Source organism: Brenneria salicis ATCC 15712 = DSM 30166, from assembly GCF_003315515.1.
Classification (GTDB): Bacteria; Pseudomonadota; Gammaproteobacteria; order Enterobacterales; family Enterobacteriaceae; genus Brenneria; species Brenneria salicis.
In genome coordinates this window covers 1-57,671 of sequence record NZ_QNRY01000019.1, presented here as the reverse complement: position 1 = coordinate 57,671, position 57,671 = coordinate 1, and the positions used below count along the sequence as shown (strand labels likewise).

Sequence of the window (57,671 nt, the reverse complement as noted above, 5' to 3'; positions counted from 1 at the left end):
CTCCAGGGCGACAGCCAATTCCGGTCCAAACCTGATGACCTTAATCATTGGTTCGTTAAGGGCGGCAACGATGACATGACCCCCTTCTCCGCCTTCGCCACGACCCGCTGGACCTCGGGCGCCGATACGCTGACCCGCTATGGCGGTTCGTCCTCCTATGAAATCCAGGGGGAAGGCGCGACCGGCACCAGTTCAAGCGCCGCGTTGGATAAAATGGAAGCGCTGGCGAAGGCCCTGCCTGCCGGCGCGACCTATTCCTGGAGCGGATTGTCCCTGCAGGAAAGAATGGCCAGCGGGCAGGCGGGTTTACTTTACGGTTTCTCCATCCTGGTGGTTTTCCTCTGTCTGGCGGCTCTGTATGAAAGCTGGTCCGTACCGCTCTCGGTGCTGATGGTTATCCCGCTGGGGGTGGTGGGTGCCGTGACCGCGGCCACCTTGCGCGGCCTGGATAACGATGTCTATTTCCAGGTGGCGTTGCTGACCACCATCGGTTTGTCGTCCAAAAACGCCATCTTGATCGTCGAGTTCGCCGAGGCGGCCCTCAATCAGGGTAAATCAGTGGGCGCGGCCGCCTTTGCCGCGGCCAGAACGCGGTTGAGGCCGATTTTGATGACCTCATTTGCCTTTATCGCCGGCGTATTACCCCTGGCGATTTCCACCGGCGCAGGCGCCAACAGCCGGATAGCGATTGGCACCGGCATCGTGGGCGGAACTGTGACCGCCACCTTCCTGGCTATTTTCTTCGTGCCGTTATTTTTTGTGTTAGTGAAAAAAGTCGTTACCAAAGTGGCTGTTGTGGGGAGTAAATCGTCATGCTGAGGAAAATGCTTATTGCGTCCACGCTATTACTGGCAGGCTGTATTTCACTGGATCCTCATTATGTGCGCCCCGCCGCGCCCGTGCCGGCCGTATGGCCCAATGGGCAGAGCACCCAACCGCAGTTGGAGTTAACCGAGTGGCAGGCTACCGTCAAGGACGACCGATTGAAGCAGGTGGTGAGCCGGGCGTTAAAATCGAACCGTGATTTACGCCAGGCCATCGCGGATATTGAGGCGGCGCGGGCGTTGTATGGGGAGAAGAAAGCGGCCCTCTACCCCGCGCTGGACGCAGGGTTAAGCTCCAGTCGCAGCCGTTCCATCAGCAACGGGGTATCCGAGATAAGCGGCAGCGCCGAGGCCAGCGGCAGCGTCAGTTCCTTTGAACTCGATCTGTTTGGTAAAAACCGCAGCTTATCCCGGGCAGCCAAAGAGAGCTGGCTGGCCTCCGCCGCGACCGCCAAAAATACCCGCATTACCCTGATTGCGGAGACGACGACGGCCTGGATTACCCTCGCCGCCGATCAAAGCAGCCTGGCGCTGGCAAAAGTCACCATGCAGAGCGCGGCGGATACCGTGAAAGTAACGAAACGGCGCCTTGAACTGGGGGCGGACGACGGTACGGCGGTTAACTCGGCCATTACCATCTATCAGCAAGCCCGGGGCGATGTGGCAGGTTATACCACCTCGGTGGCCCAGGACATCAACGCGTTGAATCTGCTGGTCGGCGAATCAATGCCTGACTCGCTGCTGCCCGACACCCTGGAACCGCTGGAGGGCGCCATTACCATCGTGCCGTCCGGCGTCTCGTCCGAGGTATTGCTTCGCCGTCCGGATGTCCAGGAAGCCGAGCATGAGCTTAAAAGCGCCAATGCGGATATTGGTAGCGCGCGGGCCGCTTTTTTCCCCAGCCTGACGCTGACCGCCAGCGCCGGGGTCGGCAGCAGTTCCCTGTCCAACTTGTTCGGTCACGGGAGTAATGTGTGGTCATTCGCCCCGAGCCTGACCCTGCCCATTTTCGCCGGTGGGGAAAATCTCGCGGCATTGCGCTACGCCGAGGCTGAAAAGAAGGGCTATATCGCCGCTTATGAAAAGGCGATTCAGAGCGCGTTTAAAGATGTGGCCGATGCGCTGGCCAGCCGGGCTACCCTGCAAGAACGGCTGGATGCTCAGGATGCCTATGTCGCCGCCGCGATGAAAAGCTACCATTTATCGGATTTACGCTACCGCAACGGCGTGGACAGCTACCTGAACATGCTGGTGGCGCAACGGACGCTTTATGCCGCCCAGCAGGATTTAATCTCGCTGAAGCAAACCGATTATGAAAACCGCATCACGCTTTGGCAATCGCTGGGCGGAGGCATTTAGGCCAGTCATAAGTCATGCCCTCTTCTTTTAGGGGGCGTTGCTGCGGTTGAATGCTTAGCGATATCATGACCGGGCTAAATGGACAGCATCAGTGAACGCCCGCCCCAAAGAAAGTACAATGTCGGCCTCCGCTTTGGTATTCAGGGTTCCATGACGGTATTTTTTGAGAGAAATCTGCCGCGATGTACTGATATTTGATTCACACTGTCTTAAGCTTTTCGCTATGATGCCTGCGATTTCCCTAACCTGCATAATGAGAATCATGGAACGTTTTATTGAAAATTTGATGTATACATCGCGTTGGTTGCTGGCTCCCATTTATTTGGGGTTGTCGCTTGGCTTGCTGGCGCTGATGCTTAAATTTTTCCAGGAGGTCTATCACGTCCTGCCCCAGGTCTTCGTTATGGCCGAATCCGATTTGGTGCTGACGCTGTTGTCGCTGATCGATATGACGCTGGTGGGCGGGTTGCTGGTGATGGTGATGCTTTCTGGTTATGAGAACTTTGTGTCGGCTCTGGATATCTCCGATAACAGGGAGAAGCTGAACTGGCTTGGCAAGATGGACTCCGGTTCGCTGAAGAATAAAGTGGCCGCGTCGATTGTGGCGATCTCTTCCATCCATTTGCTGCGCGTTTTTATGGATGCGCGCAACATCCCGGACAACAAGCTGATGTGGTACGTGATTATCCATTTGACGTTCGTGCTGTCTGCTTTTGTCATGGGCTATCTGGATAAGGTTTCCCGCTACGAGAAAAGCAAATCTGTCTGAGTTTGCCCGCAGTAATAACATTTTAGTCATAAACGCAAAATCACGTCAGATTTAACTCGGCTTGGTACTTTTCAGCGGGGCGCACGGTGTAATGTGGTGGCGTGAACTATGCTTATCATTTGCTGTTGATTGTGGTTAATGGCATAACTCGTTGATTCTTAACTTAAAGGAGAAAACGCATGTCGCAAAACGATCAATACAATCGCCGCATCGTGCTGGCGCAGCGTCCACACGGTGCTCCCACGCCAGCCAATTTCCGTCTGGAACAGCAAGCCATTCCTGAAGTTAATCAGGGTGAAGTGCTGCTGCATTCGGTTTTTCTTTCTCTTGATCCTTACATGCGTGGCCGTATGAGCGACGCGCCGTCTTACGCCAAACCCGTTGAGTTGGGCGAGGCGATGGTGGGCACCACCGTCAGTCGGGTAGCGAATTCAAAACATCCCGATTATCAGGTGGGAGATTGGGTTGTGGCGCCCGGCGGCTGGCAGGATTACATCGTTTCCAATGGCGAAGGCATAAAAAATCTGGGGCAATCGCCGTCCAATCCCTCCTATGCGCTGGGGATTTTGGGAATGCCGGGGTTTACCGCCTACATGGGGCTGATGGACATCGGACAGCCTAAAGCCGGTGAAACACTGGTAGTGGCGGCGGCCACGGGGCCGGTAGGCGCGACAGTCGGGCAGATCGGTAAACTGAAGGGATGTCACGTTGTTGGCGTCGCCGGCGGTGCGGAGAAATGTCGTCATGCGGTTGAGGTGCTGGGGTTTGATGTGTGCCTCGATCACCACGCGGCGGATTTTGCCGAACAGCTACAACAAGCCTGCCCGCAAGGGATCGATATCTATTTTGAGAATGTCGGCGGCAAAGTATTCGATGCGGTATTGCCGTTGTTGAATACCTGTGCGCGTATTCCGCTCTGTGGGTTGGTTTCCGGTTATAATTCGACAGACTTGCCTGACGGCCCCGATCGTCTGCCATTGCTGACCGCGACCCTGTTGAAGAAACGTATTCGGATGCAGGGATTCATTATTTTTGATGACTACGGCCATCGTTTTGACGAATTCTGGCAAGTCGTTTCCCAGTGGGTGACGGAAGGCAAGATCAAATACCGGGAACATCTGGTCGATGGTTTGGAAAACGCGCCGGAAGCGTTTATCGGCCTATTGCAAGGACGCAATTTCGGCAAACTGGTGGTAAGGGTCGGGCCGGATTTATAACGTGCCTTGACTCGCCGCAGATGCGGCGAGTCAAGGCGTCGGATTATTTACCCTCATTCAACCAGGCTGGCAAATCATGTAACCCCATTGCCTGACGCACCAGCGTCGGTTTAACGCCGGGCAACTTGTCAGCCAGTACCAGCCCCACGTCGCGCAATAGCTTTTTCGCCGGGTTTTCGCCAGCGAACAGATCCCGGAAACCCTGCATACTGGCGAGCATGACGGCGGCGCGGTGCTTACGTTTGCGTTCATAGCGCCTGAGATACAGATGCTGACCAATATTTTTGCCCTGTGTTTGCAGGCGTTTCAATTCCGCAATCAGGTCCGCCACATCCATAAAACCGAGATTTACCCCCTGGCCCGCCAGAGGATGAATAGTGTGCGCCGCATCGCCGACCAGCACCAAGCGATGCGCCGCGAAACTGCGGGCGTAACGCGCCATTAATGGGAACGTTTGTCGTTCACTTTCAAGTTTGCATAATCCCAGTCGCATATCGAAGGCCATCGACAATTGCTGGTTAAACGCCTCTTCGGATAGGGTTTGCATCACCTGGGCTTGTTGCGGCGCGAGTGACCAGACAATCGAACAGAGGTGCGGATCGTTAAGCGGCAGAAACGCCAGAATACCATCGCCATGAAACACCTGACGCGCCACGGCGTGGTGCGGGGCGGCGGTACGGATATTGGCGACCAGCGCGTGGTGACCGTAATCCCAGAAAGTCAGCGGAATATCCGCATGCTGACGCAGCCAAGAGTGCGCGCCGTCGGCGCCGACCACCAGACGCGCGGTCAGCATGCTGTCATCCTGCAAAGTGATAAAGGCTTCGTTTTCTCCCCAGGCGACCTGTTTTAACACCGCGGGCGTCAGCAGTGTGATATCGCCGGACTGGTCAGCCTTGTGCCACAGCGCCTGCTGAATGATAGGATTTTCGATAATATGGCCGAGGCGTGAAAAGCCAAATTCTTCGCCGCTGAAATGGATTTTGCCGAAGCTGTCTTTATCCCAGACTTCCATCGCGTTATAAGAGCTGGCGCGCTGTGCGACGAGGCTGTCCCACACGCCCAGATGACGCAACAGGCTCTCACTGGCGGCGTTGATGGCGGAAACGCGCAAGGCGCGCGCGTTTTCAGGCGCGTGCGCGTTAAGCGGCTGTTTTTCGAGAACGGCAATGCGCAGGCCGCTACCTTGCAAACCGCAGGCGAGCGCCAGACCAACCATGCCGCCCCCGGCAATAACCACGTCGAATGATTGCATAAACTTTTCCTGTTATGTTCCGCCGAAAATTGTGATTAACGCTCAACCCAGCCAAGCGTGCGACGGGCAAGCGCATCGCGCATCAACGGCAGATTATTCATGGCCATCAGCCCCAGATTACGGCCAATTTCCAGTGCGGTATAGCGGTTGGCGAAAAGTCTGACCAGCCCGTCGGTTAACGCCACGGTAGTTTGCTGATCCGATTGGCGTCGTTGCTGGTAGCGGCTAAGCACGCGGTAGCAGCCCGGATCCTGATGATGTCGCATGGCGTCCACCACCGTTTCCGCCAGCGACATGACATCCCGCAAACCCAGATTAAAGCCTTGTCCGGCGATCGGGTGCAGCGTCTGAGCCGCGTTGCCCACCAATGCCAGCCGGTGGCTGATATGCTGACTGGCCGTGAGTAATCGTAACGGATAGCTGTGGCGCTCGCCGATGTGGACGATCGCCCCCAAACGCCAGCCAAACGCCTGCTGCAACTGCTGACGGAATTCATCTTCATGCCAGCTATCAACTTGCGCCTGCTGGCTGTTGGCATGGCACCACACCAGTGAACTACGGCCTTTACTCATGGGCAACATCGCCAGCGGACCTTGTGCCGTAAAACGCTCGAACGCGCGTCCTCGATGGGGTTCGCTGGTCGTCACGTTGGCGATAACGGCGATTTGCTCATAGTCCCGCTGTTGCCACTGAATACCGCATGATGCCGCCAGCATCGAATTGCTGCCGTCGGCCGCCACCATCAGTTGCCCGGTCAGCACCGTCCCGTTATCCAGCGTCAGCATGGCCTTGTCTGACGTGCGGGCCACGTCCACCACTTGCGCCGGACAATGCAGACGCACGCCGGGCGCCTGCTGTAACAGAGAGAACAGCCGCTGACCCGCTTCGTGCAGTTCGACAACATGGCCCAGCGACGGCACGCGATAGTCTGCGGCTTTCAGATTAACAAAGCAGGCGTGGCCGCGATCGCTGACGTGAATGTCGGTTATCGCGGTGGCGCAGCCCGCCAGCCTCTGCCAGATGCTGATGGTTTCCAGTTGCTCGCTGGTGCCTTCCGTCAGAGCAATCGCTCTGCCGTCAAAGCCCTGATGCTGACGTTCGAGCGGTGATATCGCCTCGATCAGATCCACGGGGACTTTCCCTTGCGAGAGCGTGGATATCGCCAGCGCCAACGTCGCGCCCGCCATTCCACCACCAACAATCATTACCGTCATGTTGTCATCCTGAAATCGATTGCTGAGCGGAATGCCGTTGCGCCATCAGCGCTTCGATTTCATCGGCATCTTTCACCACGCCGGACGTCAGGTTTTCGTTGCCGGTTGCGGTGATCAGAATGTCATCTTCAATACGAATCCCAATGCCCCGATATTGCTGAGGCACGTTAGCATCCGGCGCGATATACAGACCGGGTTCAACCGTCAGCACCATGCCGGGTTCGAGCGGACGACCCCAATCGGTGGAACCATAATCGCCGACATCGTGCACATCCAGCCCCAGCCAGTGGCTGAGCCCATGCATGAAGAATTGACGGTGCGCCTGTTCAGAGATCAACGTGTCCACCTCACCTCTCAGGATGCCCAACTGAACCAGCCCGCTCACCATGATACGCACTACTTCGTCAGTGACCTCGCGGATGCTGCGACCGGGCGCGAATAGCGCCAGCGCCTTGAGTTGCGAGCGCAGCACGATGTCGTAGATTGCTCGTTGCGGCGCGGTAAATTTGCCATTGACAGGGAACGTGCGGGTAATATCGCCCGCGTAGCCGCGGTATTCGCATCCGGCGTCGATCAACACTAAATCGCCATCGCGCATTTGAGATTCATTTTCGGTGTAATGCAGAATGCAGGCGTTATCGCCGCTGCCGATGATGGTATTGTAAGAGGGATAACGCGCGCCGTGACGGGTGAATTCGTGATGAATTTCCCCTTCAAGCTGATATTCAAACATACCGGGACGACAAGTCTGCATGGCGCGTGTGTGGGCCAGCGCGGTGATTTCCCCTGCGCGCCGCATCACGTCAATTTCCGCCTGTGATTTGAACAACCGCATTTCATGAACCCACGGACGCCAGTCGGTGACGGTCGGCGGGGCGATAAAACCTTTGCGGGCGCCGTTACGCAACGTTTCCAGCGCGGAAAATAGCAGGTTGTCGGCGTAATCGTATTGCCCCTGCGCGTGATAAATCACGTCCAGACCGTTGAGCAGCAAATGTAGCTGGTCGCCGATTTCATTAAATGGCAGCGCCCGATCGACGCCCAGTTTGGCGGGCGCGGCTTGCTGGCCCAGACGACGACCAAACCAGATTTCCGCCGTCAGATCGCGCACACGGTTGAATAGCACGCTATGGTGGTGTTTTTCATCGCTTTTAACCAGCAACAGCACCGCTTCCGGTTCATTGAATCCGGTGAAATACCAGAAATCGCTGTTCTGACGATAGGGATAATCACTGTCGGCATTACGCGTGGTTTCAGGCGCGGCAAACATAATCGCGGCACTGGCTGGCGCCATTTTCTCCAGCAGCGTCTGACGACGACGAAGGAATTCTTGTGGATTCATCACCTGCTCCTGAAAATATTCCGTGCTGTGGGACGAGCCGTTGCTGCGACTGGCGAAAAATCAATGCAGCGTCGGTTTTTTCTGCTCAGGCGCCACAACCGGTTGGCTGGTAAATTCGTTATGACACAAAATGGCCGAGACTCGAACATATTCAGTCACTTCTTCCAGTGACTGCGCCAGTTCTTCCTGATCTTCATCTTCGTCGTAACCTAACTGGGCGATGTTGCGTAAATCATCAATGGCTTCTTTCAATTCGCCTTCGGCTTTGTTCAGTCGCGGTTGAGCCACGCCCAGGCCCAGCAAAAAATGGTTTACCCAGTCGGCCAGCGCATCCACCCGGTCAAATACCGTGACCGGTTCGTTGTTATCGTCAGGCAGGAAAAGCTGAAACATGAAACCTTCGTCTTCCAGCATTTCACGCGTAACCTGATACAGATGCTGGATTGGCTGGGCCAGCGTTTGCGGGAAGGCCATGCCTTCGTTGGTCAATTCAAACACCAGGGTACGCCAACTGTCGTCGTGGTTGCCGCCGCACAGCAGGCCGCTAATCAAACCATGCATTTCTGCGGCGGTGAGGGCGATTTGCTGCTGGTGAAGCAATTGGTCAAGGGCTTCATAGCCTGGAAACGTATTCTCTATAGACATGCGGATTCGTCATCGTTGGCAGGATTAGTTCGTGTTATGCTACCACCAAGCCCGGTAGGGATACCAGAAAGGGCTTGTATCTTATAGTGGGGATATATATAGTGGCGCCCGCTTTAACTGGCCCGATGCCGGGCAGCGCAGGATTAAATTCCCTGCGGGCGCGAAAACGAAATAAGGCAGGAAGGTGGCATGTCTGCACAACCGGTAGATATTCAGATTTTTGGCCGTTCGTTAAGAGTCAACTGTCCGCCAGAACAACAGGATGCGTTGAATCAGGCTGCGGAAGATCTTAACCAGCGGTTGCAAGATCTTAAAGTTCGCACTAGAGTCACAAATACCGAGCAACTGGTGTTTATCGCCGCGCTGAACGTGTGCCATGAACTGGCGCAGGAACGGGGTAAAACCCGTGATTATGCGGCGAATATGGAGCAGCGTATCCGTATGCTGCAACAGACCATCGAACAGGCTTTGTTGGAGCAGGGACGGATTACCGAACGTCAGGGACCGCAGTTTGAATAACATCGAAATTTGACAAAAGTACGGTGTTTTTACGCGATAAGACGTGATAAGGTTTTTGTGAGTTACGAATAAAATTTCTCTGAGATGTTTGTCAGCGGGCCAGTCCCCTGAGCCGATATTTCAAACCAACAGAATGTAATGCTCCGTGGTTGGTGAGCACGCTCGGTTCGTCCGAGAAGCCTTAAGACTGCGACGTTATGTTCACCTTGAACCAAGGGTTCAAGGGTTACAGCCTGCGGCGGCATCTCGGAGATCCCCTTTGTTTCACGCGTGATCATTACGGCTACGGCCCTCATTTTCGTATGCATCCCACTCCGTCATTCGCCTCATCCCTTTCTTGCGCTCAACGTCGCCAGCAAATCCGTCAGGATGTACGCCAGCGTCGTCGTCAACTCACGCCTGATCAGCAGGCCCTCTTCGCGGAGCAGGCGATGGATCAGGTGTGTCGTCACCCGAAAATAACGCAGGCCGACAGCATCGCGGCGTTTCTCTCATTCGATGGCGAACTGGATACACAACCGCTGATCCAGCAGCTATGGCGGCAGAGTAAACGGGTTTATCTGCCGGTATTGCATCCGTTCAGCGCCGGGCATTTGCTGTTCCTGCGTTATATGCCGGATAGCGAACTGGTTTTGAATCGTCTGAAAATTCTGGAACCGCGGCTGGATGTGCGGCAGGTGCTGCCGCTGCGCCGGTTGGATGTGTTGCTGACGCCGCTGGTGGCGTTTGACAGTCAGGGACAACGCTTGGGCATGGGCGGCGGTTTCTATGATCGCACGTTGCAGGATTGGTCGCGGCAGGGGCCTTACCCGATTGGACTGGCCCATGATTGCCAGTTGGTTGACTGTTTGCCAACCGAGCCTTGGGATATCCCGCTGCCGGAGATTATTACGCCGTCACGTTGTTGGCGGTGGTGATGTGATTTGTTAAACCCGCACTGGAAGCGCAATGACAGAAAACCCTCGTAGCTCCCGTTTTACGACCCTGAACATGATAATCGCCGCGTCCCTGGTGGGGCTGGTTACTGGCTATACATTGCCTTTGATCAGCCTGAAGCTTGCACAGCAAGGACACAGTACCGCGACGCTCGGTATTCTGGCGGCGCTGCCCGCCGCCGGAATGATGTTATCCTCTTTTATCACGCCATTGCTCAGCCGTCGCCTGCACGCCAGATATCTTTTATCGAGTAGCCTTATTATCCTTGCGGCGTCAACCGTTGCATCCTATCTGCTCTCGCATCCACTGTTGCTCATCCTACCCCGTTTGCTGACCGGACTGGCGTCGGGGCTTCTTGTGGTACTGGGGGAAAGCTGGATTACCAGCCGCGCTTCAGACAAGCACAAGGCGACGTTGACTGGGGTCTATACCTCGGTTTTCACCGGGTGTCAGTTGTTGGGGCCATTGCTTATCGCCGCCGGGGAGAATATTCAAATATATGCCTTGTGGCTGATTTGCGGCGTATCTGGCGTTTGTGCGCTAATGCTGAAAAATTGTGCCGATATGATCCGGGCAGAGGAAAGATCGTCCGCCTCTTACCGGAGTCTTATCCCTTTTCTACCTGCGATTGCATCTGGCGTATTCTGTTTTGCTTTCTTTGATGCCAGCATACTCTCCCTCTTTCCACTCTATGGCGTGGCGCAAGGTTTGGACGAAAAATCCGCGATATTATTGGTAACGCTCATCTTTCTGGGGGATGCCTTATTCCAGACGCCGATTGGCTGGCTGGCGGACAAATGCGGCATCATAAAAACCCACATCGGTTGTGGCGTTGTTTTCTGTATCATGCTGTTATTATTAATATTTTCATTTCCCTCCCCAACACTTCTGGCTTCAATCTGTATCATCCTTGGTGCGGCGGCTGGAGGCCTCTACACACTTTCCCTGGTTCGGGCTGGTCAGATATTTGTCGGTCAGCGACTGATTGTGATGAATTCACTGCTGGGGCTGTTCTGGTCTGCCGGCAGTATTACCGGCCCGCTTCTCTCCGGAGCGGTCATTACTTTATTCGGTTATGACGGTCTGATCGCGGTATTGCTTTTTACTGGTGTTTTGTTCGTCAGCATGCAGTGCATGTTGAGAAACGCGTGTTTATCGCGTTCGCTGGGCGAATAGCTAATCCCAACAAGTTGTTCTTGCTGAAGATGGAACGGGGTTTTTTAGGGGCGTTGTTGAATCAGCCCGCGTCCTGCCGGTTGAGTTATGCTGACGGGCAAACCGGCCTGACAACGATTTAACAGTGTGGTCTACCTTTTATGTCCCAGCATTTGCTGCACCAGTTCCACACAGCGCAGAAAACGCGAGTCATAGTCTGATTCTTCAACGTGGATGTAGCGGATATTATTCTCCGCCAGCATGCTTTTCAGCAGATTTTGAAATTCCTGTCGTGCGGACGAACTGCCCAGGCTGCGCAGCCCATCAGCTACCCACGGCGTGTTGTTTTCCAGCAGAATCACCAGATCGAAGCGATATTCGTCAATCAACGCCTGAACGAACGGATGCTCGCGGCCCTCATACTTTTTGCAGAATGCCTGTGTCGTCACGAAGTCGGTATCGATAAAAGCCACTTTGTTGGCGTATTTGACGGCAAAATCGATGTATTGCGCCTGACCGAGCGCGATTTTGTCGTAGTCGGAGTATTGCAGCGCCATTTCATCGCCGCCCAGATGGGAGAACACGTAGTCGCGGCCATATTCCCAGGCGCTGGTGGTGTTGAAGATGTTGGCCAGTTTGTTCACCAGCGTGGATTTCCCGCTGGATTCTCCGCCCAGAATAGCGACCGTGCGCACAAAGAACGGTTTGACTTCGGTGGGGATATATTCCCAGTAGCGGAAAGGATCGTGGCGGATTTGCGATCCGCTGATGCTCATGAAGGAGCGCTGAGGATCGATCAGAACCGTTTCGATCCCCAGTTGTTTACGGTATTGCGGCGCGTCCTGCTCTTCGCTGGTATAGACGAAATTGGGTTCGATATTTTTTTCCCGCATAAAAGCCTGAATGCCCTGGCTCCAAATGTCCCAGCCGTGCGGATACGGTTCCATCCCTTGTTCATTAAAGGCATGAATGCGGATATTTTTCTGATATTTAAAGGTTTGCAGCAGCCAGCGCAGGCGATCGCTGACGGTCGGCTGTTGCGACATGGAACTATTTTCAAACAGCAGGCGGTCACGCGGTTCGTCATAACCCAGAATGACGTGCAGTTCGTCCACCTGGCTGCACGCGCGTTGAATCAGATAGATGTGGCCGGTATGCAGGGGATAAAACTTGCCGAAGACGACGCCAATCTTTTTTTCATGCCGGGGAAATTCCAGACCGAGAAAACGGTGCAGCGCTTCCAGTTTCTGAGCGCTGGGGCTTTTGATCTTGGCGTTGAGCAACTGGCTGAGATAGCCTTTGGTCATATCCGTCGCATCGGCGACTTGCTGTAAAGTACATCCCTTTTGCCGAATGGCGGATTTTAAATACTCAAATGGGGACATAGTCCGACACTCCTGTTTAGCGTACTAAACAAGATACCACAGGGCAGCGGATGAATCGCTGTTTTATGGCGGGGCTCGGAACTCCGCGACGTTACAAATCGTTGAGAATATCCAATGCGTCAGCCAGCTTTTTGACGCCGAAAACCTGCATATTGGCCGGCGGTTTTTTCGGCATGTTGGCGTGGGGGACAATCGCGCGTTTGAAACCGTGCTTGGCCGCTTCCGCAATGCGTTCCTGACCGCTGGGCACCGGGCGGATTTCACCCGCCAGCCCGACCTCGCCAAACACCACCAGATCCTGCGGCAGCGGACGGTCGCGCAGGCTGGAGACCAACGACAGCAACAGGGCGAGATCGGCGCTGGTTTCCGTTACTTTGACGCCGCCGACGACGTTGACGAACACATCCTGATCCGACATTTGCAAACCGCCATGACGATGCAGCACCGCCAGCAGGATCGCCAGACGGTTCTGTTCCAGCCCCACCGCGACCCGACGCGGGTTCGCCATCATGGATTGATCCACCAGCGCCTGAATTTCCACCAGCAACGGGCGCGTGCCTTCCCAGACCACCATCACCGAACTGCCGGAAGTGATCTCGTCGCCGCGGCTGAGGAAAATCGCCGACGGATTGCTGATTTCGCGCAATCCCTGTTCGGTCATGGCGAAAACACCCAGTTCGTTGACGGCGCCAAAGCGGTTCTTGTGACTGCGTAGGGTACGGAAACGGGAATCGGCATCGCCATCCAGCAATACCGAGCAGTCGATACAATGTTCCAGCACTTTCGGGCCGGCCAGCGAACCATCTTTGGTGACATGACCGACCATAATAATGGCGACGCCACGGGTTTTGGCGAAACGGGTCAGGTAGGCCGCGGTTTCGCGGACCTGGGCGACGCTGCCGGGCGAGGATTGAATATCCGCCAGATGCATCACCTGAATAGAGTCGATCACCATCAGCTTTGGCTGTTCCTGCTTGGCAATCAGGCAAATCTGTTCGATGCTGGTTTCAGACAACATATTTAGATTGTGAGCGGGCAAGCCGAGACGATGGGCGCGCATCGCCACCTGCTGCAACGATTCTTCCCCGGTTACGTACAGGGTTTTCATCTGTTCGGACAGTTTGCACAACGTTTGCAACAACAGGGTGCTTTTTCCCGCCCCCGGATTACCGCCGATCAAAATCGCGCTGCCCGGCACCATGCCGCCGCCCAGCACGCGATCAAATTCCTGAAAACCGGTGGAAAAGCGAGGCAGCGCCTCAAGACTGATTTCCGAGAGTTTTTGTACCCGACAGACGCCGGCGCTTTCCCCCGCATAGCCGGTCAGACGATCGGATTGCGAGGACGAGGTTGCCGCCAGACGAACTTCGGTAATGGTATTCCAGGCATGACAGGCGCTGCACTGTCCCTGCCAGCGTGGATAATCCGCCCCGCATTCATTACATACAAAGGCGCGTTTGACGGCTTTTGCCACAAGTTACCTCGTTTCGATTAGCGTTCTTCGTGCCGCATGCTGCCGCTGAGGATACACAACACCCCGGTCAGGTCGGCATGACGGATGGTCACGGCGGACTGTTCGTTGACTTTGGGTTTGGCATGATAGGCAATGCCCAGACCTGATGCTTTGATCATCAGCAGATCGTTGGCGCCATCGCCGATAGCGACCGTCTGCTGCAAGGGAATATCCAGTTTTTCCGCCAGTTCACGCAGCGTGGCGGCCTTATATTTCGCATCGACAATCGGGCCGATGACTTCGCCGGTCAGTTTACCATCCCACATCCCCATTTCATTGGCGACGGCCGCCACCAGACCCAGTTTTTCACGCAGATAATCGGCGAAATAGGTAAACCCGCCTGAGGCGATGGCTACATGCCAGCCAGCCGCCTGAAGTTGACTGACCATATTGGTCAGACCCGGCATCAGCGGCAAGTCTTTACGCACCTCTTGCAGAATATTGGCGTCGGCGCCTTTTAATGTGCCGACGCGCTGGCGCAGACTGGCGGAAAAATCCAGTTCTCCGCGCATCGCGCGCTCGGTGACGTCGGCAACCAATTCGCCCGTTCCCGCCAGCCGCGCGATTTCATCAATGCATTCAATCTCAATCGCGGTGGAATCCATATCCATCACCAGCAGGCCGGGCGCGCGCAGGGTGGGCGCGTTGCGCATCGGCGCGACATCCATGCTCAGTTCATGCGCCAGCTTGGTGGCGCGCGGCGTCAGTGAACCCGCCAATCGCACGACCTGATAATCTCCCACGTTCCAGGCGCTGACAATCACCATCGCCGCGCCCAGTTTACGCTGATAGCGGGAAAGCAGATTCTTGTCGAGTACATCGCCATACAACAACCAGCCAGTGTCTCCGGCGCGGTAATCGAGCGGCATCACTTCATCGCCGCTCAGTGATAGCGGCAGTCCCGGCCAACAGTTAATCTCATTTGGGAGATCACGATAGGTCAGACTATTCGACATGGGATAAATCCTCTACTGGCGGTCATTGGGTGGCATAGAATGGGGTATCTGTCGGTTTTCTGATACCGGATCGCAACCACAAACATATCCATCGGAAAACAGGGCAACAAGCTATCCTATCGTCGGCTCTTCTGGCAACATAAAGTATCCAAATCGCCTAAGGATTATCATGGTCAGGACTCGGGTAAAATTTCGCCTGCATCGCACAGCCATTGTGCTGATTTGTCTGGCTCTGCTGGTGATACTGATGCAGGGGGCCTCCTATTTCAGCCTGAGCCGCCAGATGGCGCGCTCCGAACAGGTTGATGAGTTGGCGCGCACCCTGACCAAACAGGTGGCATACAGCCTCGCGCCGTTGCTGGATAGCGTGGGGGATAATAACCAGAAAATTAACGACATACTCAAGCAACTCACGGAACATAGCCGGATTTTGGATGCCGGTATTTATCAGCAGGATGGATCGCTGGTCGCCAACGCGGGCGAACAGGTTCAATTGCGCGATCGGCTGGCGCTGGACGGCAATCGGGTCGGCAGTTATTCCAATCATCAACTGGTGCAGCCGATTGAGGGCAAGGACGGGCCGATAGGCTTTCTGCGCATTACTCTTGATACCCACGTTCTGGCGACAGAAGCCAAACAAGTGGATAACACCACCAATATATTGCGCCTGATGATATTGTTATCGCTGGCGATCGGCATCATTCTGACGAGAACGCTGTTGCAGAACCGCCGTACCCGTTGGCAGCAATCGCCTTATTTTCTCACGGCCAGTACGCCGGTTAATGAGGATGATGGCGTGGAGAACGATGCCGGCGCTGATAACGAAGATCAAAAGAAAGGCTAATTCACGCGGTTGTTTTAAGCGTTTACCGTTAAGCCCGCGGGCGCGGCTAACTTATCTGATGTCCATTTTGGGAGGAATCGTCCGGTTATGTCTGGTGCGTTGAACCTGATTTTTCGCAGAATAGCGGTCATTGTTTGTGGCGCATTTCTTGTGGTTATGGCAAGCGGTTGCGATAACGGTGATATTTCCTCGTCTGAGTCTGTTACGACCCAACATGAAGGTTGGCCGCGCACCGTTCAGACCGCTAAAGGGCCGCTGACCTTATCCCACCCACCTCAGCGAATTGCATCAACCAGCGTGACGATCACCGGTTCTCTGTTAGCCATTAACGCCCCGGTGATCGCTTCTGGCGCGACCAGCCCGAGTTCGAACGTTGCCGATAACCAGGGATTTTTCTCTCAATGGAGTAAAGAAGCCGCGGAACGGGGCGTGAAACCGCTCTATATTACCGAACCTAATGCTGAGGCGGTTGCCGCGGTTTCCCCGGATTTGATCGTCATTGCGGCTACTGGCGGTGATTCGGCCCTCAAGCTGTACGATCAACTGACGACGATTGCTCCGACATTGGTGATTGACTATGGCGATAAGAGTTGGCAGCAATTGGCCCGGCAGTTAGGGATCGCCACCGGACATGAAGCGGATGCCGACAGTGTTATCGCGCAATTTGAACAACGGGTGCGGGCGGTAAAACAGGCGATTACGTTACCCCCGCAACCCGTCTCTGCCGTGGTCTATTATGAAGACGGGCGCGGGGTAAACATCTGGACGAAAGCATCGGCTCAGGGACAATTGCTAACTGAGTTGGGCTTTCAGCTTGCCACGTTGCCAGAGGGGATAAAGACGGAAACCAAACAAGGCAAGCGCCAGGATATTGTGCAGATTTCCGGTGAAAGCACCGCGGAGAGTCTGAATGGTAAGAGCCTGCTACTGTTTTCAGCGGATGACAGTATCATCAGCGCCGTGTTGGGTAATCCGTTCCTCAGTCATCTGGAACCGGTCAGGGAACGCACTATCTGGGCGATGGGAACCGATACCTTTCGGCTGGACTACTACAGCGCCAGCAATATGCTCAGTAATATTGAACGGCATTTCGCTACGCGATAAATGCGTATTAGTTCTGACGCGCAGGGGCGTTGTTCTCGTCAGCGGGTTGTGCCTCTGTTTCGCGTAATAATGCCGGATCGCCCATCGTGCAGTGGCGTAGTGGACGTATGCAAACGGCCAGCAGTAAGCATAACAGCGCAGCGGCACCGCCGAATGACAGAATGCTCACGACCGGTGTTAATACTTTCCCCATCATCCCCAACCCTAATGCGCCTATTGAATCGCCGGTGACATCCTGTGCGGTACCCAGACTGTTTACCCGGCCCAGCAAATGGTCCGGCGTATGGCTTTGGATTAACGTAAACTGTAATAAAGAAGTTATTGCGTTCAGGTAACCGTAGCATACCAGAGCGAGCAGGGCGGGAATGAGATTACCCACCAGCCCCAACGAAGCAACGCAGAGAAACGCGCCGATGGCGCAACACAGCAATATCCTGCCCGGTCGCTGGGCCTGTGATACCCAGCCGCTGGTGAAGGCGCCTAACATGGCGCCCAGTGGAACCGCAGAATACATTAGCCCGATAGCGGAAGGGCCTGCGTGATAGACATCGGCAGCCAATGCGGGAAAAAGGACGCGCATCGCTCCCACGATGCTCACCAGCATACCAATCAGTACTACGCTGCCGACGATTTTATGGGCGCAAACAAATTTCACCCCGCTCGCTAATGCGCGTAACGGATGTTCCGGTTCCTGATATTCCGGCTTCATGGTTGGCAAGCGCACCAGAGGAAGCAGTGTGGCCAGCGTTCCAATGGCGGCGATGGCAAAATTCCACCCCACGCCGCCCGCAACAATAATAATTCCACCCAACGCGGGTGACAGAATGGCGCCTAGCCTGACGGTTAACATACTTAGCGCGCCAGCGGCGGGGAGATGTTTTCTTCCTACCAACAGCGGGATCACCGCCATCAGCGCCGTCATTCCCAGGGCGCCGAAAAATCCATCCCAGGCTGCCAGCACATACAGCGCTATTAGCGACGGCGTGGCGGAAAAAGCATTGATACTGAGTGCGACAAAACCCAGCCCACAGGTTCCCCTGGCGAACAGAATCAGCTTACGGCGATCGAAACGATCCGCCAGCACGCCTCCCAGTATCAACCCTACGAACATGCCGATGCCGTCAAGCGCCACCGCGATCCCCACCTGAAGCGTGGAGCCGGTCATCGCCTGTATCTGTACGGGAACGCCGACCGTCAACATGCCGAGAGCAAAGACGGACAACATGCGTGCGATGAATATCGCCCTAAAATGCGCATTGTTTTTCAGCAAACTGAAATCAAGCAGAATGGATGATTTAGCCATGATTATCCAAACAGAAATTGACAACGGTTCCTATGAACCCGCTACACGTTAATCCGACAAACAGGCGATTGCGTCAATGTTTTTGATGAAAGCGTCATGGTACCATAGCTAAAATCTAACGTTAATGATAACTATAATCATAAACATTCGCTTTTTAGGGGTTGTTATCGGGAATGTCACATCACCAGATCCACTACGATACAGCACGACTGGTCGCTTTTTTTTCTCGTCGCGACCGTTTGCGCCGCCTGTCCGGTGTGGTGATAGCGGTGTGTGCTATTGCGTTGGTCGCTGTCGCCAGCTTGATGCTGGGCGCCAAATCAATTCCTCCGCACACCGTCTGGCACAGCCTGACGGGGCAGGTGAGCAATGCTGATAGCACCATTATTCTCTATGCCCGCCTTCCCCGCACGCTGGCCGGAATTATTGTCGGCATGGCGCTGGGCGGCGCCGGTGCGGTAATACAGGCGTTGACGCGTAATCCGCTGGCGGACCCTGGTATTCTGGGCGTCAACGCCGGAGCCAGCTTTGCCATTGTTATTGGCATCACCTTGTTCGGGATCACCGGCATGGCATCCTGGCTTGGCTTCGCCTGGGCGGGCGTGCTGATTACCAGCATTGCGGTCTGGGTTATCGGCACGCTGAGCGGCGGACGCATCAACCCAGTCCAGCTAACACTCGCTGGCGTTGCTTTAAGCGCGGTATTAACCGGTATGACTTCCGCCATTTCCTTGCTTAATCCAGACGCGTTTGATCAATTACGGATCTGGGAAGCCGGTACGCTGGATATCCGCTCCATGCACAATATCGCGCTGGTGACGCCAATGATTATTCTTGGTTGCCTGCTGGCCTTGATGAGCGCCCGGTCACTGAATACGCTCAGTATGGGGGAAGATATTGCGACTGCGCTCGGCACTAATATCATCCTGGTTCGCTGTCTGGCGATGCTGGCGGTGATGCTGTTGTGCGGTTCCGCCACCGCGCTGGTCGGTCCTATTGGCTTCGTCGGTTTGATGATCCCGCATATTGCTCGTTGGTGGGCCGGACCGGATCAGCGCTGGATCCTGCTTTACTCCCTGCTGTTCGCCCCGATTCTGCTGCTGTGCGCGGATATCACTGGTCGTCTGTTGGTGCCGGGCGAACTGCGGGTGTCGATTGTTACCGCATTTATTGGCGCGCCGGTATTGATTTGGCTGGTTCGTCAACGTAAAGCCTGAGGAAAATATGACGACCAAAACGATCTATCTCAGCGCGCCTTATGGCGTAATAAGCGGTCGGCTGTCACGCCGCGTGATATGTATAAATGGTCTGCTGTTTATTGCAGGTATGCTGCTGGTTGTTCTGGCAATCTGCCTCGGTACTCTGCAATTATCGCCGTTCGATGTCTGGCGGGCGTTGACCGGCGAAGCGAGTCAGGGCATCGTCACCGTTGTTACGCAGTGGCGAGCCCCTAGAGTGGTGATGGCTTTATTGCTGGGGGCTGGCCTGGGCGTCAGTGGTGCGATTTTTCAATCCATTATTCGTAATCCATTGGGTAGTCCTGACATTATCGGCTTTAGCAGCGGCGCCTATGCCGGTGCGTTAGTCACCATTATTTTACTTAATGGCGGCTATTACGAAATTGCCAGTGGCGCACTGATCGGCGGCATCCTCACCGCCGTGGCGGTCTATCTGCTGGCATGGCGTGAAGGCATTGTAGGATTTCGGCTGATCATTGTCGGTATTGCGATCAGTGCGATCCTGGCCGCTTTCAATACCTGGCTAATCATTACCGGATCGCTGGAGAGTGTGATGACAGCCGCACTGTGGGGAACAGGATCGTTAAATGGCGTTACCTGGGCCAAAGGGCAGCCTGCCGTTATGATTATTCCCGTCACCATTGCGATGGCGTTACTGATGGGGAAACGTCTGCAACTGCTGGAGATGGGGGATGACAGCGCCCGTGCGCTGGGGGTTAGCGCGGAGGCCAGTCGGTTGTGGCTGATGTTGCTCGGTGTCATTCTGACCGCCGTGGTGACGGCGGCAACTGGCCCAATCGCCTTTATCGCGCTGGCCGCGCCACAAATCGCCCGCCGTTTAATGCAGGCCAGTTCCGTTCCGTTATTTTCATCAGCCATGATTGGCGCCATATTGTTGCTGTTGGCTGATATGACCGCTCAGCATGCCTTTACTGGCATACAGCTACCGGTGGGCGCGGTTACCATCAGCATCGGGGGGATTTACCTGATTTGGCTGCTTGTTCGTGAGTCACGGCGTTAACCGTCAAAAGAGTAAAATATCCATGACGCATCTTCTGCATGCCGCGAGTCTGACACTCGGGTACGACAAAAAAATCATTACTCAGGATTTGAGCATCACGATCCCTGAAAACCAGTTCAGCGTAATTATCGGCCCCAATGCCTGTGGTAAATCAACCCTGTTGAGGGCTCTGTGTCGGCTGTTGAAGCCGTTGGCGGGAGAAGTATTGCTGGATGGTAAAAGCATCCAGCAGATCCCCACCAAGGTATTGGCTCGTCGGATCGGGCTGTTGCCGCAACAGGCGATAGTGCCGGATAATATCACGGTGGCCGATCTGGTCGCTCGTGGCCGCTATCCTCATCAGACATTACTCCGCCAATGGAGTCGGACGGATCGGGATGCGGTGGAGCAGGCGATGAGCGCTACCAGTGTCAGTGATCTGGCCGAACGTAGCGTGGATGAATTATCCGGCGGCCAACGGCAGCGCGTCTGGGTCGCGATGGTGCTGGCTCAGCAAACGCCGCTGTTATTGCTGGATGAGCCGACAACCTGGCTGGATATTGCTCATCAGATTGAACTGCTCGATCTCTTTTGCATGCTGAACCAGCAGCACGGACGAACATTAATCGCCGTACTGCATGATCTCAATCAGGCATGCCGTTACGCGGATCATCTGATTGTGATGAGCGCGGGGCAGGTTGTCAGCCAGGGGAAACCGGTTGATATCATGAGTACCGAGTTGGTTAAGCAGGTGTTCGGTATGTCATGTGTGATCATCAGTGATCCGGTTTCCCATACGCCGCTGATTGTACCGTGCGGACGCTATCACCCGGCCTTATAAGGCCGGGTGATTAAGCATTTTCCCTGTATTTCTCTTAGCGGGCTATGCCAGTGATGGATAGCCTGATAATAACCGAGCCAACTGCGGCCCAAGGTGTGTCAACGATGCCGGTGAAAGGATGTCGGCATGCTCGCAGGACTGAGGATAAGTAGTCAGCCTGGTGACATAGGGAGCCCAGACGTCCTGTACATTCATATCAGCCGGCAGCGTATGAGTCGCCACAAACAGCGTTGCTTCACCGAGGTAATGAGGTGTTGCGGCGCCTGACAGTAAACGCACTGCATCTTTATAGTTGGCGACGATATTGCTGAACATCGCGGCTTTTTCTGCACGCAATTGCGGGTCGGGTTCATCTTCGGCTGCCGCCATAAATTCGGTCTGTTCACGCGCCACTTCATGACGGGCTTCTTCCTCAGTGGGGCCGCTCCAGTCCTGCCCTTCAGGTGGGTAAGTATCCAGCAGGCCAAGGAATTCGACCGATTGCCCCGCCTGTTGCAAACGTGCGGCGATACCCTGCGCCAGCGTGCCGCCGAGCGAGTAGCCCAGCAGGAAGTAAGGGCCTTGCGGCTGAATTCGACGAATTGTCGCCAGATGATGTTCACACATCGCCGCCACATCTTTGCAGTGGGCAATGACCCCTTGAGGCCGTGGTGATTGCAATCCGATAATCGGATATTTGCCGCCGAGATAGCGCAGCAATCCAGCATATTGCCAGGCAAACCCCGATGCCGGATGCAGACAGAACAGAACCGGGCCTTTACCCGTTCGTAATGGCAACGTTTCGCCGAACCCACGGCTTTCCGCCGAGGTCGGGGTCTGTTCTCCGTCAAGCAATGCCGCCATTTTTTCGACGCTGCGAGCGACCATAATCTGACCGATGGTCAGTGACTGATGCAGATGACGACGGATTTCCGCCGCCAGTCGCATCGCCAGGAGCGAATGTCCCCCCAATGCAAAAAAATCGTCATCCGCAAACACCGTATCCCGTTCCAGAATGTCGGCAAACAGTGCGGCAAGTATACATTCTGTGCCGGGGGAGGGGGGGCGACCGTTTTTCCGCCGTGTCTCCGGCGTCGGCAGAGCTTTACGATCCAACTTGCCATTGGCGCTGAGCGGCAATGCCGTCATCATCACATAGCTGACCGGCAGCATATGGGCTGGCAACTGTTGCGCCAGCGTCTGATGCAGTCGCTCGGTATCCAGCGTAACGCCCGCTTCCGGGATGAGCCAGGCCACCAGTTGACGTGTATCCGCACCCGCAATGGAGACGCCTCCGAGTTCGCGGGCGCAAACTACCGCCTGCGCGACGCCCGGCTGGGCCAGCAAGACTTGCTCAATTTCTCCCAGTTCAATGCGCTGGCCGCGAATTTTCAGTTGATCGTCGCTGCGGCCAAGGTATTCCACTGTGCCGTCGTCGAGCCAGCGCGCGATATCGCCGGTACGATACATCCGCTCGCCCTGAGAAAACGGATCGGCGACAAAGCGGCTTGCCGTCAAATCGGGACGGTGCAGATAGCCTTCCGCCAACTGAATGCCACAGAGATATAAGTCACCGGCCACGCCTATCGGCACCGGACGCAGGTAGCCGTCCAGAATACGCAGTTGGGTATTCCAGACCGGTAAGCCAATCGGAATACCCGGCGCATGAACACGCGCCAGCGCCGCGCCGGAGGCCGGCTGATAGGTCACGTCCACCGCCGCTTCCGTCGGGCCGTACAGATTATGCAGTGGCGCGGCGATCAATGCCTGATAGCTGAGCGCCAGTTCCCGTGATAGCGCCTCGCCGCTACAGAATACCCGTCGCAAATGTGAACAGCCCGCCTGCTGACGCGCCGCCAGTGCGTTCACCCAGGCCGCCAGCATCGAGGGCACGAAATGCAACGTGGTGACCGTATAATCCTCGATCAGTTGCAACAGTGCATCGGGGTCGCGATGCGCTTCCGGCGGAGCCATGACCAGACGGGCGCCGGTCATCAACGGCCAGAAAAATTCCCACACCGACACATCAAAACTACAAGGTGTTTTCTGTAACACGACATCGTCGGCGGTAAGCCGGTAGCCGTCCTGCATCCACCACAGGCGATTGACAATGGCCTGATGGCTGACCATTACCCCTTTGGGACGTCCGGTGGAGCCTGAGGTATAAATCACATAGGCGACCTGCCGCGGGGCGACGCTAACCGGCTGTATACTCTGCAACGGGCGTTCATCCGCCAGTTTATCCAGCAGCAACAGATGAGCCAGCGGCGCAAAACGTGTTTTCAGGCCGTTTTCCGTAATGATCAGGCGAGGTTGGGCGTCGTCCACCATCAATGCCAGTCGTTCATCAGGATAGCCGGTGTCCAGCGGCAGCCAGGCTGCTCCGGCTTCCAGAATCGCCGTCAGCGCCAGGCTAAGCCGGACTGAACGCGGCAGAGCGACCGCCACAATATCATCGGGTTGCACGCCAGCGGCGATCAGCCGATTCGCCAGTAGTTGTATCTGTGTCCACATCTGGCGATAGGTCAGTTGGTGTTCGCAATCCACCAGCGCCACGCGATCAGGGGTGCGACGGACCTGTTCGGCGACAGCCTGATGCAGCGTACCTGACGGGACATCATGCGCGGTCTGATTCACCGCGGCCAGCAGCGCTTTTTCCTCTGGTATCTGTAGCTGCCAGGCGCTAAGCGGTAGATCCGGCTGCCGAACCAGTTGCTCCATCATCATCATCAGCCGCTGCGCCAGATGTTGCGGGTGTGGCACGCCGTCACGATATTCTATCAGCAGGCGGAGCCGTTTCCCCGGTAATACCAGCAGTGTAAGCGGATAGTGGGTATAGCCCCGGTTATTGACGGCTTTACAGCGTAGGGCCTGTACTTCATCATTGGCGATCCCCTGTTCGGGGCCGTTTTGATCAGGATAATTCTCCACCACCAGTAACGTATCAAACAGGGTGCCAGTGCCGGCCAGTTGCTGAATTTCCCCCAGTCCCAGATCGTCATGTTCAATCAATTGAATTTGTCGGGACTGAAACGCGGCAAGCTGGTTCAGTAACGGCTGATCGGGAACGAGCGTGATACGTACAGGCAGCGTATTGCTGAACAGGCCGATATGCTGATCCAGTCCGTCAATCTGGCCAAAACGTCCTGATACCGGCGAACCGAAGATCACATCATTAGAACCGCTATAGCTACTGAGCAAGACGCCCCACAGACCCTGCATCAGGGTATTGAGCGTCAGCCCCTGTTGCAGACAGCACCGGGTCAACGCCTGTTCCAGACGCGTCTCCGGCAAGAGTTCCAGTTCATGAACCTCACCCAGGTGCGGCTGTTCGCCAAATAGCAGCGTCGGTCTGACCCCGCTTAATGTTTCCTGCCAGCGCTGGCGCGAGGTGTCGGCATTGCGGATCGCCAACCGCCGGACAATTTGCGCATAGCTTACCCGGTGCGTTTGCAAGGCTGATTCACCGTGATAGAGAATAGTGAACAGATCGCGCAGCAATATCGGTGTTGACCAGCCATCCACCACCAGATGATGCGCATTAAGAAATAGCGTATGGCGGGATGATTCGCCGTGTTTTACCAGTAAGGCATGCAGCATGGCGTGTGGCTGACGGAACAGGTCGCGTTCCAGTTCGGCTTTTTCCAGCGCCGATAGCGCATCGGCTTCGTTCTGAGGCGACAGCGTGGGTAATGTCTGCATATCCAACGGCCAGTAGCACTCATTGTCATGCAGTATCGGCAGGAGTTGCAGTGGCGTTTGCGTATGTTCGGTATCGAAACGCGCCGCCAGTTGCGGATGGCGGCGGACGATGGCTTCCAGCGTCTGCCTGAGATGCGCGCAGTCAAGCGGCCCATTTAGTGATAAACGCGTCACGGAATTATAGCTGCCCGCGCTATCCGCGAGTTGAGCATGGAATAACAATCCTTGTTGTAATGGCAAGGCCGGCAAGACGTCTGCCAACGGGCCATGTACCTGTCCCAGTCGGCGCAGGGTATCGTCCGTTACCCCGTCCATCATCACGTCGGCGGCGACCAATGTATCGGCTGCTTGTGTCGGATGTCGCCTGGAAAAGTCGATTAGAAGATCAACGGCTTGCGTCAGGTTTTCATGCAATGCGTCTATTGCTTGCTCAGAGAAGATGCCCTGCGCCCATCCCCAATGGATGGCAAGGCGAGGTTCTGACGTTTGTTCATCGACAAAAATATTGATTTCCAGTGCGTAACTGAGCGGCATTTTGCTTTCCTGCGATACCGCGAAGGCATCACGGAAACGGTGCGGCGTGCGCTGCGGCGTCCATTGTGCGCTGCCATGACTGAAACGTCCCAGGTAGTTAAACAGAATTTCGGGCGCGTGTTGCCGTGCCAGCGGTGATAGGCGTTCGGCGGCGGAGTTATCCAGATAACGCAATATGCCGTAACCAATGCCGCGATCCGGGACAGCGCGCAATACACGTTTTACCGCCCGCACCACCTGCAAGGGCGTGTCCACCTTTTCGACTGACCAGTCCATATGCACAGGATATTCCGCCGTCAGCCAGCCAACGGTACGGGAGACGTCCACGCCATTTTCCACTTCCGGTCGCCCGTGAGATTCAAGCATCACGCGAAGTTGCGATACGCCGTAACGGTTATGGCAAGCAAGCCCCAGCGCACTAAGTAGAATCTCTTCCACCCCCGCCCGATAATGTTGCGGCAACGAGATAAGCAAGGCGGAAGTTCGTGCGGAGTCAAGTAATAGGCGTTTTTCGCGCTGTGTGAATTGACGATCCTGGGTCGGATCCAATGGCCGTTGTCCGAATAAAGCGAGCGGCGTCTGTAACATAGACTGCCAGAACGGTAACTCAGCCTGACGTTGCGGAATATTGGTCTGCAACCAGGCTGACCAGTCATGCAGCGACGCTGTTTCCGCGGTCAGTGAAATCGTCATTCCGGCCATAGCCGCCTCTGCCGCCTGCTGTAATTCAGGTAACAGAACCCGCCATGACACACCATCGACAACCAGATGATGGATGACGATCACCAGACCGCTCGACTGGTTTTCCCGTTGCAATAATACGGCTTGCATCATCAGGCCTGTTGGCGGGTCCAGTTTTTCTATCGCCACGTCAAACGCGCGTTCGGCGCTGGCGGGCAGATCATCTTCCATCTGCCCTACTTCACAGCGAGACGTTATGGTGACCGGCGGTTGCTCGCCGATAACCAGATGATCGCCCTGGGTAAAGGCCGCCAGCGCCGGATGCGCATCGCTCAATGCTTTCAGCGCCTGTTCCAGATGAGTGCGCTGCAACCCCGCCGGAACATGGAGAAATACGCCGTGGGCAAAACGCCGGTTAATGCCCTGTTGAGCGAACCAGCGCAATATGGGCAGTGCGTCAACAGGGCCGTGTTGCCGGACATGATGTGCATAGCCCTGAGTTGGCAACGGTTCCATCATCGCCGCCATGCGAGCAGGCGTGCGCTGGACAAAGATATCCCGTGGACGCAACTGCCAGCCGGCCTGTCGCAGTAATGTACCTAATCCCATAGCGGAAATACTGTCGCCGCCAGAGGCAAAGAAGTCATCGTCAGCCCCCATGCGCTCCAGTCCCAGCAGGCCGGCGATAGACTGGCAAATCAACACTTCCTGTTCGCCTTGCGCATCCCGGCTGTGGTTTTGTTTCATCGGCTGAGGGGCGGGCAACGCCTGACGATCAATTTTGCCGTTGACGGTCAAGGGCAATTCTTCCATCACCACCAGTAAGGACGGCACCATATAATCCGGCAACCGCACGGATAGCTGTGCCAGCAAATACGATGAAACATCCGATTGTTCGCGCAATGCGGCATCCGGTACGGAGCAATAGCCGATTAAACGATGTGTCGCCCCGATGGATTCAGCGATCACGACGGCGGTGCTGACTTCCGGAAGGTCGACCAGCGCATTTTCCACTTCGCCCAGTTCGACACGAAATCCACGTACTTTAATCTGGTGATCGGCCCGGCCGATAAAGACCAACTGACCATCGCTGCGCCAGCGCATCAAGTCGCCCGTGCGGTACATCACCTCTCCGGGGCGGAATGGATTGGCGACGAAGCGCGTCGCCGTTAAATCCGGACGGCGCAAATAACCGCGTGCGATACCCGGCCCGGAAATATACAACTCACCGGCAACGCCTGACGGCACCTGTTGTAAACGATGATCCAGCAGCCAGACATCGGTATTGGCGACCGGTCGGCCAATCACCGGCTGAGCGGCTACGCTAATACTGGCGCCCAGCGTATCGACGGTGTATTCCGACGGGCCGTAATAGTTGTGGATCGCCATGTCCGACTGTTGCCGCATTAATTGCCACAGCCGCGGTGTGGCGGCCTCTCCGCCGATCATAATAAAGCCCGGCTTGGGATGGCCCGGCTCCAGCAGTCCGCAGTCGATCATCTGAGAGAAAAAGGAAGGGGTAACATCCATCAGATCAATGGGGGTCTGATGCAGATGCTGTACCAATGCCCAGGCATCCCGTCGCAGTTCCTCATTGAAAATATATAACTCGCAGCCCAGGATCAGGCAAAACAGCGGTTCCCAGGATGAATCAAATGAAAAAGAGGCGGTGTGACCCGCACGCAGGCGTCGATCATAACGACGGGATAATGTCTCGATTGCCGGTTCGAACAGGAAGGCGGCGTGTGAGTTCAGGAGATTCAGTAATCCGCGGTGGGTGCTCATTACGCCCTTGGGCCGTCCGGTAGAGCCGGAGGTATAAATCATGTAAGCCAGGTGTTCGCTGCACAGCGCTTCCCGGCGTTCGGCGTTACGTACCGGTTCCGCTGACATCTTACGGCACTCGGCTTGAATGTCGTCGTCATCCAGACAGAGCGTCAACGGTAAATCCGGCATTTGCCCGACAACCGCCCGATGCGTTAGCAATAATACCGGCTGGGCATCCTCACACATTAGCGTCAGACGCTCTCGCGGGTAATCCAGATCCAGCGGCATATAGGCCGCGCCGCTGGCCAGCACGCCAAATATCGCCACCAGCGAATCGGTTGAACGGGGGATGCCGATGGCAACCACATCTTCGGCGCCCAGCCCACGGGCGATCAGTACCCGCGCCAGTTGCATGATACGGTCAGAGAGTTGCTGATAGCTCAGGCTGACATCCCCGCAACGCACCGCCACGGCGTCCGGCTGTTTTTCCACCTGTAGCAACAACCGCTCTACCACGGATACCGCGTCAACCGGCATCGTCAGGCGCGGCCCGCAGGCCCATTCCGCTATGCGTTTGCGTTCATCCGCGCTGACCAGAGGAAACTGGCCGATGGCCTGCTCTGGGTGCTGTATTAGCTGGTTGAACAGGGAGTGAATACGCTCCGCATGCCATTGCAAGGATTGTGCGTCATAACGTTCGGGATTCGCGACCAATGTCAGGTGCAGCGAATCCCCTTCCATGCCGAGCTCAAACTCCAGATCGTCCACCGGCCCCATTGCCAGCGTATGGGTTATTGCCGGCGTGCCGTCCAGCGTTAGCGCCGCATGATAAACTTTAAAGTTAATCACTGGCCCATATAGTCCCTCACTGCTGCCGACGCGTCCGAGATCGCGCCGCAGTTGTTCGGCTTCGTAACGCTGATGACGGCGTACTGTCTTGATTTCTTTTATCAGTGCTTGCGTGACATCGGTCAGCGTCATGTCCGGTTGTAACGTCAACTGAAGCGGCAGTACGTTCACCACCGGCCCGATGGCGGACAGGGCTTGCGATCCCATCCGCCGCATAAACGGGAAACCAACGGATAAATGTGACGAGCCGCTGATGCGATACAGGTAGACAGACAGCGTCGCCATGACGATCTCCGCAGGTTCAGCCTGTAGTAAACCATCATCTGGTTTGAGAGCGTGGAGAACCGATGAGTCGATGGTTACCTTCTGTTGTAACGTGCGAGTCCCCTTTGGCGCGGGGGTACAGACATCAGCGGCCAGTGATACCGGGGCGGGTAAATTGCGGGCATGCGCCTGCCAGAATGCGGCGGAACGCTCACAGGCCGGCGAACACTGCCATGCCAGATATTCGTCAACCACGCGACTAAATGGTGTAAATGGGGTATCGCCGGGCGAACGTCCGTTACGCAAGGCGTTATAGATATCCACGATACGCCGGGTCAGCGCATCAAAACTGAAACCGTCCAGCATTAGATGGTGAAAACGTTGATACCAGAACCAACGTTCCGGCTGCCCGGATACTCTCATCACGACCTGACGATAAAGCGGATGTTTGCCATCAGCGGGCAACGCGGCTGTCAGATCGGCCTGCATTAATGCTCGGGCGGCATCTTCGCCTTCCTGACGGAAATCCATCCATTCTGGCGCATTAACCTGTTGTGTCTGAATACGGCGGGGAAGTTGCTGCACCGGTATTCCCGCTTCATTCAGAGAGAAACGGGCATGAATCGTATCGGCTTCAGCGAGTCCCTGACGTATCGCCGCGTCCAGACAATCACGATCTACCGGGCCGCACAGTTCAATAACGTGCGCGACAGTAAACGCATTACGTTGGCTGGCGATCTGATCCGCAAACCAGATACCGGGCTGGGCAGCCACCAGAGGCATTTCCTGAAAGTCAGCCAGGGCCTCAGATACAATGAGTGTTTCTGACACGGTGTTTTCCTTACTTGGCAAACGGGAAAGACAGAACCTGATAGATTCCGGCGCTTAACATTGCTCTGATGGCGCGTTACGCAGACTGGCCGGGCGCATATCGATCCAGTGTTTTTCGGTGTATTCAATGCACGCCGCCCGAGACTGGGGGCCATACACGTTGCGCCAGCCCGCTGGCAGCGCGGCAAATGCAGGCCATAAACTGTATTGCTGTTGTTCGTTGATCAGGACAAAAAACGTAAGACTGTCATCATCAAATGGGTTTAGCTGTTCCTGACTCATAAGGGTCCCCTGTCAATTCATGGTCTGTTGGTGTGATGTCCGCGGACAACAGCCAGCGACATCCGTCAATTAATCCGCCGCGCCAGCACAGGGCGTCATGTCCGCCGTCATACACCCGATAGTTCACCCGGTGACCGGCGGCAATCAGCGCCTGATGCATGTGTTCGTTTACTCTCTTGATATCGTTTTCACGGCTTCCCGCTTCCTGAAAGATGGCCAGCGGCGTCTGGTGGCCGCAACCTTGCTGAACATGTTGAGTCAGCCAGCCAATCTCATGGCTTGACGGGGAAGATGAGTGTGTAAGTTGCTTCAGATTCGGCCACCAGAAAGAGCCGGACTGCGTGAGTATCCTGCCAAAGCGCTGGGGCCAGAACAGACCGGCGTAAAGCGCGGCCAACCCGCCGTAGCTCTGCCCCGATACCACGGTGCGATCGGGATCGTCGCTAAAAGCGGCATACTGCGCCGCCAGCGGCAACAGTTCCGCCTGTACCGCCAGCCAGAAATTCTCATTGCAGGTCAGTTCCTGCTCCCGGTATTGCATGTCAATCACGTCAATAAACAACCATACCGCGGGTGGCAAGCCGCCATTGGCTGTTTCCGCATCCAGCGCGGAAAATAGCGGGAGTTCTTCCGCCCACTTCTGACCATCCAGCACGATCACCAGCGGACGCAATGTTTCCCCGCCGCTATCGCCGGTGGTGTACAGCCAGATGCGCCGCTGGTTTCCCAGTTGCCCGCTTAGCCACGGAAAAATCGCCAATCTTTGGGGCGCGGGAGAGGGGGCAACACCGTTGTCCCACTGTTGCCATGCCTGTTGAGCAGGCGCTGCTGGCATATGTGCGGCGGAAAGTGACGCTTTCCAATAAGTGTTATAGGGTTGCAACGGGTTAAGCGGGTCGGCAATGGCATAAGCAAACAGCGAGCACCACCATTCGCGTTGCTGCTGGCTGCGCTGTTGTTCATCGCCATGAAATTCAGGGGGAAGTTGTTCGCGGATAATCGGAATCAGACAGTAGCTGCCGCGCCATTCGGATTCAATATTCAGCAACCAGTGCCAGATATCGGTGCCGGGCATGCGTTGCAGGCTTTGCGGCGTAACGCTGTGGTGGTCGGTAACGCCAGTGATATCAATATAGACGCGCTGAATATCCGAGTGATGTTCGTCCCCAGCCGGATCACGCCAGAAAAAAGTGATGCAAACCTGCTTTTCACTCAGGGTTTCCACTAACGGTGTGCCAATTTTAGCTATCTGTTGCCACCATCTATCGTCCCCAGCCGACGGTGATGAAAGAAACGCGTCAGCAGCACCAGCTGATTGTTTTTTCAGCATTAAAACCTCTCAGAGTATTCCCGTTACGTTCGTATCCCTTACCTTTCATGACACAAGTGATGATGTAAATTGTTTGCTTTACAACTATCGACAATAATACAAATAATATTGAGATTCATTTTCATTTGCAATAATATATCGTTCTCCAGACTGGTTGAAAGATCATCAATAAATTCATATTTGGTTGTTTTTTATAAAATATTCCTCGCTAAAACCGGTTGTCACTCAGGGGTGATGAGGTGTGCTCCGGCCTTGGCGATGGTTAAGGCGCTCAAGATATTTTGAGCGGATGACGACAAGGCTGTTTTCTGAAGGGATAAAACCATGTTTAAAACGACAAAAAAACCGTTAGTACGTCTCATTAATTTCAGGGGTGATCATTACCACATACCGCTGGCTGTTGTTTCTGGTTTACTGATGTCTCCGCTGGCTTATGCCGCTGCCGTGACGGAAACAGCAAACCGTGACGACACCATTGTCGTCACGGCAGCCGACGGCGCGGAGAGCGTTACCGCGCCATTGAAAGGCATTGTCGCCAAAGCAAGCGCTTCTGGTACGAAAACCAGTACGCCGTTAGTAAAAACCCCGCAGGCCATTAGCGTGATCACGCGCGATCAGATGGATGCTCAGGCCGTTTCCTCAGTGTCTGACGCGTTGAATTACTCCGCGGGCGTGGTGCCTAATTATCGCGGTGCTTCCAACCGTAATGACGAAGTGATTAGCCGTGGTTTCCGCTATGCGCCGAAATTTCTGGATGGTTTGAGCTACGGCTTGAATGGTGCGGGCGCGACATCAGGAAAAATGGATCCCTGGCTGTTGGAACGGGTGGAATTGGTGCGCGGCCCCGCGTCAGTGTTGTATGGGCAGGTAAACCCCGGCGGACTTGTCAATATGACCAGTAAGCGCCCGACGGCGCAGGATATCCGCAAGGTGAAGTTAAGCGGCGGCAATCAGCATCTGGCGGAGGCGGCGTTCGACTTTGGCGGCGCGCTGAATGACGAGCAGTCGTTGCTTTACCGTCTGAACGGTATTGCCAGCACAAAAAATGAGTTCGTAAAGGATTATAAAAATCAACGGCTGGCGATTGCTCCCGCGCTGACCTGGTTACCGAACGCCGATACCAGCTTTACCCTGCTGACCAGCTACCAGAATGACCCGAAGGTAGGACAGCGTAATTTCCTGCCAGCTTACGGCACAGTTTTTGAAACCAATGCCGGCTATCTGCCCTACGATCTGAATGTCAGCGATCCGAACTATAACCAGTCGAAACGTGAGCAGACGTCGATTGGCTATATTTTTGAGCACTCCTTTAATGAAATTTTCTCGATCCAGCAAAGTCTGCGTTATTCGCAGATGAATGAGAAATATAAATATCTGGTGTATACCACTGGCGGAACAACCACCAATACCACGTTGTCACGGCGCCCGCAAAAGGATGAAAACAAGGCTGATGAATTGGGTATTGATAACCAGGTAAAGGCGCAGTTTGATACGGGGGAAGTCGCACACGTTGTATTGGGCGGGTTGGACTACAAGTGGTCGGATCGTGATAATAAAACCTGGCTTGACAGAGCGGGTTCTTACAATTTTGACTGGACTAATCCGGTTTACGGTCTATCTATCAGCGATGACATGTTAACCACGCTATCTACCAGCAATCGGAAAAAACTCGATCAGATCGGTATCTACTTGCAGGATCAACTCGAGTGGAATAGCTGGAACCTGCTTCTGTCTGGTCGCCATGACTGGAGTGAGGTGCGTACCCGGGATCGTACCGTTAACACCAGCGTCCAGCAGAATGACAGCAAATTCACTGGTCGCGCCGGTCTGCTGTATGCTTTCGACAACGGTATCTCGCCCTATATCAGTTACAGTACCTCGTTTGAGCCGAATCTGGACTCTGGCGCGCCGGGCACGGCTGCCTTTAAGCCCACCACTGGCGAGCAAAAGGAAGTGGGGGTGAAATTCCAGCCTAAGGGCAGCGACACCATGTTGACCCTGTCGCTATTTGATATTACCCAGAAGAACATTTCCTCATCCAGATACTACCCCCAGTTCGACAGCTGGTATGCCGAACAAATCGGTAAAGTAAAATCCAAAGGGGTGGAAACTGAAGTCCGGTCTCAGTTGACGCCAGAAATTAGCCTGATAGCTAACTATAGCTATGTCGATACGAAAACCAAAGAGAGCCACACCGCGGAACAGATTAATAAAAGTCTTTCAGCCGTGCCGAAACACAGCGCCTCCGCCTGGGGCAGTTACAGCTTCCTGAATGGCGCGCTTAAAGGATTCACCGTGGGGGCCGGTGTGCGCTATATCGGCACCAGCTACGGCGATAATAAAGAAGGCTTCAAGGTTCCGGCTTATACCCTGTATGACGCCATGGCGAGCTATGATCTGGACGAAGCTTCGTCACGACTGAAGGGAGCGGAGGTACAGCTTAACGTCAATAATCTGAGCGACAAGAACTATGTGGCTTCTTGTAGCGGAACAACGTCTTGTTTCTATGGCGTAGGCCGCAGCATCATCGCCAGCGTCAGTTATAGCTGGTAATCGCTGACGAACATCCAAGGGGTGGCAAGGACTGTCGGCCCGCATCCTGTTATCACCAGTAAATGGCGTCTTCGCTAGCAGCAGTCCTTTTATTAACAGAAATGATAATCAAATAATCAGGTTATTGTTTAACGAACATAAGGAATACATTTTGTCTACGCTATCTGCCACACTTTCCTATCTGAATGCCAGTGAGTTGCTGGATGACGATTTTCTTTTCCTGTCGCCAGACAAAAGCCTGCATGCCCGTGGGTGCTACGCGGCGTTTAACTGCCCGGTGGAGAGTGGCGCGACGATCGACGGTGATGTTCAGCGACGACTGCGTCGGCTTTTCACTCAGGCGCAACGCGATGGGATTACTAACCCGCTGATCGTCGGCGCGATCCCATTTGATAAAAGGAAGCCAGCCAGCCTATTTGTTCCTCAATACAGTCGCTGGTTTGCGCGTGATGCCCTGGCTGATAACGTGTTGCAAGAAACGCCGCTACGTATCCGGCAACTACACCAAATTCCCGCCCAGGATACCTTTTGTCAGATGGTTTCTGCCGGTGTCAATGCCACCCGTAGCGGTGTGCTGGATAAGGTGGTGCTGTCACGTCTGCTGAAAATTGAAACCGATCGCCCGCTAAATGCCATGCAGTTGCTTCTACTGCTCAATCGGCAAAATCCCGGTAGTTATAATTTTCATGTGCCGTTGGCGCAGGGCGCTCTGGTGGGGGCCAGCCCGGAATTACTGCTGCACAAGCAGGGAAATGTGGTGACAACGCAGCCGCTTGCCGGTTCAGCCCGTCGTAGTGACAATCCTGCCGAAAATCGCCGATTGCGCCAGTCGCTGACGCATTCAGATAAGGATCGCCATGAGCACCGACTGGTTATCGACGCGATACGACAGATGTTGGCGCCCCGCAGTCGCACCTTACTGATACCGGAAACGCCATCCCTGCTTGCAACACCTGTGCTCTGGCATCTGGCGACGAGGATCACTGCCGAGGTCAGCGATCAGAGGGAGAACGCGCTCTCCATCGCTTGTCTTCTGCATCCCACTCCGGCGCTATGCGGCACGCCGTTTCAGGCTGCCCGCGATCTCATCACCAACCTTGAACCCTTCGAACGCGGATTGTTCGGCGGCATTGTCGGCTGGAGCGATGCGCAGGGCAACGGCGAATGGGTGGTGACGATTCGGTGCGGCGAGGTGCGTGGAAATAGCGTGACGCTGTTTGCCGGCGCCGGCATCGTACCGGATTCGCAGCCGCTTTCCGAATGGAATGAAACCGGCGTAAAACTGAGCACCATGCTGCGCGCCTTTGGCATGACGAATGACCAGGAGTGTGTCGCATGATCGTTGAGTTCAATCGCTGGCCTACCGAGCAGGCGCAGCGCTACCGTTCATGCGGTTATTGGATCGATCGTCCGTTGGGCGACATTCTCCTGCGGCATAAAGACAGTGACGCGCTGGCGTTGGTCGACGGCGAACGTCACTTCAGCTATCGCGAGTTAAACCAGTGCGTTAATCGGCTGGCGGGGGCGCTGGCGCGACGCGGTGTGCGGCGCGGACAAACGGCGCTGGTGCAGCTAGGCAACATCGCCGAGTTTTACCTGACCTATTTCGCGTTGTTGCGTATTGGGGTGGTGCCGGTCAATGCCTTATTCAATCATCAGCGCAGTGAACTGAGCGCTTATGCGGAACAGATAGCGCCAGCGCTGCTGATTGCCGATCGCGGCCATAATCTGTTTCATGACGACGCGTTCATTGAGGCGTTACGTGGCATCAGCCCTTCTTTACAGCATGTGATCCTGCGCGGTGAAGAAAATCCCGAGTACGATTTGCAGCATCTGCTACAGCAAACGCAAAGTGATGACGCCTGCTCGCCGACGCCGCCGGATGAAGTCGCTTTTTTCCAACTCTCCGGCGGCAGCACTGGCACGCCGAAGCTGATCCCGCGCACCCACAATGATTATTACTACAGCATCCGCGCCAGCGTGGATATCTGTCGCTTTGACGCGAATACCCGCTATCTGTGCGCTTTACCCGCCGCGCATAATTATCCGTTAAGTTCTCCGGGCGCGCTGGGGGTATTTTACGCGGGGGGAACGGTGGTGATGGCGACCGATCCCAGCGCCACCCACTGTTTTCCGTTGATCGAACGGCATCAGGTGAATGTGGCGGCGCTGGTTCCGCCTGCGGTCACGCTATGGCTGGAAGCGGTTGCACTGGCGGGACAACGTCATGCATTGCAGAGCCTGAAGCTTTTGCAGGTGGGCGGCGCACGGCTGAATGAAGCGTTGGCGCGCCGCATTCCCCACGAACTGGGATGCCGGCTACAGCAGGTGTTCGGCATGGCGGAAGGGCTGGTGAACTATACCCGTCTGGATGACGATGATGCCCATATCTTCACCACGCAAGGCTGCCCTATCTGCATCGACGACGAAGTCTGGGTGGCGGATGCCGCAGGCAATCCGTTACCCAGTGGTCAGGCTGGGCGTCTGATGACGCGCGGCCCTTATACCTTCCGCGGCTATTATCGCAGCCCGCAGCATAACCGGCAGGTGTTTGACCAACAGGGCTTCTACTGTTCCGGCGATGTGGTGATCCGGCATGAGGACGGTTATCTGCAAGTTGTGGGCCGCGAAAAAGATCAGATTAACCGGGGAGGCGAGAAAATAGCCGCCGAGGAGATTGAAAATCTGCTCTTGCGCCATCCTCTGGTGATAAACGCCGCGCTGGTGGCGGTTCCCGATGCGTTGATGGGAGAGAAAAGCTGCGCTTTTGTGGTTTGTCGCCAGGCGATCAAATCCGTGGCGCTGCGCCGTCATCTGCGAGAACAGGGGATTGCCGATTACAAATTACCGGATCGTTTTGAAAGCCTGCCCGCCTTACCTGAAACCGCGGTAGGCAAAGTTGATAAACAACAGTTACGTAAGATTGCGCAGCAACTTACCCAACCAACCGTTGCAGGAGAGTAATCTATGAGCATTCCAAAACTGAATAGCTATCCTCTGCCGTCTGCGGCCTCGTTGCCTGACAATAAGGTTAGCTGGCCTTTGGAACCGCCGCGCGCGGCGTTGTTGATTCATGATATGCAAAATTACTTTCTTAATTTCTGGGGGGAAGACAGTCCGTTGACTGCCCGGCTTATCGAAAACATTGTTCGCTTGCGGCGCTTCTGTCGTCAGCACGCCATCCCGGTGTTTTACACCGCGCAACCGAATCAGCAGAGCGCAACGGACAGGGCGCTGTTGAATGACATGTGGGGGCCGGGACTGAATAAATATCCCGAACAGCAGGCCATTACCACGGCGCTGACGCCAGCGCATACGGATACGGTATTGGTGAAATGGCGTTACAGCGCCTTTCTGCGTACCGATCTGGAGCAGCAACTGCGTGAGGCTGGGCGCAACCAATTGATTATTTGTGGTATTTATGCCCACATTGGCTGTCTGACTACGGCGAATGACGCTTTCATGCGCGATATCAAACCGTTTATGGTGGCGGATGCGCTGGCTGATTTCTCGCTGGAAGATCATATGATCGCGTTACGTTATAGCGCCGGACGTTGTGGACGAGTGATGACCACGGAGCAGTTAATCGCTGACGTACATGCAGAGGAAAGCTACGATCACGCCCGCTTGCGGGCGGAGTTGCTGCCTTTTCTGGATGAGGATGCAGGTGAGGTGGGCGACGATGAAAATCTGTTGGATTACGGCCTGGACTCCGTGCGTATTATGTCTCTGGCGGCCCGCTGGCGTCAGCAGGGCCACGATGTTGATTTCGTGACGTTGGTCAAAGCCCCGACCATCAACCACTGGCTCAGTCTGCTCTCTGTGGCGGAGCGGGAGGAAGCATGAGTTTTCGGTTCGATTTCAGCGGAAAACAGGTATGGGTAACCGGCGCCGGTCGCGGCATCGGTTGTGCCGCCGCTTGCGAGTTTGCCCAGGCGGGGGCTGATGTGGTGGGGTTCGATCTGGCGTTCCCCGACACGGCGCTGCCTTTCACGCCCTGCGTGCTGGATATCAGCGATGCCAATGCGGTTGCGCAGTGTTGCGGCGAACGGCTGCTGCACACGCCGCAATTGGACGTACTGGTCAACGGGGCCGGTATTCTGCGTATGGGAGCGACGGAAACCCTCAGTCAGCAGGACTGGCGGGATTGTCTTGCCGTTAATGCGGGCGGCGCATTCAATCTGTTTCAGGCGGCGATCCCGCAGTTCCAGCGTCAGCGCCGCGGAGCTATTGTCACCGTAGCATCCAATGCCGCGCATGTTCCCCGTGTGGGAATGGCCGCCTACTGCGCTTCCAAAGCGGCGCTTCGCAGCCTGTGTCTGACGGTGGGGCTTGAACTGGCGCCGTATGGCGTGCGCTGTAATCTGGTATCTCCGGGGTCAACGGACACGCCCATGCAACGCAGCCTGTGGCAATCCTCTGATGCGGAACAACAGACTATCGCGGGTTTCCCCGCCCAATTTAAGCTGGGTATTCCGCTGGGAAAAATTGCCTGTCCGCAAGATATTGCAGACGCCATTTTGTTTATGGCCTCTGATCTTGCCGGCCATATTACGCTACAGGACATCGTCATTGACGGCGGCGCCACGTTGGGCGCCTGAATCGGCTGTGAGACTCAGGCGGCGGGTTCTCGATGTTTGTGGTTTAGGCTGCTTTCAGTCACCGATTGTGTATCACCGTCAAATCAGGGAAAATACCCCGGCTTACGATTTATTTCCGCTTTGCCTGACGCTGACATCGGTGGTTTTTGACTTGTGATGCGCACGCCGGGTGGCTAACAGAAGAAACCTGAAATCATGTCTCCAAGTGAATACGCCCGCGAAGTCTCGAAAAGAAGAACGTTCGCCATCATCTCCCACCCTGATGCCGGTAAAACCACCATTACCGAAAAAGTATTGCTGTTCGGACAGGCAATCCAGACCGCCGGTACGGTAAAAGGGCGTGGTTCGAGCCAGCATGCGAAATCTGACTGGATGGAGATGGAAAAACAACGTGGCATCTCCATTACCACCTCGGTGATGCAGTTTCCTTATCAGGAATGTTTGGTTAACCTGCTCGATACCCCAGGACACGAAGATTTCTCGGAAGATACCTATCGCACGCTGACGGCGGTGGACTGCTGCCTGATGGTGATCGACGCGGCGAAAGGGGTTGAAGACCGGACGCGCAAACTGATGGAAGTTACCCGCCTGCGCGATACGCCGATCCTAACGTTTATGAATAAACTGGACCGCGACATCCGCGACCCGATGGAAGTGTTGGATGAGGTGGAGAGCGAACTGAAAATCGCCTGCTCGCCCATCACCTGGCCGATCGGCTGCGGCAAGCTGTTCAAAGGGGTTTATCACCTTTATAAAGATGAAACCTACCTTTATCAGAGCGGCAAAGGCCATACCATTCAGGAAGTGCGTATCGTAAAAGGGTTGGATAACCCGGACCTGGACGTTGCAGTCGGCGAAGAATTGGCGATGCAACTGCGCGAAGAACTTGAACTGGTGAAAGGGGCATCCCACGAATTCGAAGCGGAGGCGTTTCTGTCTGGCGAACTGACGCCGGTATTCTTTGGTACGGCGCTGGGTAACTTTGGTGTTGATCACATGCTTGATGGGTTGGTCGCCTGGGCGCCCGCACCGATGCCGCGCCACACTGATACGCGGCTGGTGATGGCCGCCGAAGAGAAATTCACTGGTTTCGTCTTTAAGATTCAGGCCAACATGGACCCGAAACACCGTGACCGCGTGGCATTTATGCGTGTGGTATCCGGCCGGTATGAGAAAGGGATGAAGCTGCGTCAGGTGCGTACCGGCAAAGATGTGGTGATTTCCGATGCGTTGACCTTTATGGCGGGCGATCGTTCTCATGTAGAGGAAGCTTATCCGGGCGATATCATTGGCTTGCATAACCACGGCACCATCCAGATCGGCGATACCTTTACTCAGGGTGAAGATATGAAATTCACCGGTATTCCAAACTTTGCCCCGGAACTGTTCCGCCGTATCCGCCTGCGCGATCCGTTAAAACAGAAGCAATTGCTGAAAGGGCTGGTTCAGCTTTCAGAAGAAGGCGCGGTACAGGTTTTCCGTCCGTTGACCAACAACGATTTGATCGTGGGCGCTGTCGGGGTGTTGCAGTTTGATGTGGTGGTAGCGCGATTGAAGACGGAATATAACGTCGAAGCCATTTACGAATCCGTCAATGTTTCCACCGCGCGTTGGGTTGAATGCCGCGACGTGAAAAAGCTTGAGGAGTTCAAGCGCAAGAATGAGCAGCATCTGGCATTAGATGGCGGCGATAACCTGTCTTATATCGCACCGACGCTGGTAAACCTGAATTTGACGCGGGAACGTTATCCTGACGTCGAATTCCATAAAACGCGCGAGCATTAATTTTTGCTGCTTTAATAAGCTATATGGCTTAATAACTGGAATCCTTTCGTCCCGTTATCTGGCGGTTCCGATACGCGAATTTAAGGCCTTCAATGTGCTGAGATTCGCGTTTTTTTTGTTTTATATCAAAAGGTTGTTTTTAATCGCTCAGGTGTTTCAACTGTTTTTCCACCCACAGACAAATCTTAATTCCTGCTTGTTTTACGTCTTTTTCTTCAATTTTCCTGTGAGATTCCATTTAGTGGTCTATAGTTAACAACGTGTTAAGTATTTTAGTTTGTTTAACTATTTAACGTGATTATGAGTGGTTTGTTGTTTTGGTTTATTTGTTTTTTTAAAGATAAACCACTAATTTCTTCGTCTTTTTGGCGATAAACATCAAACGTTTCATGGTGCTGTCGTAGCCCTGAATCACCTTCATAATCATCCTGCGTTAATACGGCCCAAGGCATTGTTTTGCCATCTATGGGCATAATAAAGAAAGATAAGGGAAGAAATCGATGCAAAAGACCAAACTTACACAATCGCTGATCGCTGTCGTTCTGGGTTCGGTTCTGGCGGGGGGATCGGCCCTGGCTGAAGATACCGTAGGACAGAAAATGCAAAGCATTGCTGATACTACTGGTGAGAAAGTCGATAGTTCTGCTAATAAAGCGTCAGGCTACATGAGCGACAGTGCAACCACAGCCAAAGTAAAAAGCGCATTGCTGGAAAACAAGTCCATCACCAGCGGTGATATTTCCGTTGAAACCACCAACGGCATGGTCACGTTGAGCGGTTTTGTCGGCAGTCAGGAAATCGCGGCCCGTGCCGTGGAGATCGCCACCAAAACGGAAGGCGTCACATCTGTCAGTGACAAACTTCAGGTGAAAGATAACGCATCGCAATCCGTTGGCGCTTATGCGGGCGATGCCATGACCACCAGTACTGTAAAAGCCAAACTGCTGGCGGATGACATTGTTCCCTCACGTAAAGTGAAGGTGGAAACACAGGAAGGTGTCGTTCTGCTGAGTGGCGAAGTGGATAACCAGGTGCAATCCGCGCGAGCGGAAAGTATCGCCAAGTCCGTCGATGGCGTTAAAAGCGTCAAAAATAGTTTAACCGTCAAATAATCACCTTGTTTACTGCGGGTATCGTTTAACCGGCGACCCGCAGCTTCCACACAACACGATACGACCACGCTGGATACGCAATTTGGATGCATTACTCACGTCAGGATGACCGGCATGTTTGTTCATTTTCTGGTAAGGAGTAGGTATGTTTCGTTGGGGAATTATCTTTTTGGTTATTGCGCTGATCGCCGCCGCGTTGGGGTTTGGTGGTCTGGCGGGAACTGCGGCAGGTGCGGCTAAAATCGTTTTTGTCATCGGTATTATCCTGTTCCTGGCGAGCCTGTTCATGGGCCGTAAACGTCCTTAGGCGTCCTTGTTTTTTCCTGACGGGGTCATACCCGTCACGTTTTTATTCTGCGAGAAAACGTTGAGGCGTTTACCGTCCTTCCCGTGCCGTCGTTAACCCAATCCGACACCTTTTATTGTTCCTGACATCTTGAACGGAAATCTCATTTAATCGCGGCATTTTCTGAAAGACAGGGCTATCACACCGCTGTAATATGAAACAGTCATACTGTTCATGGTGTTTGCTGGATCTTGACCTTTTATCAGGGGGCATAGGATGAATAGCGATATTGTTGTAGGCAGATGGAAACAGTTGAAAGGGAACTTCTGGACATTATGGGCCGAATGGTTTGACAGTGACTGCGCATGGCTGGAAGGCAATAACGGTTATTTTTCCGGCGTGGTGCAAGAAGGTTACGGAAAGGACAATGAACAGCTATCCTCAGAAGAGAGAATATTACACTGAGGAATAAAGACGCGTGTCGCTGCCATGTTCTGTCGGAGGCGCTGAGCCTGCGACTCATTCCCCTTTTATCGATACCCATTGTCATTTCGATTTCCCGTTGTTTTATGATGACGATGTGGCAAGCCTCCAATTGGCTGCCGCCGCAGGCGTCGAACGTATCATTATTCCTGCCGTGGCGTCCCGCCACTTTGAACGTGTACTGACGCTGACTCGTTCGCATTCTCCGCTTTATGCCGCCTTTGGGCTGCACCCGTTATATATTTCCCAGCATACTGATACTGATCTGTCACGGTTAGACGCGTACTTGCGTCAGCAACCTGAAAAGCTGGTGGCGGTGGGTGAGATTGGCTTGGATCTTTATATGCGTGAACCGCAATTCGAGCGCCAATGTATGATGCTTGAGGCGCAGTTGAAACTGGCGCAACGGTATGATCTTCCTGTCATCCTCCATTCGCGCCGTACCCATGATCGATTGGCGCAACTGTTGCGTCGCATTGATGTCCCGCGTACCGGCGTCGTCCACGGATTCGCTGGTAGTCTGGCGCAGGCGCAGGCGTTTATCCGGCTGGGTTATTATATTGGCGTTGGCGGAACGATTACCTATTCCAGAGCCAATAAAACACGCCAGGCTATTGCTCGTCTACCTCTCGATCGCTTGCTGCTGGAAACTGACGCGCCGGATATGCCGGTCAGTGGTTATCAGGGGCAACCCAACCGCCCCGAACGGGTCACCGATATCTTTCAGTCGCTCTGTCAGTTACGCCCAGAACCTGCCGAGGAATTAGCGGCGGCGATATACCAAAATTCATGTCGTCTCTTTCAGCTCAGATAAAAACATGCTTGCGAGTTGTCCCGTAGAACGAGGGGCATAAGGGGAATTTTTGATGTTCTGCTCGCGCTGTAGTCAGCGTTTTTTCATATAATGGCATTGGAAATGTGATCTAAATCACTTTTTGTTGTTTTGTCTTATTCGATGTTGTATGTATTTGTGACATAAGTTGACTACTGTCGAGGGCCAGTCTCTATAATCGGCTCGGCCAATCTTTTCTGGTTTCCTGCCTTGCAGGGCGATAGATGTCCTGCTGTGACCATGAATCAAAAAGACTTATTTAAAAAATAATCATTTTCAAAAACCGATGTTTCGAGAACTGATGTTTTAAGAAACGATTTATTAAGGAAAAATTGTTATAAAGGGAATCTAACACATGCAACTCATCATGAGTCTTATTGGCATGATTGTACTGATATTGTTTGCGGTTATGCTTTCCAGTAATCGTAAAGCGATCAGATTACGCACCGTGTTGGGTGCTTTCATTATTCAGATTGGTATTGGTGCGTTGGTGTTGTATGTCCCGTTGGGGCGCAGAATTTTAGGCGGTATGACGGAAGGCGTAGCCAACATCATTTCCTATGGTAATCAGGGCGTCTCTTTCATGTTCGGCGGCCTGACGTCTGACAAGATGTTTGAAGTCTTTGGCGGCGGAGGCTTTGTTTTTGCGCTTCGCGTGCTGCCTATCATCGTTTTCTTCTCATCACTTATCGCCGTGCTCTATTACATGGGCATTATGCAATGGGTTATCCGCTTGCTGGGCGGCGGGTTAAAGAAACTGTTGGGTACATCGCGCACGGAATCGCTTTCCGCTACCGCGAATATTTTTGTCGGTCAGACCGAAGCGCCGTTGGTGGTGCGTCCGTATATCGCCCATATGACGCAGTCGGAATTATTTGCTGTGATGTGTGGCGGTCTGGCTTCCATCGCCGGTTCGGTTATGGCGGGTTATGCTCAGATGGGCGTACCGCTGGAATACCTGATCGCCGCTTCCTTTATGGCAGCGCCTGGCGGGTTGTTGTTCGCCAAGTTGATGGTGCCTGAAACGGAAAACACGCATGACCGCGAGCGAATGGTTGGTTTTGTGGATGAGGATGATCGTCCGGCCAACGTGATTGATGCGGCGGCCAGCGGCGCGGCTTCCGGCATGCAACTGGCGCTGAATGTGGGGGCGATGTTGCTGGCGTTTATCGCGCTGATTGCGTTGCTTAATGGGATGCTCGGTGGAGTGGGCGGTTGGTTTAACTACTCTCAGTTGTCGCTGGAATTGATTTTAGGCTGGCTCTTTGCACCGGTGGCGTTTTTGATTAGCGTACCCTGGAATGAAGCAACCATCGCCGGATCGTTTATTGGTCAAAAGCTGATCGTCAATGAATTCGTCGCCTATATGAATTTTAGCGAGTATCTGAAAGCTGACGATATGGTTGCCGCCGCGGGCTTACAAGTGTTGTCCGATCATACCAAGGCGATTATCTCATTCGCACTTTGTGGATTTGCCAACCTGTCATCGATAGCTATTCTTATTGGTGGATTAGGCAGTATGGCGCCGACGAGACGTCAGGATATTGCCCGGTTTGGTTTGAAAGCGGTTATGGCAGGTACGCTGTCCAACCTGATGAGCGCCAGCATTGCAGGCTTCTTCCTGGCGTTATAAACGTTTTGGGGCGGCGCCAGCCGTCAGTTATTTATTTTGCGGATGAAGAACCCAAAATGTCTGGCTGTGTGAGATCACTTCCCAGAGTAACGTGACATGCTTTCTGCTTTTATTGATGATGTTGAATGGATAACTTTCCCACAGGCAATGGATGGCATCGTGTATCCCGGTATTGGCGCCCGCTGTCATTTTCGCTTGTCGGCTTATTCTGACGCTTTGTTCTTGCTGGCGGGGGTTCCTTTTTCTGATGCGCTTGAACGCTCCGTACCCAAACGCCGGGCTGAGTTTCTGGCCGGGCGGTGTCTGGCTAAGCATGTCCTGAGTAGACTGGGATATACGGATTTCGTCCTGCACCGCGCGGAAGATCGCTCTCCGCAATGGCCGGAGAATATCGCCGGTTCTTTGAGCCATAATGCGGAAAATGTCTTATGCGCGGCGCATATCCTCCGTGACTCGCTGCCTTGTGTGGGCGTGGATATTGAGTCATACCTGTCCGATGAACGGGCGTTGGCCTTGTGGCCGGGGATTATTGATGAAGAAGAATATCAGTGGTTCCATGAACGAGAGGAAGCATTCCACTGCCTGTTGACGCTAAGTTTCTCTGCCAAAGAGAGTTTGTTCAAAGCGCTGTATCCGCAGGTTAAACGTTACTTTGATTTCCTTGATGCCAGAATGGTGGCTTTAGACTGCGCCAGGCAGGTTTTTGAACTGGAATTATTAACTGACCTGACGCCGCAATTTTATGCCGGATATCGGTTCAAAGGCGCTTATTTGCTCAGACCGAATGATGTCACGACATTTTTATATTGTTGATAATGGTCTTCGCGGTCAAATAATTGTTTGGTATGAGGATGCTCAGTCAAATAAAAATGTGATCATTGCCCTTCTATCGTCTGCTCAAAAATTGACGTTTTTTCTAATCCTTCATATATATTCCAAATAGATACTAAAAAATTCTTTTATATTATGTTGTTGCGTCAATATAAGCTATACAACTGTCTTAATTTTTCTCAAGTTGATTCTTTATAAAAACAATTAAAATATTAATAACTTAGTGCGTTTTTTGCTGTTTCGTTATCGCACTGATTATGTGTAATGAATTTGTTTATATTCTCCTTTATTGAAATTTGTTGAATTTATTTATCTGGTCTACGCTTTATTTCAGAATAAAGCGGATAATTAATTTCTATAATTTATATGTTTAGGTGAATAGCAATGTCGATAAAAAAGACCGTATCTGAAAGAAAAGGTGAAAAATTGCCCGATAAACAGACTGATGCAGTGAAGGGCAATAAAACGGACGCGCTTCATTTAGGCGATACCGCGCCTGAAGATGGCTCCCATATGGCTGGCCGTCAGCCATCTCCGCCGGGCGCCCACCCGACCGTTCCCGGCAGCGATAAAGAGACTGCCGCGCCCACGGCAAAAAGCAAGGATTTGGATACCAATCGCAAGCGTACATCCACTGAACAGCCATTAACGACGAATCAGGGAACCAGGATTGCCGACGATCAAAATTCTCTGCGAGCCGGTAGCCGGGGGCCGACGCTGCTGGAAGATTTCATTATGCGTGAAAAAATTACGCATTTTGATCATGAACGCATCCCGGAAAGAATTGTTCATGCGCGGGGATCGGCGGCCCACGGTTGTTTTGAGGTGTATAAAAGTTTGTCTCAGGTGACGAAAGCGGATTTTTTGCAGCGTCCTGGTGAGCAGATTCCCGTTTTTGTGCGCTTTTCAACGGTGCAGGGCGCCAAGGGATCGGCGGATACCGTGCGTGATATTCGCGGTTTCGCCACCAAATTCTATACCAACGAGGGCATTTTTGATCTGGTTGGCAATAATACGCCGGTGTTCTTTATTCAGGATGCGCATAAATTCCCGGATTTCGTCCATGCCGTGAAACCTGAGCCTCACAATGAGATCCCGCAAGGGGCGTCCGCGCATGACACCTTCTGGGATTTCGTATCTTTACAGCCGGAAACATTGCATAACGTGATTTGGGCGATGTCCGATCGCGGCATCCCGCGTAGTTATCGCACAATGGAAGGGTTTGGCATTCACACCTTTCGCTTTATCAATGCGCAGGGCAAATCAACTTTTGTGCGCTTTCACTGGAAACCCGCGGCGGGCAAAGCATCTTTATTGTGGGATGAAGCGCAGAAACTGGCGGGTAAGGAGCCTGACTTCCATCGTCGAGAACTGTGGGAATCCATTGAGGCGGGCGACTATCCTGAGTTTGAGCTAGGGGTGCAACTGGTGGCGGAAGAAGATGAATTCGCCTTTGATTTTGATCTGCTCGATGCCACGAAATTGATACCCGAAGAATTGGTGCCGGTTGAGCGAGTGGGGAAAATGGTGCTCAACCGCAACCCGGATAATTTTTTTGCTGAAACCGAGCAGGTGGCTTTCCATCCCGGTCACGTTGTTCCCGGTATTGATTTTAGTAACGATCCGTTATTGCAGGGCCGCCTGTTTTCTTATACCGACACGCAAATCAGTCGTCTTGGCGGGCCTAATTTTCATGAAATCCCGATTAATCGCCCGACCTGTCCTTACCATAATTTCCAACGGGATGGCATGCATCGGCAGGAGATCGACACTAATCCGGCCAATTACGGGCCCAATTCCATCAATAATAACTGGCCGCGAGAAACCCCAGCGGCGCCAGCGGGCGGGGGCTTTGAAAGTTACGCCGAACGTATTGATGGTCACAAAATCCGGGAACGAAGCGAATCTTTCGCTGATTACTATTCTCAACCCCGCCTGTTCTGGCTGAGTCAAACCGCCACAGAGCAGCAGCATATTGTTGATGCGTTCAGTTTTGAGCTCGCGAAAGTAGCCCGCTCTTATATCCGTGAACGTGTGATCGACAAGCTGGCGGGCATTGATGTTTCTCTGGCGTCCCAGGTGGCGGAAAATCTGGGTATTGAACTTTCTGATGATGTATGTAATACGCCTGCTCCTCATGATGTGAATGGCTTATCATCAGCCCCTAGCCTCAGTTTGTACGCCGTTCCTGCCGGAGAGGTGAAAGGGCGTATTGTCGCCATTCTTCTGAGCGACGGCGTGAAGGCGGATGATGTGCTGTTGAGTATGAAGACGCTTCAGCAAAAAGGCATACATCCTAAATTATTGGCTCAAAAAATGGGGGTTGTTCAGGCTGATGACGGCTCGAAAATTGATGTTGGCGCCACCTTTGCCGGGGCGCCTTCCATAACAGTGGATGCGGTTATTGTTCCAGCGGGGACTTATGCCGCACTGTCCGTCTGTGGTGAAGCAAAACACTATCTGCTGGAAGCCTATAAGCATCTGAAGGTGATTGGATTAAGCGGCGATGCCCGGCAACTGAATACGCTTTGGCAACAGGAAGAAGCTGCGCAGGCTGGCGTCGTGAGCGGCGATGGGATGAAGAAAAAAATGCTGGCGGACTTTATTCAACAGCTTGGCAAGCATCGCGTATGGTCACGCAGCAAATATGCCGAGAGTATTCCCGCCTGATAAAGCATGGCAGGGATGCCATGTCTGCCTTCCTCAATGGGCTGGTGAATCAGGAGATAGCGTTTGCGGCTATCTCAAATAGGGCATGTCCTATTCAGCCTGAACCCCCTGTCAAGCCATCGATATCGCGCTCTATAACTTACACCAGCGCGGATACCCACCATACTCGTCCAATCACCGCCAGTTCGCCGTTAATGATCTGCTCTTTAGTGACAACCTCATCGCCATACGCCGGATTATAGGAGCGCACAATAATACTGCCGTCAGGACGTTTGATAAGCGCTTTAATGCGCTGCAACTCGCCCATGCGAATGGCATACATTTTGCCGTCCCGGATTTGACGATCCGCCAGGTTGACGGCGACTTTATCGCCATCAGACAATTTGGGTTCCATACTATCGCCCATCACCGTCACCACCCTGGTATCTTCAACCCGAATCCCCAGGCGGCGGAGGGTGTAGGCGCGAAAAGGCAGGGCGTAGACTTCATCTTCATCAATATCATACGCGCCGCCACCGGCGGATAGTCGGACGCCCAGCAACGAAACTTCCACAAATTCGTCGTCATCGTTATCGGTGCTTTCCCATTCGGTCACCTGCAAGCGCGACGTTTTGAAATTACTGCTTTCCGCTTTCGGCTGACCCGTCCCATTGAGCAGCCAGTCCAGTGAATAGCCGGTTTTTTCATTGATGGCCAGTGCCGATTCCCGACTCAGCGTGCCGCGTTTCAGCCAGTTATTTACTGTCTGCGGCGAGGTGCCGATCATTTCCGCCAAATCCTTTTGTTTCAGCTTTTCTTCGCGCATCAGGTGGCGCAGGCGTTCAGTCAGTTCTGTCATTTTCACCAACTTAAAAAATAAACATCACGTTGATTTTTTCATTGAATTGTTGATTTTCGTTGTCTATAGTCTGCTTTGTAGATAATAAAATCAACAAAAAAATGACTTGACCTGTGGCGCTACGAAAAAAAGAAACCTCGGCGGGATCGTCGCCTGCGCCGCGATTCCGCATGATTTAACGTAAGACATAGTAAGACTTAAAGGAATGATTCAATGGAATGTCAATCGAGACCAGGTCCGTTGCCCGCCAGCATCGGCATTATACTCCCGGTCGGTGTGGAACCGCGCCTGTTCTGGCGGTATGGATCTGGGTACGTAGTGAATCTTGCCTGGATGCGACAAAGTTTACGGACCAATTCCCGCCGTCCAAACCGTTTAACGCAGACGGCAACATTGGCTGGTACAGGAGAGGCTCATCATGAATATTGAACATGCGCTCAGCCTTTGCGGGCCTAAATCGGCCTCGGCAATGTTCACCTGTAGAGAAAGCATGCCGTCTTATGGTTATCGAACGCGTGATGACCGTCGGCCGGTCATTCAGGCTCGTAGAGAAAGCGCGCCTTCGTCAGCGGCGAAAAGCCGCTATAACGATATTCTACTGGCGTTGGGAGTGGTGCAATCGCGTGAGGCATTAGGACTGAGTCTGATCCTGGCCCGGTACGATAAAGATCCTAAAGAACGGAATAAAGCAATAGAAGGTATCGCCCGATTTGCGTTTAATCAAGCGCCGGTTTTGGTGGGGAAGGCGGCTGGACGCCAGATGGCCCATTGCATGGTGTTGCTGGCAAAAATGGCGGTTGAGCAATATTGCAGAACCGCAGATGATGCGCAGTACCGTTGCCGCTGTAACGGCAGAGGAAAGATTACTGATCTGGCGGCATCAAAAGTTGCTGGAGAAACCATAGAAAAAGTGTGTCCCCGTTGCGGCGGTTCAGGATTGAAACCACTGACATCGGCGGCGGTTTATAAAGTAATAAAAACATTGATTCCAGATTTAACTCAGCGTACATGGTCGCGGAATTGGAAGGTATTTTATGACTCGCTGATTACGCGTTGTCACCAGGAAGCGGGCGCAGCAGAACAGTTATTTTCAGTGATTACCTCATCCGAGAAATAATTGATAAAAATAAGATTAATTTTTTTAAAATTAATGCTTGCATTCGTGTCTTAAAATGGTTAGATTTATTTCCATGATGGAGATTTAATGATTTTAAATTTCCTGTAACAGAGATTAAAAAATCTGCTTTTGCCAAGTTTTATTATTCAAGCCCCGAATTTTTTTCGGGGCTTTTTTTATGGTTAAAATAACGATCTTAATAAGATTTATCTTATTTCTCACTCGCTTTTCGGAAGGTAAGTATGCAAATTAATATCTTCAGTTGGGCAGGCGCTTATGAATTAATACAGGCCTGGTGGCGCGGAGACGTTCCCACCGGCGGTGTGTTATTAGCTGTTTTTATCGCAATATTGCGAGTTGCCTACAGTGGCGGGGGGTGGCGAAGAATGCTGCTGGAGGCCGCGCTGTGCGGGGCTTTGACGCTGACAGCGGTTGCGTCGCTTGACTATTATTCTTTGCCAAAAACCTTGACGCCCGCGGTAGGCGGGATGATTGGGTTTATTGGCGTGAAAAAGCTTCGTTACTGTATATTGAGATTTATTAATTACTGTGATGATAATGATAAGAAAACAAATAAATAAATTTAAAATCCGTTGGATTTTTATTGTTTGTTTGTATGGTGTTTGGCTTTTTTTAAAGGAGGATATGCGAAAGATAATGTCGTGAAATTTTTTATTGTGGTTTTAGATTGTCAGCCATTATGGTCGATGACATCTTGCTATTATGTCGTGAAATACGGCATGACGTCCGTTTTTTATAAATGTAAATCACCCAAAAAAGCCCGCAACCGAACAGATGTCATTATTTGTTTGGGCGGGTTTTATTTTTTATAAAGAGAGAAATATTATGAATACTATCAGTACAGGTAAAAAAAATATCTTGGAATCTGCTCAACCGCATAAACCGACTATTTGGTCACGCGCTGATGCATTGAAGGTTAACGAATATGACCCAACCACCACCCAGCCGCTGGTGCGTGGAGACTTTCCGGTCATGAGCGATGAGGTGTTTATCTGGGACACCATGCCCTTACGCGATATGGACGGTAATATCGTATCGGTCAATGGCTGGTCCATCATTTTCACGCTTACCGCCGAGCGCCGCCCAACCAATCCTGAGTATCTGGATGAAGAGGGTAATTATGACATCACGCGTGACTGGAATGATCGTCATGGACGGGCAAAAATGTACTTCTGGTTCTCCCGCACTGGTAAAGACTGGATCATGGGCGGACGCGTAATGGCGGAAGGTGATTCTCCCACTACGCGTGAATGGGCGGGAACGCCGATCCTGTTGAACAATCATGGTGAGATTGATCTTTACTATACGGCGGTAACGCCGGGCGCGACCATTGTAAAAGTGCGCGGACGTGTGGTAACCACTGAAAATGGCGTGGAAATGGTGGGATTCAAGAAGGTCAAGCGACTGTTCGAGGCGGACGGAAAAATTTACCAGACCGAAAGCCAGAATCAGTACTGGGCCTTTCGCGATCCTTGCCCGTTCCACGATCCGAAAAGCGGTCGGCTATATATGCTGTTTGAAGGCAATGTTGCCGGTGTGCGTGGTTCGCATGTCGTCGGCCCGGATGAATTAGGTGATGTACCTCCGGGCTATGAGGATGTCGGAAACGCACACTTCCAGACTGGTTGCATCGGTATTGCCATGTGCCGTGATGAGGATGGTGACGATTGGGAATTGCTGCCGCCACTGGTGACGGCAGTTGGTGTTAACGATCAGACTGAGCGTCCGCACTTTGTTTTCCAGGACGGGAAATATTATTTGTTCACCATCAGCCATAAATTTACTTATGGCGACGGACTGACCGGGCCTGATGGCGTATACGGTTTTGTGAGTGATAATCTGTTCGGGCCGTATGAGCCGCTGAATGGCTCCGGTCTGGTGCTGGGCAACCCGCCTTCTCAGCCTTACCAGACCTACTCGCACTACGTCATGCCTAACGGTCTGGTGACTTCTTTCATCGATTCCGTTCCCACGGGCGAAGATAGCTACCGTATCGGTGGCACGGAAGCGCCGACGGTTAAGATCAAGCTGAAAGGTTTGCAGACCTTTGTGGTTGAAGCGTATGACTACGGTTATATTCCTCCGATGGTTGATATTACGTTGAAATAACCATCACTTGGGGCGGCTGGTGCCGCCCCTATCTGACAGGATGCTGGGGCTGAAGCCCCTTCTGTGGAGACGTGGTAAAGAAGCTGGGCCATTTGCCGGTGTATCTAATAGCGCTGGGCGGCGCCAGCCAAAGGACATACGAAAAACACGGTTATTTGAACGCGTATAATGCACAGATAGTCCAAGGAATTTTCGACTATTGCGGCGCGCCGTCGCTAATCTCTGAAGTGCTGCTGATGCCGGAATTAGCAACGCCAGAGGCTTGACTTAAAGCCGGACATAATATTGGGAAACGTATTTTCCTGGCTGACAATATATCGTGATGCAATGACAACCGCGTTACCCGATTTTGTTCTGCGTCCGCACAATCAACTCACTGGAAAACAATGAATGATTTTTTCAAAAAAAAATTTTTTGAAAAAATCATCTAATGATGATTTAAAGCGTTAACATGTTTGTACGCCCCTTACTGCTGAATGGAGACAGAACAAACATGACTCGGTTAAGTATGCGAATTTACGGCAATGATTCTTGCCTGGTGCCTTTTCGTAAAGCGTTACCCATCAACGCTCCCAGAGCGCGTTATCCTGGTTTCCAACCAAAAACGATGTTGTTAAAAGCGGGCTCGGTTCGTCGTGAAGGTGCGCGTCCTCTTCCCTGCGATATCATTTTTGAGAGGGATGTCGCCGTAAAAATGCGCGATGGCACGACAATTTATACCGATGTTTTCCGCCCGGCGACAGACGGGCAATACGCTTTTCAACAACACCCTGCGCTAATTGCCTGGAGTCCCTACGGAAAAGAAATCGGCGGGCAGTGGCTGGATGATATTCGGGATCGTTCCGGCGTTCCGCTGGCGTGGGTTTCTGAACTGCAAAAATTTGAAGGCCCCGATCCTGCATTTTGGTGCAACGAAGGATACATCGTCCTCAACCCGGATCCACGAGGCGCGTATAAATCCGCAGGCAATATAAACTACTGGGGACGTCAGTTTGCTGAAGACGGATATGATTTCATCGAGTGGACGGCATCACAGAAATGGTGTTCGGGTAAAGTCGGCATGGCCGGGAATTCCTGGCTGGCCGTATCGCAATGGTTTATCGCGGCCGAACAGCCGCCCCACCTTGCCGCAATTGCCCCCTGGGAGGGTTTCGTCGATCATTTTCGTGAAACCGGCAACCGGGGAGGGATCCCGGCGCCTGCTTTCCCAGAGGTGATTATCCGAAATTTTTCGGGAGAAAATATGGTCGAGGACCAGCCCAGAATGATCATCGAACATCAGTTAATGAATGAATACTGGGAGGATAAAAAGGCCCGTCTGGAGCGAATTACAATCCCTGCTTATGTGGTTGCAAGCTATACCAACCATGCTCATACGCATGGTTCATTCGCCGGTTTTCGGGAAATTTCATCTGAAGAGAAATGGCTGCGTGTAAATAACACTCACGAATGGCTGGACTTTTATACCCCCGAATATACGCAGGAACTGTTACGGTTTTTTAATCATTATCTGCATGGCAAGGATAATGGCTGGGAGAAAACACCCAAGGTCAGAATTTGTATTTTAGATAAAGAAAATGCCGATATTGTGGATCAGGAGGAACAGTCGTGGCCGCCATTGGGTACGCAGGCAGTACCACTCTGGTTGAATATCGGCAACCGGTTGTCAGACCGCGCTGAAAGTGCTGGCTCCAGTGTGGCTTATGGCGTCGAAAAAGAGGGGAAAACTGAATTTCATTATGTTTTCCAGCAGGATACCGATATTATCGGTTATATGAAGCTTCGGTTGTGGGTGGAGGCGCGCGGATCGGATGATATGGAGTTGGCGATCGGCGTGGAGAAGCGGGACAGTAACGGCAATCCCTTTACCCGGGTTCTGGGGGAGGGCATGAGCGGTCCGGTTATTGCCTCTGGGCTTTTGCGTGTTTCTCACCGGGCTATGGATACGCAACGTTCAACAGATTCTGAACCCTATCTGCTGCATACACACGAGGAAAAACTTAAAGCAGGCGAAATCGTACCGGTTGAAATCGGCATCTGGCCGGTCGCGATGCATTATCATGCCGGTGAACAACTGGTGCTGACTATTGCAGCATATCAGCCTGTACCCACTGATATCGACATGGGATTTGGCGTGGCGGAGATCACTATTCCGGCAGAGTGTGAAACCATCAATCCAGGAGAGAAAGTCGGAATGCGCCCCTTGGGAGGAAGTAAAGATGTGCCTGATTTTATCAGGGAACAGCAGGTACCTACGCCCGAAAGCAGAAATGCAGGAATGCACGTTATTCATTTTGGCCACGACTACGATAGCCATCTGCTTGTCCCCATAAGAGAAGTTGGATGCTGAACTCTATACTATTCAGTGTCGGCAAAACCGGCGCTGAATGAAGCCAAAAGAATTTGTATTAATATGAAAAAAAAGAAATTATTGAGACTAAAAAACGGGGCAGAAGGCCGCTTGCCGTCCAGTCAGGCCGGGAGACAATCTTACCAGCCGCATTGCATCACTTTTCCAGATACGGATATGATTCAACCACGTTACGTAATATCGCTGCCGATGCCGGCGTGGATATGGCCTTAATTGCAAGGTTGTATGGAGCTAAATCAGGATTATGGAATGAGATGCTGAGTTTTTTAGCCAGAAAGCAGAAAATACATATTCAGAAACTCAGCGATATACCGACATCATCCAGAAAGCAGAAAGACATTTTTGTTGATTTTATACAATGTGTGGTTACTATTTGCTCGGAAATTCCTGAGTTTCCTTCTTTATTATTGAATGAGGCGGCCTCTGACCGGGAACGCTTTAATATCGTACTAAAAGATATAATAAATCCGTTTAAGTCAGCTTGCCTGCCGTTTATCCGTCAGGCCATATCAAATAATATCATCCGGGGGCGTAATGAAGACGCGATATTCATGTTTCTGATATCATCCATTTCGATGTCAATCATTACGCCTGAGTTGATTTTTGATAATAACAGTCCGTGTAATGCGGAAAAAATAGTCTCTGAATTATCAATGTTGTTACTTAACTGAACCGGGTAAGCAAGCATTCAGCCGCCTGAAAATGAAGTCCCTTTCCTGTATCTATTTTCTGCATTGTCTTAGCCTTATTCATTACTCCTGATCGCCCGCTACAGTCCAGTGTTTATGGATCAGACGCTGGTTTTCAACTTCATCAACAATGGCCAGGGCCAAATCAGGCAAATCAATCCCTGAAGGGATGCCCCGGTGGAAAATCATGAAGTCTATGCCAAGTTCGTATTTTCCTGTCCCTTTGCCAGGACGGTACATCCATGGTGGCGACAGAAAACTCCATTTAAAATCAGTGTGATCGGTGAAAAGTTCCAGTGCGAGGCGGCATCCTTCGAGCAGAGGTACTTGTTTCCAGTCTTTGATACACTCTTCAAGCAGTGGATCACTGTCTCCCTCTTTAACCAGACCTTTTTCCTTCCTTTCCGCTGCATCATTGAAGAAGCTTTCGCCAGTGATATCGCCAAGCCAGCGAAGGTGATTGGCCGGTTCAACGCCGAAATACCATTTCGGGAAACGCGGGTCATCAAACATTTGTAATCCTGGTTTAACAAACAGGCTCGCAGCCCCGCCAACATAAATGAAATAAGGTACTTCGGCATTCCGTACCGCTTTAATCATTGAACGGGTGCCTTCCACCTGAAGATAATAGACCCGGAGATCGACTGTATGACCACCCGAAAAGGTGGAAACAACAACATCATGACCGGTCAGGACTTTTTCAAGCGCGGTTGTATTGAGAATATCTAACGTAATATTAGTTAAATCGTCTCTGTCCTGAACTTTATCGGCATCAATGGAAATACCGGTTACTGTATGTCCTCTTTACAATAGTTTCAACCAGCGCCATACCGCCCATACCGCTATGTCCGAGGACGGCAACGTTAAGATTTTCTTTTTTCATAATTAAATCTCCAGTTTTGGCTTTTAATGTTTATTATCAGAGGGATTTTGAGGTGGGACGGGAAGTAATATAAGTACCTTATTAAATGATTTATTAATGGATATTACACATCGTTATAAGTACTGGTGGGTATCATTTTAATTATGGTATGCTCCTGCACCGCTGTTGTCAATTTGTCTGATCGATAATAAAAGTTGTTTGTGGTATCGGCCTGGATCAATGTATGCTTACCGCAAGGGAAATGTTAATGTGGTGTTTATTTTTGGTAAATGAGTGATCGGCAGAGAGATTGCAATCCAGTTGGGAAGTTAAGTAAAATGCAGGACAGTATATTTATTATCATTTCAACTTAATTATTCTCTCTGACATTACATGGCAATTGAATTGACTATTATGAAAAATAAATTAAGTACCAGAGGTCGTCCCAAATCAAGCGAGCTTCCCATCCGGGTTGAATTTATCCTTGATATTGCTACACAGGTTTTTCTGGAATCAGGATTCAGTAAGGCTAAAGTTATCGACATAGCTAAACGTGCTGGGGCATCAAAGACGACGTTATATACATTGTATCCCACTAAAGATGCCTTATTTAGTGCAGTTATTTCAAAAAAAATTGAAATGTTTGAGGCGCAATTGAATGATAGTTTAAAGTCTGAGGAAGAACTTTCTTTATTATTGGTTGGTTTTGGTAGAAAACTGATTGATACTTTTTACAGGATGAGTCAAAGGCTTTATTTAACATCATAATTACTGAGAAGAATTGTTTCCCTGAACTGGCGGGTTTTTTCTGGCAGGCAGGGCCGGGGAAATGCATCAAAAAGCTGAGTCAATGTCTTGAAGCTCATCCAGAATTTACCGGAAATAAAGTTGCGGTTGCTGCTGAAACGTTCATTTCGTTATGTTGGGGAACCTATTTATTAAACTCGCTAATAACGAAAAATTTTCATATGTCAGAAGAAGAAATAAACAATCATTTAATTGAATCAGTGCATGTCTTTTTCGACAGATATTGCAGAAAAGCTTAGAATGATTGTTATACCGATTTGTCGTTTACTTATCGACAGACTGACTGACGCCGAGCATCCGACAGGCGACGTGACGAGATGCCGATAGACGCCTCGTTCGAGACTGTAATTAAAATTGTGTAATTGCCTGTTTTTGATATGTTCACTCCAGTAGCGGAGACAGGCAAATTATGGACGAAAAGAAACTCAAAGCC

44 protein-coding genes, 1 other RNA gene and 1 pseudogene (1 of these 46 running past the window's edge) are annotated in these 57,671 nt (G+C 52.9%); 33 read left to right on the top strand and 13 right to left on the bottom strand.

Features of this window, described 5'->3' with window-relative positions; all coding sequences use genetic code 11:
• From DES54_RS10010 to curA, 4 genes are all read left to right on the top strand, one after another.
• On the top strand, positions 1–819 hold the 3' portion of the coding sequence (locus DES54_RS10010; RefSeq protein ID WP_113866986.1) for an efflux RND transporter permease subunit. The gene continues 2,301 nt to the left of window position 1, outside the view; only the last 819 of its 3,120 coding nucleotides appear in the window; the start codon falls outside the window, past its left edge; the stop codon is at positions 817–819.
• The gene (locus tag DES54_RS10005) at positions 813–2,183 is read left to right on the top strand and encodes an efflux transporter outer membrane subunit (RefSeq protein WP_113866974.1); all 1,371 of its coding nucleotides are present in this window, start codon (positions 813–815) and stop codon (positions 2,181–2,183) included. Before DES54_RS10010 ends, DES54_RS10005 begins: the two co-directional genes overlap by 7 nt.
• Before the next feature lie 262 nt (positions 2,184–2,445).
• Complete coding sequence (locus DES54_RS10000; RefSeq protein ID WP_113866972.1) at positions 2,446–2,952, top strand: TIGR00645 family protein; 507 nt, start codon at positions 2,446–2,448, stop codon at positions 2,950–2,952.
• Positions 2,953–3,131: 179 nt separating this feature from the next.
• Positions 3,132–4,169, top strand: a complete 1,038-nt coding sequence (gene curA / locus DES54_RS09995; protein ID WP_113866970.1) for an NADPH-dependent curcumin/dihydrocurcumin reductase — start codon at positions 3,132–3,134, stop codon at positions 4,167–4,169.
• 43 nt (positions 4,170–4,212) lie between these two features.
• Here curA and ubiI read toward each other — a convergent pair whose 3' ends face one another.
• Genes ubiI through DES54_RS09975 form a run of 4 tightly spaced genes read right to left on the bottom strand, consistent with a single transcriptional unit; the run spans position 4,213 to position 8,625 of the window.
• A complete protein-coding gene (gene ubiI, locus DES54_RS09990; RefSeq protein ID WP_113866968.1) occupies positions 4,213–5,424 on the bottom strand; it encodes an FAD-dependent 2-octaprenylphenol hydroxylase in 1,212 nt (403 codons plus the stop codon).
• 35 nt (positions 5,425–5,459) lie between these two features.
• Positions 5,460–6,638 carry a 2-octaprenyl-6-methoxyphenyl hydroxylase gene (gene ubiH, locus DES54_RS09985; RefSeq protein WP_113866966.1) on the bottom strand — a complete coding sequence of 393 codons (1,179 nt, stop codon included), beginning with the start codon at positions 6,636–6,638 and terminating at the stop codon, positions 5,460–5,462.
• A gap of 4 nt (positions 6,639–6,642) precedes the next feature.
• The gene (gene pepP, locus DES54_RS09980) at positions 6,643–7,980 is read right to left on the bottom strand and encodes a Xaa-Pro aminopeptidase (RefSeq protein WP_113866964.1); all 1,338 of its coding nucleotides are present in this window, start codon (positions 7,978–7,980) and stop codon (positions 6,643–6,645) included.
• Positions 7,981–8,040: 60 nt separating this feature from the next.
• On the bottom strand, positions 8,041–8,625 hold the full coding sequence (locus DES54_RS09975) for a YecA/YgfB family protein (protein ID WP_113866962.1): 585 nt from the start codon (positions 8,623–8,625) through the stop codon (positions 8,041–8,043).
• Positions 8,626–8,814: 189 nt separating this feature from the next.
• Here DES54_RS09975 and zapA point away from each other — a divergent pair, with 189 nt between their 5' ends.
• The 4 genes from zapA (at position 8,815) to DES54_RS09955 (ending at position 11,256) form a co-directional block, all read left to right on the top strand.
• Positions 8,815–9,144: a cell division protein ZapA gene (zapA, locus tag DES54_RS09970; RefSeq protein WP_109053904.1), complete on the top strand. Its 330-nt coding sequence runs from the start codon at positions 8,815–8,817 to the stop codon at positions 9,142–9,144.
• Positions 9,145–9,217: 73 nt separating this feature from the next.
• Positions 9,218–9,401, top strand: a non-coding RNA gene (ssrS, locus tag DES54_RS09965) — 6S RNA.
• A gap of 45 nt (positions 9,402–9,446) precedes the next feature.
• On the top strand, positions 9,447–10,061 hold the full coding sequence (locus DES54_RS09960) for a 5-formyltetrahydrofolate cyclo-ligase (RefSeq protein ID WP_113866984.1): 615 nt from the start codon (positions 9,447–9,449) through the stop codon (positions 10,059–10,061).
• 31 nt (positions 10,062–10,092) lie between these two features.
• Positions 10,093–11,256, top strand: a complete 1,164-nt coding sequence (locus tag DES54_RS09955; protein ID WP_113866960.1) for an MFS transporter — start codon at positions 10,093–10,095, stop codon at positions 11,254–11,256.
• A gap of 131 nt (positions 11,257–11,387) precedes the next feature.
• Here DES54_RS09955 and nadR read toward each other — a convergent pair whose 3' ends face one another.
• The 3 genes from nadR to serB form a co-directional block, all read right to left on the bottom strand.
• On the bottom strand, positions 11,388–12,620 hold the full coding sequence (gene nadR / locus DES54_RS09950) for a multifunctional transcriptional regulator/nicotinamide-nucleotide adenylyltransferase/ribosylnicotinamide kinase NadR (protein WP_113866958.1): 1,233 nt from the start codon (positions 12,618–12,620) through the stop codon (positions 11,388–11,390).
• A 91-nt stretch (positions 12,621–12,711) separates the two neighbouring features.
• Positions 12,712–14,094 (bottom strand): DNA repair protein RadA, encoded by a 1,383-nt coding sequence (gene radA, locus DES54_RS09945; RefSeq protein ID WP_113866956.1) that lies wholly within the window; start codon positions 14,092–14,094, stop codon positions 12,712–12,714.
• A 17-nt stretch (positions 14,095–14,111) separates the two neighbouring features.
• Positions 14,112–15,089 (bottom strand): phosphoserine phosphatase, encoded by a 978-nt coding sequence (gene serB, locus DES54_RS09940; protein WP_113866954.1) that lies wholly within the window; start codon positions 15,087–15,089, stop codon positions 14,112–14,114.
• A 169-nt stretch (positions 15,090–15,258) separates the two neighbouring features.
• Here serB and DES54_RS09935 point away from each other — a divergent pair, with 169 nt between their 5' ends.
• A complete protein-coding gene (locus tag DES54_RS09935; protein ID WP_113866952.1) occupies positions 15,259–15,933 on the top strand; it encodes a YtjB family periplasmic protein in 675 nt (224 codons plus the stop codon).
• An 87-nt stretch (positions 15,934–16,020) separates the two neighbouring features.
• Entirely contained in the window at positions 16,021–17,037 is a 1,017-nt protein-coding gene (fepB, locus tag DES54_RS09930; protein WP_113866950.1) for a Fe2+-enterobactin ABC transporter substrate-binding protein, read from the top strand.
• Positions 17,038–17,044: 7 nt separating this feature from the next.
• Here the strand turns inward: fepB and entS are convergent, their stop codons facing one another.
• Positions 17,045–18,340, bottom strand: coding sequence for an enterobactin transporter EntS (gene entS, locus DES54_RS09925; RefSeq protein ID WP_113866948.1), 1,296 nt, complete (start codon positions 18,338–18,340; stop codon positions 17,045–17,047).
• A 173-nt stretch (positions 18,341–18,513) separates the two neighbouring features.
• On the opposite strand from entS, the gene fepD reads away from it, so the two are divergent.
• Genes fepD through DES54_RS09910 form a run of 3 tightly spaced genes read left to right on the top strand, consistent with a single transcriptional unit; the run spans position 18,514 to position 21,419 of the window.
• Positions 18,514–19,557: a Fe(3+)-siderophore ABC transporter permease gene (gene fepD, locus DES54_RS09920; protein ID WP_113866947.1), complete on the top strand. Its 1,044-nt coding sequence runs from the start codon at positions 18,514–18,516 to the stop codon at positions 19,555–19,557.
• Between the two features lie 7 nt (positions 19,558–19,564).
• A complete protein-coding gene (gene fepG, locus DES54_RS09915; RefSeq protein WP_113866945.1) occupies positions 19,565–20,599 on the top strand; it encodes an iron-enterobactin ABC transporter permease in 1,035 nt (344 codons plus the stop codon).
• A gap of 22 nt (positions 20,600–20,621) precedes the next feature.
• Positions 20,622–21,419: an ABC transporter ATP-binding protein gene (locus tag DES54_RS09910; protein WP_113866943.1), complete on the top strand. Its 798-nt coding sequence runs from the start codon at positions 20,622–20,624 to the stop codon at positions 21,417–21,419.
• Between the two features lie 42 nt (positions 21,420–21,461).
• Here DES54_RS09910 and DES54_RS09905 read toward each other — a convergent pair whose 3' ends face one another.
• From DES54_RS09905 to fes, 3 genes are read right to left on the bottom strand one after another with little or no spacing between them, the layout of a single operon-like run.
• Complete coding sequence (locus DES54_RS09905; protein WP_113866941.1) at positions 21,462–30,026, bottom strand: non-ribosomal peptide synthetase; 8,565 nt, start codon at positions 30,024–30,026, stop codon at positions 21,462–21,464.
• A gap of 54 nt (positions 30,027–30,080) precedes the next feature.
• Positions 30,081–30,308 carry an MbtH family protein gene (locus tag DES54_RS09900; RefSeq protein ID WP_113866938.1) on the bottom strand — a complete coding sequence of 76 codons (228 nt, stop codon included), beginning with the start codon at positions 30,306–30,308 and terminating at the stop codon, positions 30,081–30,083.
• A complete protein-coding gene (fes, locus tag DES54_RS09895) occupies positions 30,280–31,638 on the bottom strand; it encodes an enterochelin esterase (protein WP_113866936.1) in 1,359 nt (452 codons plus the stop codon). The genes DES54_RS09900 and fes overlap by 29 nt, the downstream gene beginning before the upstream one ends.
• 324 nt (positions 31,639–31,962) lie before the next feature.
• On the opposite strand from fes, the gene DES54_RS09890 reads away from it, so the two are divergent.
• The 13 genes from DES54_RS09890 (at position 31,963) to katE (ending at position 48,424) form a co-directional block, all read left to right on the top strand.
• Positions 31,963–34,191: a TonB-dependent siderophore receptor gene (locus tag DES54_RS09890; protein WP_113866934.1), complete on the top strand. Its 2,229-nt coding sequence runs from the start codon at positions 31,963–31,965 to the stop codon at positions 34,189–34,191.
• Positions 34,192–34,342: 151 nt separating this feature from the next.
• The gene (locus DES54_RS09885) at positions 34,343–35,530 is read left to right on the top strand and encodes an isochorismate synthase (protein WP_113866932.1); all 1,188 of its coding nucleotides are present in this window, start codon (positions 34,343–34,345) and stop codon (positions 35,528–35,530) included.
• Entirely contained in the window at positions 35,527–37,155 is a 1,629-nt protein-coding gene (locus tag DES54_RS09880; protein ID WP_113866930.1) for a (2,3-dihydroxybenzoyl)adenylate synthase, read from the top strand. The genes DES54_RS09885 and DES54_RS09880 overlap by 4 nt, the downstream gene beginning before the upstream one ends.
• Before the next feature lie 3 nt (positions 37,156–37,158).
• Entirely contained in the window at positions 37,159–38,037 is an 879-nt protein-coding gene (locus DES54_RS09875; protein ID WP_113866928.1) for an isochorismatase family protein, read from the top strand.
• Complete coding sequence (gene dhbA, locus DES54_RS09870) at positions 38,034–38,792, top strand: 2,3-dihydro-2,3-dihydroxybenzoate dehydrogenase (RefSeq protein ID WP_113866926.1); 759 nt, start codon at positions 38,034–38,036, stop codon at positions 38,790–38,792. Before DES54_RS09875 ends, dhbA begins: the two co-directional genes overlap by 4 nt.
• 195 nt (positions 38,793–38,987) lie before the next feature.
• On the top strand, positions 38,988–40,577 hold the full coding sequence (prfC, locus tag DES54_RS09865; protein ID WP_113866924.1) for a peptide chain release factor 3: 1,590 nt from the start codon (positions 38,988–38,990) through the stop codon (positions 40,575–40,577).
• Positions 40,578–41,077: 500 nt separating this feature from the next.
• Complete coding sequence (osmY, locus tag DES54_RS09860) at positions 41,078–41,689, top strand: molecular chaperone OsmY (RefSeq protein WP_113866922.1); 612 nt, start codon at positions 41,078–41,080, stop codon at positions 41,687–41,689.
• A 145-nt stretch (positions 41,690–41,834) separates the two neighbouring features.
• Positions 41,835–41,996, top strand: coding sequence for a DUF1328 domain-containing protein (locus DES54_RS09855; protein ID WP_113866920.1), 162 nt, complete (start codon positions 41,835–41,837; stop codon positions 41,994–41,996).
• A 255-nt stretch (positions 41,997–42,251) separates the two neighbouring features.
• Entirely contained in the window at positions 42,252–42,440 is a 189-nt protein-coding gene (locus tag DES54_RS09850; RefSeq protein ID WP_113866918.1) for a CsbD family protein, read from the top strand.
• Positions 42,441–42,453: 13 nt separating this feature from the next.
• Positions 42,454–43,272 (top strand): TatD family hydrolase, encoded by an 819-nt coding sequence (locus tag DES54_RS09845; protein WP_240634945.1) that lies wholly within the window; start codon positions 42,454–42,456, stop codon positions 43,270–43,272.
• A 373-nt stretch (positions 43,273–43,645) separates the two neighbouring features.
• Positions 43,646–44,923, top strand: a complete 1,278-nt coding sequence (locus tag DES54_RS09840; protein WP_113866916.1) for a NupC/NupG family nucleoside CNT transporter — start codon at positions 43,646–43,648, stop codon at positions 44,921–44,923.
• A 96-nt stretch (positions 44,924–45,019) separates the two neighbouring features.
• On the top strand, positions 45,020–45,736 hold the full coding sequence (locus DES54_RS09835; protein ID WP_113866914.1) for a 4'-phosphopantetheinyl transferase family protein: 717 nt from the start codon (positions 45,020–45,022) through the stop codon (positions 45,734–45,736).
• A 402-nt stretch (positions 45,737–46,138) separates the two neighbouring features.
• Entirely contained in the window at positions 46,139–48,424 is a 2,286-nt protein-coding gene (gene katE / locus DES54_RS09830) for a catalase HPII (RefSeq protein WP_113866912.1), read from the top strand.
• 139 nt (positions 48,425–48,563) lie between these two features.
• On the opposite strand, the gene DES54_RS09825 is transcribed toward katE, so the two are convergent.
• Positions 48,564–49,262: an XRE family transcriptional regulator gene (locus tag DES54_RS09825; RefSeq protein WP_147247278.1), complete on the bottom strand. Its 699-nt coding sequence runs from the start codon at positions 49,260–49,262 to the stop codon at positions 48,564–48,566.
• Positions 49,263–49,680: 418 nt separating this feature from the next.
• On the opposite strand from DES54_RS09825, the gene DES54_RS09820 reads away from it, so the two are divergent.
• From DES54_RS09820 to DES54_RS09795, 5 genes are all read left to right on the top strand, one after another.
• Entirely contained in the window at positions 49,681–50,379 is a 699-nt protein-coding gene (locus DES54_RS09820) for an antitermination protein Q (protein ID WP_113866909.1), read from the top strand.
• A gap of 242 nt (positions 50,380–50,621) precedes the next feature.
• Positions 50,622–50,960, top strand: a complete 339-nt coding sequence (locus DES54_RS09815; RefSeq protein WP_113866907.1) for a phage holin, lambda family — start codon at positions 50,622–50,624, stop codon at positions 50,958–50,960.
• A 265-nt stretch (positions 50,961–51,225) separates the two neighbouring features.
• A complete protein-coding gene (locus DES54_RS09810; protein ID WP_113866980.1) occupies positions 51,226–52,509 on the top strand; it encodes a glycoside hydrolase family 68 protein in 1,284 nt (427 codons plus the stop codon).
• A 493-nt stretch (positions 52,510–53,002) separates the two neighbouring features.
• On the top strand, positions 53,003–54,859 hold the full coding sequence (locus DES54_RS09800) for a CocE/NonD family hydrolase (protein WP_169050485.1): 1,857 nt from the start codon (positions 53,003–53,005) through the stop codon (positions 54,857–54,859).
• 77 nt (positions 54,860–54,936) lie between these two features.
• Complete coding sequence (locus DES54_RS09795) at positions 54,937–55,551, top strand: TetR family transcriptional regulator (protein WP_113866903.1); 615 nt, start codon at positions 54,937–54,939, stop codon at positions 55,549–55,551.
• 81 nt (positions 55,552–55,632) lie between these two features.
• Here DES54_RS09795 and DES54_RS09790 read toward each other — a convergent pair.
• Positions 55,633–56,358, bottom strand: a pseudogene (locus DES54_RS09790) (NAD(P)-dependent oxidoreductase); the annotation flags it as partial.
• Positions 56,359–56,824: 466 nt separating this feature from the next.
• Between DES54_RS09790 and DES54_RS09785 the strand changes: the two are divergent.
• Both DES54_RS09785 and DES54_RS19280 read left to right on the top strand, forming a co-directional pair.
• A complete protein-coding gene (locus DES54_RS09785; RefSeq protein ID WP_113866898.1) occupies positions 56,825–57,199 on the top strand; it encodes a TetR/AcrR family transcriptional regulator in 375 nt (124 codons plus the stop codon).
• Positions 57,193–57,477, top strand: a complete 285-nt coding sequence (locus DES54_RS19280) for a TetR/AcrR family transcriptional regulator C-terminal domain-containing protein (RefSeq protein WP_113866978.1) — start codon at positions 57,193–57,195, stop codon at positions 57,475–57,477. Before DES54_RS09785 ends, DES54_RS19280 begins: the two co-directional genes overlap by 7 nt.
• Positions 57,478–57,671 lie beyond the last annotated feature (194 nt).

What these genes read in the sequence shown, in the direction of transcription:
- DES54_RS10005 (WP_113866974.1), top strand. Translation starts at nt 813, where the DNA reads ATGCTGAGGAAAATGCTTATTGCGTCCACGCTATTACTGGCAGGCTGT.
- DES54_RS10000 (WP_113866972.1), top strand. Translation starts at nt 2,446, where the DNA reads ATGGAACGTTTTATTGAAAATTTGATGTATACATCGCGTTGGTTGCTG.
- curA (WP_113866970.1), top strand. Translation starts at nt 3,132, where the DNA reads ATGTCGCAAAACGATCAATACAATCGCCGCATCGTGCTGGCGCAGCGT.
- ubiI (WP_113866968.1), bottom strand. Translation starts at nt 5,424, where the DNA reads ATGCAATCATTCGACGTGGTTATTGCCGGGGGCGGCATGGTTGGTCTG.
- ubiH (WP_113866966.1), bottom strand. Translation starts at nt 6,638, where the DNA reads ATGACGGTAATGATTGTTGGTGGTGGAATGGCGGGCGCGACGTTGGCG.
- pepP (WP_113866964.1), bottom strand. Translation starts at nt 7,980, where the DNA reads ATGAATCCACAAGAATTCCTTCGTCGTCGTCAGACGCTGCTGGAGAAA.
- DES54_RS09975 (WP_113866962.1), bottom strand. Translation starts at nt 8,625, where the DNA reads ATGTCTATAGAGAATACGTTTCCAGGCTATGAAGCCCTTGACCAATTG.
- zapA (WP_109053904.1), top strand. Translation starts at nt 8,815, where the DNA reads ATGTCTGCACAACCGGTAGATATTCAGATTTTTGGCCGTTCGTTAAGA.
- DES54_RS09960 (WP_113866984.1), top strand. Translation starts at nt 9,447, where the DNA reads ATGCATCCCACTCCGTCATTCGCCTCATCCCTTTCTTGCGCTCAACGT.
- DES54_RS09955 (WP_113866960.1), top strand. Translation starts at nt 10,093, where the DNA reads ATGACAGAAAACCCTCGTAGCTCCCGTTTTACGACCCTGAACATGATA.
- nadR (WP_113866958.1), bottom strand. Translation starts at nt 12,620, where the DNA reads ATGTCCCCATTTGAGTATTTAAAATCCGCCATTCGGCAAAAGGGATGT.
- serB (WP_113866954.1), bottom strand. Translation starts at nt 15,089, where the DNA reads ATGTCGAATAGTCTGACCTATCGTGATCTCCCAAATGAGATTAACTGT.
- DES54_RS09935 (WP_113866952.1), top strand. Translation starts at nt 15,259, where the DNA reads ATGGTCAGGACTCGGGTAAAATTTCGCCTGCATCGCACAGCCATTGTG.
- fepB (WP_113866950.1), top strand. Translation starts at nt 16,021, where the DNA reads ATGTCTGGTGCGTTGAACCTGATTTTTCGCAGAATAGCGGTCATTGTT.
- entS (WP_113866948.1), bottom strand. Translation starts at nt 18,340, where the DNA reads ATGGCTAAATCATCCATTCTGCTTGATTTCAGTTTGCTGAAAAACAAT.
- fepD (WP_113866947.1), top strand. Translation starts at nt 18,514, where the DNA reads ATGTCACATCACCAGATCCACTACGATACAGCACGACTGGTCGCTTTT.
- fepG (WP_113866945.1), top strand. Translation starts at nt 19,565, where the DNA reads ATGACGACCAAAACGATCTATCTCAGCGCGCCTTATGGCGTAATAAGC.
- DES54_RS09910 (WP_113866943.1), top strand. Translation starts at nt 20,622, where the DNA reads ATGACGCATCTTCTGCATGCCGCGAGTCTGACACTCGGGTACGACAAA.
- DES54_RS09900 (WP_113866938.1), bottom strand. Translation starts at nt 30,308, where the DNA reads ATGAGTCAGGAACAGCTAAACCCATTTGATGATGACAGTCTTACGTTT.
- fes (WP_113866936.1), bottom strand. Translation starts at nt 31,638, where the DNA reads ATGCTGAAAAAACAATCAGCTGGTGCTGCTGACGCGTTTCTTTCATCA.
- DES54_RS09890 (WP_113866934.1), top strand. Translation starts at nt 31,963, where the DNA reads ATGTTTAAAACGACAAAAAAACCGTTAGTACGTCTCATTAATTTCAGG.
- DES54_RS09880 (WP_113866930.1), top strand. Translation starts at nt 35,527, where the DNA reads ATGATCGTTGAGTTCAATCGCTGGCCTACCGAGCAGGCGCAGCGCTAC.
- DES54_RS09875 (WP_113866928.1), top strand. Translation starts at nt 37,159, where the DNA reads ATGAGCATTCCAAAACTGAATAGCTATCCTCTGCCGTCTGCGGCCTCG.
- dhbA (WP_113866926.1), top strand. Translation starts at nt 38,034, where the DNA reads ATGAGTTTTCGGTTCGATTTCAGCGGAAAACAGGTATGGGTAACCGGC.
- prfC (WP_113866924.1), top strand. Translation starts at nt 38,988, where the DNA reads ATGTCTCCAAGTGAATACGCCCGCGAAGTCTCGAAAAGAAGAACGTTC.
- osmY (WP_113866922.1), top strand. Translation starts at nt 41,078, where the DNA reads ATGCAAAAGACCAAACTTACACAATCGCTGATCGCTGTCGTTCTGGGT.
- DES54_RS09855 (WP_113866920.1), top strand. Translation starts at nt 41,835, where the DNA reads ATGTTTCGTTGGGGAATTATCTTTTTGGTTATTGCGCTGATCGCCGCC.
- DES54_RS09850 (WP_113866918.1), top strand. Translation starts at nt 42,252, where the DNA reads ATGAATAGCGATATTGTTGTAGGCAGATGGAAACAGTTGAAAGGGAAC.
- DES54_RS09840 (WP_113866916.1), top strand. Translation starts at nt 43,646, where the DNA reads ATGCAACTCATCATGAGTCTTATTGGCATGATTGTACTGATATTGTTT.
- DES54_RS09835 (WP_113866914.1), top strand. Translation starts at nt 45,020, where the DNA reads ATGCTTTCTGCTTTTATTGATGATGTTGAATGGATAACTTTCCCACAG.
- katE (WP_113866912.1), top strand. Translation starts at nt 46,139, where the DNA reads ATGTCGATAAAAAAGACCGTATCTGAAAGAAAAGGTGAAAAATTGCCC.
- DES54_RS09825 (WP_147247278.1), bottom strand. Translation starts at nt 49,262, where the DNA reads ATGACAGAACTGACTGAACGCCTGCGCCACCTGATGCGCGAAGAAAAG.
- DES54_RS09820 (WP_113866909.1), top strand. Translation starts at nt 49,681, where the DNA reads ATGAATATTGAACATGCGCTCAGCCTTTGCGGGCCTAAATCGGCCTCG.
- DES54_RS09815 (WP_113866907.1), top strand. Translation starts at nt 50,622, where the DNA reads ATGCAAATTAATATCTTCAGTTGGGCAGGCGCTTATGAATTAATACAG.
- DES54_RS09810 (WP_113866980.1), top strand. Translation starts at nt 51,226, where the DNA reads ATGAATACTATCAGTACAGGTAAAAAAAATATCTTGGAATCTGCTCAA.
- DES54_RS09800 (WP_169050485.1), top strand. Translation starts at nt 53,003, where the DNA reads ATGACTCGGTTAAGTATGCGAATTTACGGCAATGATTCTTGCCTGGTG.
- DES54_RS09785 (WP_113866898.1), top strand. Translation starts at nt 56,825, where the DNA reads ATGGCAATTGAATTGACTATTATGAAAAATAAATTAAGTACCAGAGGT.